The following is a 57,152-nucleotide window of genomic DNA, read 5'->3' as shown; positions in this document are numbered from 1 at the left end:
CCGCTGTTCGAGACCATTCCCGATCTGCGCCATGCCGCCGACATCATGGAGCAATGGCTGGCGCAACCGCTGGTGAAGCAGCTGGTGAAGCGTCGCGGCATGCTGCAGGAAGTCATGCTGGGGTATTCCGATTCCAACAAGGATGGCGGATTCCTGACATCGAACTGGGAGCTGTACAAGGCTGAAACACGCCTGGTGGAACTGTTTGCCCGTCACGGCGTCACGCTGCGTCTCTTCCATGGCCGCGGCGGCACAGTGGGGCGCGGCGGCGGGCCCAGCTATGAAGCGATCCTGGCCCAGCCGCCGGGCACCGTCAATGGCCAGATCCGCCTGACCGAACAGGGTGAAATCATCGCCTCCAAGTTCTCCAATCCGGAAATCGGCCGGCGCAACCTGGAGCTGCTGGTGGCGGCAACCCTGGAAGCCAGCCTGCTGCCGCACTCCGACGATCCGCAGCAATCGGCTCAGCTGGCCAAATTCGAAGCCGTCATGGAAGAACTGTCGGAGCGCGCGTATCGCGCCTATCGTGCGCTGGTGTACGAGACGCCCGGCTTTACCGATTACTTCTTCGCCGCCACGCCGATCGCTGAAATCGCCGAGCTGAATATCGGCTCGCGCCCGGCATCGCGCAAGGCCAGTCGTCGCATCGAGGATTTACGCGCCATCCCCTGGGGCTTTTCATGGGGACAGTGCCGCCTGCTGCTGCCAGGCTGGTACGGCTTCGGCAGCGCGGTAGCGTCGTGGCTGGAGGATGGCCCCAGCTCCAAGACCTCCAGGCTCGCCACCCTGCGAGGAATGGTTCAGCAATGGCCTTTCTTTGCCACGCTGCTGTCCAACATGGACATGGTGCTGGCGAAAACCGATCTTGCCGTAGCCTCGCGTTATGCCGAACTGGTAGCCGATAAAAAACTGCGCAAGGCGGTATTCACGCGCATCGTCGAAGAGCATGAGCAGACGGTTGCCTGCCTGGCAAAAATCACCGGGCAATCGGAGCGACTGGCCGAGAATCCCTTGCTGGCGCGCTCGATCAAGAACCGCTTCGCCTACCTTGACCCGCTCAATCACCTGCAGGTCGAGTTGATTAAACGGCATCGTGCTGTTGCAGGCAAACCGGAAAAGATTGACGCACGGGTACATCGCGGCATACATTTGTCAATTAACGGGGTGGCTGCGGGCTTGCGCAATACTGGTTAAGTCCGGTTAGCATCGATCCAGCCGCCAGCAAGGAGACAACCCGGCAATGCCGGCCAATGCGCAGATAACCATTAAAAATGGCGCTGCGCCGGCCGGCATCCAGGGGACACAAGCTACCGTCATAGAAATGGTGGAGGACAAAATGAGCCAGATTTATTCAAAGACCGCAAAGGGCCAGGAGGAAATCAAGACCCGTGCCGGCGGTCTTTCGCAACGCATGCGACAGGTACTGATTTTCATCGATGGAAAACGCAGCCGCGACGATCTCTACGGCATGCTCAAGGGCGAAGATCTCGATGAACAACTTGCTGCGCTGGCAGCCCAGGGATTGATCGAAGCCACCGGCGGCGCAGCACCGAAGCCAGCTGCAACGCCCGCTCCTGCCGCCCCTGCTGCGGCGCCAGCCGCCGCAGCGCCAAAACCGGCGCCGGCTAAAGCACCCGAAGCTCCCAAGGCCACGTCGGAAGAACTCGAACGCAAACGCCGCGAGGAAGAAGAACAGGCCGAGCTGCTCATGGCGCGCAGCTTCATGGGAAAAATGTCCTGATTTTAAAAATCCGTTTATACCAGCGCCGGCCGGCTAGCAGCGGATCAGCGCTTTTACCTGCGGCCATTGCCGGCGCGAGACCGGCAAGCGTTCCGGCACCCCACGTACGATCACCTGCCAGGTTTCCTGGGGCTTGTCGCCCTTCTCCAGCCTGCCATCATGCTCGGCATGGTTTTCCCTGTGCCGTTCGCTGTCGATATCCGTTCCCAGCGGCGCGCGTTCGACTCCCTCCACCGCATTACGCGCCACCAGGGCGTTGCGATGCACACGCAAGAATACTTCGGCCAATTCATCCTCGATCGACGCAAGCGACTCCTCGATCAAATGGCTGCGCGTGGCAGTCCGCAGCGTGACATACTTGGCCTCGGCCTTGAGGTACAGCACTTCGGCCACCGGCACCAGCAACAGGCGGCCGCGCTCCTGCACTGAAAAATTGCGGCGTTGCTGGCGCAAGCTGGCGGTTGCCGCCACGAGTGCCGGCTTTTGCGCCTGCGCCGCGATCAGCGATGCCGTGCGCTGGATCGCCTGGGCCAGGCGCTCGGCGCGCACGGGTTTGAGCAGGTAGTCCAAAGCATGCACTTCGAAAGCCCGCAAGGCATATTCGTCGAAGGCGCTGACGAAAATGACGGCCGGCGGCGCTTCCATCGTTGCGAGATGACGTGCCAGTTCCATGCCGTTTATTCCCGGCATCTGCACGTCCAGCAGGACGATATCCGGCCGCGCCGAGGCAATCAGATCCAGTGCCGCCTGTGCATGCGCAGCCTCTCCCACCAATTCATGCGGGCAGACGGATGCGATATCGGACAACAGCATGGCCAGGCGCGCACGCGCCGGCGCTTCATCATCGACGATCAACAGACGCGGCAGCATCTTCATCCTTTCTGGACCTCACGTAAGGAATGCGCAATTTCACCTCAAACAAGCCATCGTTTACCGTGGTAGTCAGCTGCGCCTCGACATCGTAAAGCAGCGCCAGGCGCTGACGGATATTGTTCAGGGCCATATGATTTCCGCCGGAAGGCGCGGCGTCGCCGTGATAGGGGTTGGCGATGGCGATTTCAATGCGGTCGAGCTGGCGGCGGATATCGATGCGGATCTGCGCCGTTTCGCTGGCCGGCTCGACGCCGTAATGCACGGCATTCTCCAGCAGCGGCTGCAACAGCAATGCCGGGATTTGCGCGCGCTGCAGCACTTCCTTGCTGATATCGATGGGATGCCATTTCACCTGCAACCGCTCGCCCAGGCGCACTTTCTCGATTGACAAGTACTGCCGGCACAAGCGGATTTCCTGTTCGAGCGTGGTCAGGTCGCGGGCATCGCGCATCAGCACACGGAACAAATCGGCCAGGTCTTCCAGCGTGGTTTCGGCGCGGCGCGGCTCGGTGCGGATCAGCGACAATACGGCGTTCAGGCTATTGAACAGAAAGTGCGGGCGGATCCGCGCCTGCAATGCCTGCAGCCTTGCTTCCACAAGCGCGGGCGAATAAGCTCGGGTACGCAGTTCGAAGTAATGCTGCAGCGTGATGCCGATCAGCGCCGCAGCCAGCCCGACCTCCGCCGGGTGCAAACCATCCAGGCTGTCGAAAAACAGCACGTTCGACGACAACACACGGATCAGCAAACCTGCAATCGCCGCCGGAACCAGCGCACACAAGGTACGCTGCACCCATAAAGGCATGCTATAGATCAGCTTGCGCAGGCCGCATAGCGCCACCAGCGACAGCAGGCTGACCATTTCGATGAGCGGCGTGGTTTCGACGAATTTGGCAAGGCCGGCCTGCCAGCCGCTGTTTTGCAAAAGAATGCCGGCCAAAAACGCAACATTCACCGCTACCAGCGCGCGGAACACCACGCCGATATTGCAGCAATCGGGAATCACGATCTCGACCGGCGCCCGGTCGGGGCTGATGGCATGCATAAAAATTCGAAGTTGTTATGTCGCGCCGCGCGGGAAGCGGCGCGCTTGTTTTATAATTGCGAATTCCTCAAATACCCGGTTCCAGCCTATTTCGCGGCGCTTCCGGGTAACTATACCACCCGATTATGACAGCACAACTCTCCAAAAAGGGCGAAGCCTGGTCGGCACGCTTCTCCGAACCCGTCTCCGATTTGGTCAAACGTTACACCGCTTCGGTATTTTTCGACAAGCGCCTGGCCAAGTTCGACATCCAGGGCTCGCTCGCGCACGCCGACATGCTGGCGCACCAGGGCATCATCAGCGCCAAGGACCTGGAAGACATCCGCCGAGGCATGGCACAGATCGAGTCGGAAATCGATGCCGGCAAGTTCGAGTGGCTGCTCGACCTCGAAGACGTGCACCTGAATATCGAAAAGCGCCTGACCGAACTGGTCGGTGATGCCGGCAAGCGTCTGCATACCGGCCGCTCGCGCAACGACCAGGTCGCCACCGACATCCGCCTGTACATGCGTGCCGCCATCGACGATATCACGGCGCTGCTGCGCGGCCTGCAAAGCGCCCTGGTCGATCTGGCGGAAAAGAACGCCGACACCATCCTGCCGGGCTTTACCCACATGCAGGTGGCACAGCCGGTCACGTTCGGCCACCACATGCTGGCTTACGTCGAGATGTTCGGCCGCGACGCCGAGCGCATGGCCGATTGCCGCAAGCGTGTCAACCGTTTGCCGCTGGGTTCCGCCGCGCTGGCCGGCACCACCTTCCCAATCGACCGCATGCGCGTGGCACAGACGCTGGGCTTTGATGACGTCTGCCACAATTCGCTGGATGCCGTCTCGGATCGCGACTTCGCCATCGAATTCTGCGCCGCCGCGGCTCTGGTCATGACGCACATCTCGCGCATGTCGGAGGAACTGGTGATCTGGATGAGCCCGCGCGTCGGCTTCATCGACATCGCCGACCGCTTCTGCACCGGTTCGTCGATCATGCCGCAAAAGAAAAACCCCGACGTGCCGGAACTGGCGCGCGGCAAGACCGGCCGCGTCAATGGCCACCTGGTGTCCCTGCTGACCCTGATGAAAGGCCAGCCGCTGGCATATAACAAGGATAACCAGGAAGACAAGGAGCCGCTGTTCGATACCGTCGATACCGTCACCGACACCCTGCGCATCTTCGCCGACATGGCACAGGGCATCACCGTCAAGCCGAACGCCATGCGCGCCGCCGCCCTGCAGGGCTATGCCACCGCCACCGACCTGGCCGATTACCTGGTCAAAAAAGGCTTGCCTTTCCGCGATGCGCATGAAGCGGTGGCACATGCCGTGCGTAGCTGCGACGACCGTGGCTGCGACCTGGCCGACCTGGCTCTGGAAGATCTGCGCAAGTTCTCGTCGTTGATCGGTGAAGATGTGTATGCCGTACTGACACTGGAAGGCTCGGTCGCCGCCCGTAACCATGTCGGCGGCACCGCGCCGCAGCAGGTACGCGAAGCGATCGCGCGCTGGCGCACGCTGTTGGGCTGATTGCCGGCCAAAGTCTTCTGCTTCACCATTCTGCAGGCGGGTTATCCCGCCTGCAGAACGTTTACGGGACTTTTTCGCTAGCTTTTGCTATAACTGATACATAGCGATGCAAAATAGACATCGCCTGGCAGTATCAATAAATGCATATTTTCTGAATAAATAATTGTATACTTGCCCATTGGAAAAAGCTCAAAAAGCCTGCTATCCAATAATTCCACATTCTTCCGGAGACAATCCCCCCATGAATGCCCTACTTTCCCTCAGCCGGCTTATCGATGCCATAAACATCAAGATCGGCCAGGCGGTCAGTTGGCTGCTGCTGGCGGCAGTCCTGATTTGCAGCGGCAATGCACTGGTGCGTTACATTTTCCACATCGGCTCGAACGCCTGGCTGGAAATCCAGTGGTACCTGTTCGGCGCCGTGTTCCTGCTCGCTGCCGGGTACACCCTGCGCCGCAATGAGCACGTGCGCATCGACGTGGTCGTCAGCAGATTTTCCAAGCGTACGCAAGCCTGGATCGATGCCCTGGGCTTTCTGCTGTTCCTGCTGCCGATTACTCTCCTGGTGCTGTACTTCGCCATTCCCTTTGCCGTCGATGCGATCCGCAGCCAGGAAATGTCGAGCAATGCCGGCGGCCTGATCCTCTGGCCGGCCAAGCTGCTGGTGCCGATCGGCTTTTTCCTGCTGGGCCTGCAAGGCATTTCCGAACTGATCAAGCGCATCGGTTTCCTGATGGGTAAGGTAGATGCCTCGGAATTCGAACGACAAGCTGTCAAGCCTGAAGATGAAGTAGCGGCAATCAAGGCCGCCAACAAGATCGACTAAACGGGCCGAGGATCAATATGACTGAATTTTTGATTGCAAATATGGCGCCGATCATGTTCGGCGCCCTGGTGGTATTCCTGCTGTCGGGCTTCCCGGTGGCGTTCTCGCTGGCGGCCAACGGCCTGTTCTTCGGCTTGCTGGGCATCGAACTGGGCCTGCTCCGGCCGGAACTCCTGCAAGCATTGCCGAACCGCGTGTTCGGCATCATGGCCAACGACACGCTGCTGGCGATTCCCTTCTTCACCTTCATGGGCCTGATCCTGGAGCGCTCAGGGATGGCGGAAGACTTGCTTGACACGATTGGCCAGCTGTTCGGCCCGATCCGCGGCGGCGTTGCCTATGCAGTGATTTTCGTCGGCGCGCTGCTGGCGGCGACCACCGGCGTGGTGGCGGCATCAGTGATTTCGATGGGCCTGATCTCGCTGCCGGTGATGATGCGTTATGGCTATGACAAGCGCCTGGCTACCGGCGTGATTGCCGCATCGGGCACGCTGGCGCAAATCATTCCGCCGTCGCTGGTGCTGATCGTGATGGCCGACCAGTTGGGCCGTTCCGTCGGCGACATGTACAAGGCGGCATTCGTGCCCGGCATTCTGCTGACCGCGATGTACGCCGGCTATGTACTGGCGGTTTCCATCTTCAAGCCGAAAGCCGTGCCGGCACTGCCGCCCGAGGCGCGCAACCTGCGCGAACCAAACGGCGACAGCGGCATCATTTCGCTGGTGGTGATAGTGGGCGCTGCGGTGGCTGTCGCTTATGGCTTCGCATCCTGGTTCGGAAGCAACCATCCGAACACACCTACCGACGTGGTCGGCATCTATGGCGGCGCTGTCGGCATCGTCGCCGCGCTGATCGTGGCCATCCTCAATCGCGCCATGAACCTGAGCATGCTGTCGCGCCTGGCGGAGAAAGTGGTGTTCGTGCTGGTGCCGCCCCTGGCCCTGATCTTCCTGGTGCTGGGGACGATCTTTGTCGGCATCGCCACGCCGACCGAAGGCGGCGGCATGGGCGCACTGGGTGCGCTGATCCTGGCCATGCTCAATCGGCGGCTGTCATGGAGCCTGCTGAGGCAGGCGATGGATTCCACCACCAAGCTGTCATGCTTCGTGATGTTCATCCTGATCGGCTCCAGCGTCTTTGGCCTGACCTTCCGTGCCGTCAACGGCGACCTGTGGGTAGAGCATCTGCTGACTTCGCTGCCAGGCGGCACGACCGGCTTCCTGATCGTGGTGAACCTGCTGTTCTTCGGCTTGGCCTTCTTCCTCGACTTCTTCGAATTGGCATTCATCCTGGTGCCGCTGGTCGGTCCGGTGGCAGACAAGATCGGCATCGATCTGATCTGGTTCGGCGTGCTGTTGGGCGTGAACATGCAAACCTCGTTCATGCATCCGCCGTTCGGCTTCGCGCTGTTCTTCCTGCGCTCCGTGGCGCCCAAGGAAGTGAAGACTTCCGACATCTACTGGGGCGCCGTGCCGTTCGTGCTCATCCAGATCATCATGGTGGCATTGATCATTCTCTTCCCGCAGATCGTCTCTGTGAGTGAAAAGACTGATATGAAGGAACAGATTGAATTGAAGGTCGATACGCCTTCCTTCGATCAGGGTGAAGAATCGCAGCAACCGGGCGAGCCGCAGCTAAACTTCTCGCCAGAAGGCGAGAAAGAGAACAAGTAAGCTGAGGGCATCGCTTCCTGAAAAACCCCGTGCACTGCGCGGGGTTTTTTATTGCCTGCTTCATTAATCCGCCATCCGCTCGGGCATAAAAAAACCCGCAGTAAACACTGCGGGTTTCGATAGAGCGGATTTAACGCGCTTTACTTCTTGCGGCTCATCAGGAAGTTCTGCATCGGGCCTTCCGCCACCGACAGCCACTGGTTCTGTTCACGCTGATAGCGCTTCCACGGATCGTAGATCTTCTTGAACTTGGCGTTCTTGGAAGCTTCTTCTTCCATGGTTGCCACGGCAGCCTTATAGCTGGCTTCCATGATTTCCTTGGAGAAGAAACGCAGCTTGGCGCCATTCTTGATCAGGCGTGCCAGCGCAGCCGGATTCCTGTGGTCGTACTCGGCCTGCATGTAGACGTGCGCCTCGTAAGAAGCAGCTTCGATCGCGGCCTGGTAATCCTTCGGCAGCTTGGCCCATTCTTTCTGGCTGACGTAAAACGACAGCTGCGCGCCGGCTTCCCACCAGCCTGGAGAATAGTAGTACGGCGCCACTTTCTGGAAGCCGAGCTTTTCATCGTCATAAGGCGTGGTCCATTCCACTGCGTCCAGCGTGCCTTTTTCCAGCGCCGGGTAAATATCGGCACCGGCCAGTTGCTGCGGCACGAGGCCCAGCGGCTGCAGCACGCGTCCTGCAAAAGCGGAGATACGCATCTTCAGGCCCTTGATGTCATTCAGGGTCTTGATCTCCTTGCGGAACCAGCCGCCCATTTGCGTGCCGGTGTTACCACCCAGGAAGTTGACGACGCCGTAATCCTTGTAGAAATCACGCATCAGCTGCATGCCGCCGCCCTGCATCATCCATGCGGTTTGCTGGCGCGAGGTCAGGCCGAAGGGAACGGCGCAATCGAATGCGAAGGTCGGATCCTTGCCGAAGAAATAGTAAGGAGCGGAATGTGCCATCTCCACCGTGTTGTTTTGCACGGCATCCAGCACTTGCAGCGCCGGGACGATCTCGCCGCCGGCGAACACGCGGATATTGAATTTACCGTCAGTCAGAGCGGCAACGCGCTTGGAAAACACTTCCGCAGTGCCGTACAAGGTATCGAGCGATTTCGGAAAGCTCGATGCCAGACGCCAGTTGATCGTCGGATTAGCCTGCGCGAGCGCTGGTGCAGCCACGCCGGCCACCGACGCGCCAACCGCTGCTTTCTTCAAAAAGGAACGACGTTCCATGTGATTTATCCTCCAGGGGTAGATGTTTACTACGATTGCAATGCAAAAACCGGATTGTGAGCCTGCCGCATAATTGCGCTATCGCAACACGCATTGTAGTTTGTCACAAGATAGCACTGCAATAAAAAATCGCGCTATCGCGCCACGACGATAAAGCCTGCGGCGAAATTCAGGCAGCGCCAACAAAAAAGCCCGCAAGGATAAAACCATTGCGAGCCTTTTTATCAGCACATGCGATTATTTCCGGCTAAGCATGTAATTTTGCATCGGCACTTCCGCGACAGAGAACCACTGGTTCTCGTCCTGCCTGAAGCGCTTCCAGGAATCGTAGATCTTCTTGAACTTGGCGTTCTTCGCCGATTCCTCGTCCATGAATGTGTTGGCCGACTTGTAGCAAGCGTCCATGACTTCACGCGGGAAGGTGCGCAGTTTCACGCCCTGCTTCAACAAACGGGCCAACGCAGCCGGATTCTTGGCATCATATTCGGCTTGCATCACCACGTGAGATTCATACGAAGCAGCTTCGATCGCGGCCTGGTATTCCTTCGGCAGCTTTTCCCATTCCTTGATGCTGACGTAGAAAGACACCTGCAGGCTCGGCTCCCACCAACCCGGAGTGTAGTAGAACGGCGCCACCTTGTTGAAGCCGAGTTTTTCATCGTCGTAGGGGCCGATCCATTCGGCGGCATCGATCGTGCCCTTTTCCAGCGCCGGATAAATATCCCCGCCGGCGATCTGCTGGGGCACCAGGCCCAGCGGCTGCATGACCTTGCCGGCGAAGGCGGAGATACGCATCTTCAGACCATCGAGGTCCTTGACGGTCTTGATCTCCTTGCGGAACCAGCCGCCCATCTGCGTACCGGTATTACCGCCCTGGAAATTCATGATGCCATAGCCGCGGAAAAATTCGCGCAGCAGTTCACGGCCGCCGCCCTGATCGAACCATGCGGTTTGCTGGCGCGAATTCAGGCCAAAAGGAACAGCGGCGTCAAAAGCAAAGGTCGGATCTTTACCGAAGTAGTAGTAGGAAGCGCTGTGACCGATTTCCACGGTGCCGTTTTGCACGGCATCCAGCACCTGCAATGCCGGGACGATCTCGCCGCCGGCAAATACGCGGATATTGAATTTACCGCCAGTCAGCGCAGAAACGCGCTTGGAAAAGGTTTCGGCAGCGCCGTAAATGGTATCGAGCGATTTCGGAAAGCTCGATGCCAGACGCCAGTTGATTGTCGGTTGTGATTGCGCCAAAGCCGGTGCGGCAAGGGCGGTTGCCGATGCACCGACCGCTGCTTTTTTTAGAAATGACCGCCGTTCCATAATGTCTCCTTTTTTAGTTTCATGGATGATTTGCCATTAACCTTTTGAGTTGCCGGCAAGCAACAACGCAGCAGAAGTGTATTGTGAATTTGGAATTATCGCAACACCATCATTAATTGCTTTTATTAACTGGAGCACCATACATTGTTATGCATGATTTGTTGAATGTACTAATTCCCTGCAACGGTCATGCTCTCGATCAAAATTGAGCCAGTTTCCTTGGTGCCGCGGATCAGGGTATCGGCACCAATCGCCAGAATCTGGGCAAACATGTCGCGCAGGTTGCCGGCAATCGTGATCTCCTCGACAGGATATTGAATCTCACCGTTTTCCACCCAATAGCCGGAGGCGCCGCGCGAATAATCGCCCGTGACATAGTTGACACCCTGTCCCATCAGTTCGGTCACCAGCAAGCCGGTATCCATCTTTTTGAGCATGGCCCGGAAATCGTCGCCAGGCGCCGCCAGCGAGGAAAACAGCTTCAGATTATGCGAACCGCCGGCATTCCCGGTGGTTTTCATGCCGAGCTTGCGCGCCGAATAAGTGGACAGGAAATAACCCTGCACCACGCCATCGCGCACCACGTCACGCCGCCGCGTCTTCACGCCTTCCTCGTCGAACGGCGCCGAGCCGACCGCGCCGATGACATGCGGGTCTTCGACAATCTGAATATGCGGCGCGAACACCTGTTGCTGCAGGCTATCGAGCAGGAAGGTGGATTTGCGATACAACGCCCCGCCCGAGACAGCCTGCACGAATGCACCGAGCAGCCCCGCCGCCAATGGCGCTTCGAACAGCACTGGGCATTTGCGCGTATCGAGCTTTCTCGCATTCAGGCGTGCCAGGGCACGCTCGGCGGCATAACGGCCGACGTCTTCCGGCGCGGCCAGCTTGGCCGGGTCGCGCATCGAGGAATACCAGTCGTCGCGCTGCATGTTGGCGCCCTTGCCGGCAATCGGCGCCACCGAGAGAGTATGACGAGAAAAAGGATAGCCGCCCATGAAGCCGAGCGAATTGGCGGAAACGAAATGCGATTGCTGGGCATAGACGCTAGCGCCTTCGCTATTGGTGATGCGCTTATCGACAGCAAATGCGGCGCCTTCGGCACGCTTGGCCAGATCGGCAGCCTCTTCAGCCGAAAGCAGCCAGGGATAGCAGAGCTGCAGATCCATCGGCGCCATTTCCAGCGTATCGGCATCCGGCAAGCCGGCACAATCGTCCTCGGCGGTGAAGCGGGCGATGTTATAGGCGGCGTCAACCGTATCCTGCAGGGATTGCCGCGAGAAATCGGAGGTGCTGGCATTGCCCCGGCGGATATGGCCATTGCTTCCCATGTAGATGGTGACGCCGATGCCCTTGTCCTTGTTTTGTTCGATCGTCTCGATATTGCCCTTGCGCACGGTCACGGCAAGGCCATTGCCTTCGCTGATTTCGACGGCCGCACCAGATGCGCCTTTCTCTTTTGCATAGCGCAGCACATCCTGCGCGACTTGTTTCAACTGGTCCTGGCTATAGGTAAATACGGAATCGCTCATGGGCTGGAGTCTTCTTTCTTGATAGTAGGCAGTCACCGGGGTTAATTGGCATTAATCGACATTAACTGTGCGGCGGCTTTATCCGCAATCAGCGGGAAAGCGGTTATGATAGCAGCCGTTGACAAAATCGCTTCAGCCTCACGCAAATCCATGCCAAATCCCAATCGCGGTTCCTGCGGATTCCAATCCAGCGAGTTCGAACAGGAATATGACCGCCCCTCCAAGTCCCAACTGAAACGCGAGATGACTGCCCTGCAAAAGCTCGGCGAAGAATTGATCTCGCAATCGCGCGACCGCGTCAAGTCCGTGCCGATGCCGGAAGACGTGCGCGACGCCATCCTCGAATGCCAGAAGATCAAGGATCACGAAGGCCGCCGCCGCCAGCTGCAGTATGTCGGCAAGAAGATGCGCAGCCTGGAAGAACACGAAGTCGCCGCCATCCAGAAAGTCATCGACAGCTGGCACGGCACCTCCAAGGCCGAGACCGCCGCGCTGCACCTGTTGGAACGCCGCCGCGAAAAGCTGCTTGCCGACGACAAGGCGCTCACCGAATTGCTGGCGCAGCATCCGGAACTCGATGCGCAACGCCTGCGCACGCTGATTCGCAACGCCCGCAAGGAACAGGCCGAGAACAAGCCGCCCAAGGCCTATCGTGAAATCTTCCAGATCCTGAAGGAGCTGGAAAAATCCGCCTCAACCGCCACTCCAGACACGGGAAGCGATACTGATGACGAAACCGACGAGGAATGATCCGGACGAACTGATTGTCGGCCTGGTCTCGATTTCCGACCGCGCTTCTTCCGGCACTTACCAGGACCAGGGCGTGCCTGCCCTGCAGGAATGGTTTAGCTCCGCACTGGCAAGTCCCTGGCGCATGGAATCGCGCCTGATTCCCGATGACCGCGCCACCATTGAAGAGACGCTGATCGAGCTGGTCGACGTGGCCGGCTGCGACCTGGTGCTGACCACCGGCGGCACCGGCCCGGCGCGTCGCGACGTCACGCCGGAAGCCACGCTGGCTGTGGCCACCAAGGAAATGCCGGGCTTCGGCGAGCAGATGCGGCAGATCAGCCTGCATTTCGTCCCGACCGCGATTCTTTCACGCCAGGTGGCGGTGATCCGCGAAACGCAAGACCACGCCGCACTCATCATGAATCTGCCGGGCCAGCCGAAATCGATCAAGGAAACCCTGGAAGGTCTGAAAGATGCCGATGGCAAACCGATCGTGCCCGGCATCTTCGCGGCCGTCCCGTACTGCATCGACCTGATCGGCGGTCCGTATGTCGAAACGCATGAAGCCGTGTGCAAGGCCTTCCGGCCAAAGTCGGCAATCCGCGTCAAATCCTGACGACGCGCCGTTTTACGCCACGATGCAATTCAAGTCTTCCATTCACTGCAACCAATAGCGACAGACATACCGACGAACCATGAGCGACGCCCTCCTCGAAACCATCCAGATCGACACTGCGCCCGACCCGACTGTTTCCATCATCTGGATGCACGGCCTCGGCGCCGATGGTTCGGACTTCGTGCCCATCGTGCGCGAACTGGACCTGTCCGGCTGCCCGGCGATCCGCTTCGTATTCCCGCATGCACCGATGATGCCGGTGACCATGAACGGCGGCTATATCATGCGCTCCTGGTACGACATCCTGCTGGGAGAAGACCTGACGCGCCGCGAGGATGAAGCCGGCCTGCGCCACTCGCAGCAATCCATCGAACAATTGATCGCGCGCGAAAAGGCACGCGGCATTCCATCGAACCGCATCCTGCTGGCCGGTTTTTCGCAAGGCTGCGCCATGACGCTGCAAACCGGCTTGCGCCATCCGGAACCGCTGGGCGGCTTGCTCTGCCTGTCCGGTTACCTGACGCTGGCCGACAAGGTTGCCGCCGAACGCCATGCCGCCAACCAGGCCACGCCGATTTTCATGGCCCATGGTCTCGGCGACCCGGTTATCCCGATTCAGCGCGCGCGCGATTCAAAAGCCATCCTGCAGGAACTGGGCTATGAAGTCGAATGGCACGAATACCCGATGCAGCATTCCGTCTGCATGGAAGAAGTCGAGGATATCGGTGCATGGCTTAAACGCGTGCTGGCCTGAAGTTTGCGAGCACCCAATAAAAAAGGAACCGCAGAGGTTCCTTTTTTGTTTCAGCGGCTCGAACGAGGCAGATACGGTCGTTGCGCAGCAGCCTAGTTGAACACCACGGTCTTGTGACCGTTCAGCAGAATCCGGTGCTCGACAAACCACTTCACCGCGCGTGCCAGCACCACGCATTCGATATCGCGGCCGATGGCGGTCAGCGTGTCCGGCCCCATCGAATGGTCGACGCGTTCGACGCCCTGTTCGATGATCGGACCTTCATCGAGATCGCTGGTGACGAAATGCGCGGTGGCGCCGATCAGCTTCACCCCGCGGTCATGCGCCTGGTAATACGGCTTGGCTCCCTTGAAGCTGGGCAGGAAGGAATGGTGGATATTGATCGCCCTGCCCTTTAAAGCCTCGCACATCTCCGGCGACAGGATCTGCATGTAGCGCGCCAGCACCACCAGGTCGATGTTATTGGCCTCGACGATTTCCAGTATCTTTTTCTCCTGCGCGCGCTTGGCTTCGGCCGAAGCGCCGGCTGCCAGCGGCAGGTGGTGGAACGGGATGTTGTAGCTGGCGGCCAGCTGATAGAAATCGGTATGGTTGGAGACAATCGCCGGGATTTCTACCGGCAGCAGGCCGCTCTTGTAGCGGAACAGCAGGTCATTCAGGCAATGGCCGATCTTGGAGACCATCAGCATCACGCGCGGCTTTTTCCTGGCGTCGTTCAGTTGCCAGTTCATGCCCATGCCATCGGCCACGGCGGCGAAATGCGCGCGCAGGGTCGTATCGGTCAGGGATTCGTCTTCGAGCGAAAAATGCACGCGCATGAAAAACAGCTGTGAAGTCGCGTCGCCGAACTGGGCGGAATCGATGATGTTGCAGCCGTGCTCGGCGAGAAAGCCCGAAACGCGGTGCACGATACCGCGCCGGTCATGACAGGATAAGGTAAGGATGTATTCCGGATGCGTGGTGGTCATGGGATGTCGAAACGGTTATTCCATTGTTGCGAAACCTTATTATTGTCGCACGGCTGGGAATATTTTCCCCAACTGCGCGCAAGATTCCTGCGACAGACGCGGCAACAGGCGGGCAAAGGCCGCATTTGCGCCACGAGCGCGCATAAAAAAAGCCAGCTTCCCTTGCAGGATGCTGGCGAAAGTCGCGCGTCCAGCAGCTTTCGCCGCCATTCGCGCGTCCGAGAACTGTGCAGGCTCATGCCTGCGAATTCAGCCGGCCACAAAGGCCGGACTTGAATAACTCTTATTAGCTGGCCTTGGCGACGGACAGCTTGCTGGCAGCTGCCGCGGTGGTGCCGACTTGCACATCACCGGCGAGTTGGCCGCCTTCTTCGATCACGACTTTGCCGTAACGGATCTTGCCGGTCACTTTACCAGTTGCGTAAATCACCAGCTTCTGGCGCACGGTCAGGTCGCCGTCGAATTCGCCGCGGATTTCAGCGATGTCGATTTCAGCAGAACCCTTGAACGCGCCGCATTCGGCGATCTGGATAACACGGGAATCCATGGTCGCTTCGACGCGGCCTTCGACCACCAGCGTATCGCAATCGGTGATTTCGACGCCCTTCAGTTTGATGTTCGGGCCGACGATCAGCTTGCTGCCCATTTCATTGGTGCTGGAGGTTGCGGGTGCGGCTTCCGGTGCGGTCTTGGCGCTGGCGTCGAGCGAAGCAGGCATGGTAGTCCGGGAAATGCCACCGGTCGAACCCGAAGTCAGGCTGCTGCCGAAAGGCTGGGCCGGGGTGTTAGCGGTGGAAGCAGTGTTGGAATCACGTTTGCCGAAAAGGTTGTCTGAACGAAGCATGCTCACTCCTGAAAATGGGAGACAGTTATTTGTCTGGTTTAAAAAAATTGTTCGCGCCAAGCTCAGGCTGCCACCTGATGCCATTGAGAAACATTAAAGGCACCTGCATTGGTCAATAGCAACTTCAGAAAGTTCCTAGATTGTTACAATTTCGAAAGATTTTTTTAAATAAAGACGACTGCCCAGTTTTCAGGTGAAAAAAAACGCTGCCGATTGTTACATTCGGCAGCGTTTTTTGATCCCGGAGGAGCTTAGTTACGCACGACGCGCTTGTACTCGTTGGTACGGGTGTCGATTTCGATGGTGTCGCCCTGGTCCACGAACAGCGGCACCTGAACGGTGTACTGCTTCGATTCGATGGCGTTTTCGATACGAGCTTCCTTCAGGACGTTGCCCGAGGTATTACCCTTGACTGCCGGCTCGGAGTAAACGATCTGGCGCGCGATGGTGATCGGCAGTTCGACGGAAATCGCTTTGCCGTCATAGAACACGGCTTCGCATTCCATGCCGTCTTTCAGGTAATTCAATGCTTCGCCCAGGTTTTCTTCTTCGATCTCGTACTGGTTGTACTCTTCATCCATGAAGACGTACAGCGGATCGGCGAAGTAGGAATAGGTCACCGGCTTCTTGTCGAGAACGACGACGTCGAACTTGTCGTCACCGCGGAAGACGTTTTCCAGGGGCGCATTGGTCAGAAGATTTTTCATCTTCCACTTGTAGGTAAAGCCCGTGCGGCTCGAACCGTTGACGTCGGAGCGCAGCACGATGAAGGGCTTGCCGTCAACCATAATGATGTTGCCAACACGAATTTCTTTTGCAAATTTCATAGAGAATGATCGTAAAAAATGGGTTGCGTAAATGTCTTCTGGCGCCCCTGGCCAACAGCGCCGTCAGCGCACGTTTGATCGAACAAACGTTTTGGATCAACCAGATATTATACTTTGTTTTCTGCAGGCACTGACCTGAGCGCGGCGGCAAAGTTCAGTAGATTGGAAGCAAAATCTCCGTTTGCGGCGATTTGCCGATGCCAATCGCTGGTTCGCTTCGCCATATTTGGCAAATCGTCCAGGAATGGCGGCCAGATTGCGGCCCATGTTGCTGACTTTGCGTGATCGTCATTGCCGGCGCCATTCCAAGCCAGCGATACATTGATCAGGCTATCGATTCCATTTGCATATCGCTGCAGGAAGGCGCGCAGCTTCACGTGATGCAGGTTTTCATCCTGCGGATAGATATGCCAGATGAAAGGCTTGTCTGCCCATTGCGCCCGAACGAAGGAGTCTTCGCCACGCACGAAATTGAGGTCGCATGCCCATAGCAGCTTGTCATAGTCGGGCTGAGGAACAAAAGGCAATACGCGCACGGTCAGCACACCGCGTGTACGTGCCATGCCTGGCTTCGCTTCCGCGCCGAGGAATTCCTGCACGGCGTCTCTTGCGACGCCCTCGGGCACGAGACAGGTGACGGCTGTCGTACCACTCTCCCATGTCTGAAATAGCTCCCGTACCGGTGCATGGGGATAGCAGAACAGGGAAACCTTCAATGCCTGCCGTTCATCGTCGGTGACGCCCAGCTTTGCCAGGAAGGCGGCCATGGCTGCCGGGTCGGACTGAAACCGTTCGCGCTCCTCATCCAGCGATGCCTCATGCAACAAGCCGCCGGTTTTGCCGGTGAAACCGGGATAGAAAAAATGCTTGGTCAAGGACAGGCGTGGATGCATCGAGGGAAGCGTATGGCAGCCCTCCACCCATTCTTCCGCACTCAAACCTTCGAGGTTGAGCCATACCGGGCGGGGATCGCACTGGGACATGGCAGAGATGTAACCGGGCGGGATGTCGCAGCCGAAAAATTCGATGACGACGTCCGTGACGTCTTGCGGCGTGAAGACACCTTCCTGGTTGCGCCAATGGCGGACTGTTACGCCGGCGATTTGCTGACGCTCTGTTTCGGCAGAGACTCCGGGACAAATGCGCTGAAAGCTTTTCAAATCGTCCACCCATAGCGTGACGGCGATGCCATGCTCACGCTGCAGTTGCCGCGCCAGGCGCCAGCAAATGCCGATGTCGCCAAAGTTGTCGACGACTTTGCAGAAGATGGTGAGGGTTTTAATTGGGCTCATTGGAAAAGCTTAAATGAAAACGTTTCGGCCTGCGTGGTGCCACTTTCGAATTACCTGCGCTGTCAGGCCCGGCGCGCCGCTTCGCGTCACCCCGCCCCGCAGATTCTCCCGGCCTTTGCGCCGGGCCGCGCAGGCTTGCAAGCGCAAAGGCTTCGAGGCACCGGCCTGCATGCCGGTGCCGCTCAGCAGGCGCGGAGCTGTGCTCGCTCTACGGGGACGCCAAAAAGAAAAACGCCACGCAGTTGCGTGGCGTTTTATCTGGCGTCCCCTAGGGGATTCGAACCCCTGTACTCACCGTGAAAGGGTGATGTCCTAGGCCTCTAGACGAAGGGGACAGTAACCTGTCAGTGTTGCTATTCTAAACGATCTAGCATTCTTCCGCACCGCTTATTTGGTGGAGGTAAGCGGGATCGAACCGCTGACCTCTTGCATGCCATGCAAGCGCTCTCCCAGCTGAGCTATACCCCCGTGGTGCAGAGAAACGAAATTATAGCAGCTTCTCCGATTCTGTAAATCACCTTTTGAAAAATTCTTAAAGGTATTTAGCCAGGCGCGCCAGCACGGTCTCGCGGCCAAACAATTCAACCACGGCATCGATCGATGGCGTCTGCAGCTGACCGGTGATCAACAGGCGCAGCGGCATGGCCAGTTGCGGCATTTTCAGCTTATGATCGGCCAGCACCTGCTTCAACATTGCCGACAGCGCTTCCTTCTTCCATTCCACCGTCCTGATTTGCTCGGCATACTGCGCCAGCGCCGGCTTGACGGCATCCGTAACATGCTGCGCCAGCAGGGCCGCTTCCGGATTCGGCTGGCGGTAGAACAGCATGGCGGCATCGGCCAATTCATTCAGCGTATTGGTGCGATCCTTCATCAGCGCGATCGCCGAAGCCAGCGGCGGCGCGCCTTCGAATTGCGCGCCTTCACGCTCCATCACCGGACGCACGAGATTCGCCAGGCGCTCGTTGTCGGCTTGCTTGATGTAGTGGTTGTTCACCCAGGCCAGCTTTTCCGGGTTGAACTGTGCCGGCGACTTGGACAGGTGATCGGTATCGAACCAGGCGACGAACTGCTCCATCGAGAAAATCTCGTCGTCGCCGTGGCTCCAGCCCAAGCGTGCAAGATAGTTCAGCATGGCTTCCGGCAGGTAGCCCTGCGCCGGGTATTCCATGACGCTGACTGCACCATGGCGCTTGGACAACTTCTCACCGTCGGCGCCCAGGATCATCGGCACGTGGCCATACTGCGGCAGCGTGGCGCCCAACGCGTTCAGGATATTGATCTGGCGCGGCGTGTTGTTGACGTGGTCATCGCCGCGGATGACGTGGGTGATCTTCATGTCCCAGTCGTCGATGGCCACGCAGAAGTTGTAGGTCGGGGTGCCATCCTGGCGGGCGATGATGAGGTCGTCCAGTTCGCGATTGGAAATCGTGATCGGGCCCTTGACGACATCGTTCCAGGTGACGTCGCCATCAAGCGGATTACGGAAGCGTACCACCGGCTTGCGACCTTCCGGAACCGGCGGCAAGGTCTTGCCCGCTTCCGGACGCCAGGTGCCGTCGTAGCGCGGCTTTTCACCGGCGGCACGGAATCGCTCGCGCATGGCTTCGACTTCTTCGGGGGTGCAGTAGCAATAGTATGCGGTACCAGCTTGCAGCATCTGCGCGATGACTTCGCGATAGCGGTCCATCCGCTTCATCTGGTAGAACGGGCCTTCGTCATGCTCCAGACCCAGCCATTGCATGCCGTCCAGGATCGCCTGCACCGCTTCGGGAGTGGAGCGCTCCAGGTCGGTATCCTCGATGCGCAGGATGAATTTGCCGCCGAAATGGCGGGCATAGGCCCAGGAAAACAGCGCGGTGCGGGCGCCGCCGAGATGGAGATAGCCGGTCGGGCTGGGAGCGAAACGGGTGCGAACGGTCATGGCGTTATTGGCAGAGAAAACAGTGATTCCGTGAAGGCTGGCCTTGCGCAACAGGATAAACAGCTACGCTGCGGCCGAAGCAAAAACGGCCTTGGGATGCCAAAGCCGTTGCATTCATGAACAAAACGGTATTTTACCGTGTTGGCTGGACAGTGGAAACCTGGTGCTGCTACAGCACGCCGCTAAACTATCTGTCGCCAGACACGATCCCCATCTTCCTCATCCCTAGTCATTCTTGATCACGATACTCGGAAACTTGCTCGACATATCCTTGGCCTTTTCCGCAACCTTCACCGCCACCTTGCGCGCGATCTGCCTGTAGATCGCCGCCACTTGGCCATCAGGATCGGCCACGACAGTCGGCTTGCCGGAATCGGTTTGCTCGCGGATCGACATGGTGAGCGGCAGCGCGCCGAGGAAATCGACGCCATATTCCTTGCACATCTTTTCCCCGCCGCCGGTGCCGAAGATCGATTCGGCATGACCGCAGTTGGAACAGATATGCGTGCTCATGTTCTCGACCACGCCGAGGATCGGAATATCGACCTTCTCGAACATCTTCAAGCCCTTGCGCGCATCCAGCAAGGCAATATCCTGCGGCGTGGTGACGATCACCGCGCCGGTGACCGGCACCTTTTGCGACAGCGTCAGCTGGATGTCACCCGTGCCTGGCGGCATGTCGACGATCAGGTAATCCAGCGCGCGCCAGTTGGTCTGTTCCAGCAATTGCATCAGCGCCTGCACCACCATGGGGCCGCGCCAGACCATCGGCTGGTCCGGATCAATCAGGAAACCGATCGACGACACTTGCACGCCGTGGTTTTCCAGCGGTTCCATGGTCTTGCCGTCCAGGCTCTCCGGTCGGCCGACGATGCCCATCATCATGGGCTGCGATGGACCATAGATATCGGCGTCCAGCAAGCCGACATTGGCGCCTTCGGCGGCCAGCGCCAGCGCAAGATTCGCCGCTGTCGTTGACTTGCCGACACCGCCCTTGCCGGACGCGACGGCGATGATGTTTTTCACGTTTGCCAACAGCTTGACGCCACGCTGTACCGAGTGGGAGATGATGTTGGCATAGACATTGACCTTGACCTGGCCAATGCCGGGAAGGTTTTTCACGGCAGCAGTGGTGGCGTCGCGCAGCATGGCGATCTGGCTGTTGGCCGGATAACCGAGTTCGACATCCAGACTGACGTCAGCGCCATTGACCTGGATATTCTTGGCGGACTTGCCGGCGACCAGATCCTTGCCGGTATTCGGATCCACCACCGTAGCCAGTGCCGCTTTCACTGCTTCAACTGTAATGCTCATTCTATCTCCAGGATTCTTCACTAAATTACAAGTCTAAACCAAATGCCGTACAAGGTCTGCCGGAAGGCTCAAAGCGGATTCGCGCTGCTCAATTGAAGTCGGAATGGCGTTTTTCGAGCGAAATTGCCGCATGCACTGCTAAAATGACTGTTTTATTTCATAAAATCCTGCATCACTCATGAGCAACGCACAGCCCCGCAAGCTTTTCGTCACTACCGCCCTTCCCTACGCCAACGGCGCTTTCCACATCGGCCACATCATGGAATATATCCAGGCCGATATCTGGGTCCGGTTCCAGCGAATGCAGGGCAACGAGGTGCACTTCGTCGGCGCCGACGATGCGCACGGCACGCCGATCATGATCGCCGCCGAGAAGGCTGGCATCACGCCGCAGGAATTCGTGGCGCGCATTGCCGCCGGCCGCCCGCAGTACCTGAACGGTTTCCATATCTCTTTCGACAACTGGCATTCGACCGATTCGCCGGAAAATACCGAACTGTCGCAAGCCATCTATCTGAAACTGAAGCAAGCCGGCCTGATCGTCACCAAGGTCGTCGAGCGCTTTTACGACCCGGTCAAGGGCATGTTCCTGGCGGACCGCAACATCAAGGGCGAATGCCCGAAATGCGGCGCCAAGGACCAGTACGGCGACAATTGCGAAGTCTGCGGCGCGGCTTACGAGCCGACCGAACTGAAGAACCCGTACTCGGCGCTGACCGGCGCGACTCCGGTATTAAAGCCCTCGGAACAGTATTTCTTCAAGCTGTCCGATCCGCGCTGCGTGGCCTTCCTGAAGGAGTGGCTCAATTCCCCGGGCCGCCTGCAGCCGGAAATGGTCAACAAGGTCAGCGAATGGCTGGGCAATGATGGCGCCGACCTGGCGGACTGGGATATCTCGCGCGATGCACCCTACTTCGGCATCCCGATTCCCGATGCACCGGGCAAGTATTTCTATGTCTGGCTGGATGCGCCGGTGGGCTATCTGGCCAGCCTGAAGAACTATTGCGGCAAGAAAGGCATCGATTACGATGCCCTACTGCGCGACCCGGCCACCGAGCAGATCCACTTCATCGGCAAGGATATCGTCTCCTTCCACTTGCTGTTCTGGCCGACCATGCTGGAATTCTCCGGCCATCCGACCATCGACAGGATGCGGGTCAACGTGCATGGCCACATGACCGTGAACGGGGAAAAGATGAGCAAGTCGCGCGGCACCGGCATTTCGCCGCTGCGCTACCTGGACCTGAAGATGGACCCGGAATGGCTGCGCTATTACATCGCCGTCAAATTGAATTCCAAGGTCGAGGATATCGACTTCAATCCGGAAGATTTCATCGCCAAGGTCAATTCCGACCTGATCGGCAAGTACGTCAATATCGCCAGCCGCGCCGCCGGCTTCATCAGTAAGCGCTTCAACGGCCAGTTGAGCAACCCTGTAGCAACCGGCACCAGCGGCAACCGCTTCTGGGAAGCGCTGAAGAATGGCGAGGAAGCCGCCATCCGCGAAGCCTTCGAGGCGCGCGAATACGGCAAGGCGATCCGCCACATCATGGCGCTGGCCGATGAAGTCAACCAGTACGTCGATGCCAAGAAGCCGTGGGAACTGGCCAAGGACCCGGCCAATGCGCAAGCCTTGCAGGATGTCTGCAGCGATTTGCTGTTGTCCTTCCATCGCCTGTCGGTATTCCTGGCGCCGGTGCTGCCGGCGGTGGCGAAGAAGGTGGCGACCCTGTTCGGCATCGAGCGCGAGCTGGCCTGGTCCGACCTGCAAACCTGGCCGACTTCCATCGGCACCTTCGAGCACCTGATGACGCGCGTCGACCCGAAGATGCTCGAAGGCTTGTTCGACAAGCCGGAAGCGTCTGCCGCTGTGGCCGCGCCTGCAGGTGCAGCATCCGCAACAGCTTCGGCAGGCGCAGACACTAGCGCTTCCCCGATCGAACCATTGGCGCCGGAAATCAAGATCGACGATTTCGCCAAGATCGATCTGCGCATCGCCAAGATCGTCAATTGCGAACACGTCGAAGGCTCCGACAAGCTGTTGCGCCTGACCCTGGACGTCGGCGAAGGCCGCATGCGCAATGTCTTCTCGGGCATCAAGTCGGCCTACAAGCCGGAAGACCTGATCGGCAAGCTGACCGTGATGGTGGCAAACCTGGCGCCGCGCAAGATGAAGTTCGGCATTTCGGAAGGCATGGTGCTGGCTGCTTCGGCCGCAGACGAAAAAGCCAATCCCGGTATCTATGTGCTCAACCCGTGGCCTGGCGCCGAGCCGGGCATGCGGGTCCGCTAAGACGATAGCGCCAGCACCATGGACGACCTGATCATACGCGAAGCCACGCTGGACGATGCGCAATTGCTGGCCGATCTGACGCGCGCATCGTGGGCCGACAAGGTGGCAGTCACTTCCAGCGGCCACCGGGAAACCGCAGTGCAGGTTCTGCAGCACCTCCAGCAAGGCGGCGGCCTGCTCCTGCTGGTCGATGGCCAGCCGGCAGGTTCGGTCCGCTGGCTGCCGCAGGATTCCGACTCCGATGTCTGGGATATCGTGCGCATGGGAATTCTGCCCGCTTATCGTGGCCGCAACCTGTCGCAGCATTTGCTGGAGGCTGTCGTCCACCGCGCGCGGGAAGCCAATGTGCGCGAACTGCATCTTGCGGTGCGCAGCGACCAGCAGCGCCTGATGGACCTGTACGCCGCCTATGGTTTCGAGCTGGCGCCAGAACTTGAATATGTGCATGGCAATCCCCTGGAACCTGCACCTTATGTGATGCGCTGCGTGCTGGAAAGCTAAAACCATACGAAGGGAGGTGACATGAAATATCTTCATTTTTCCTTCCGCCCGCGCCTCGTCGATTCCTTGCAAGGTTACGACCGTAACCGTTTCTTCCATGACGTCATGGCCGGCCTGACCGTCGGCATCGTGGCATTGCCCTTGGCCATGGCCTTCGCCATCGCTTCGGGCGCCAAGCCGGAAGCCGGCATCTACGCCGCCATCATCGGCGGCTTCCTTGGCTCACTGCTGGGCGGATCGAAGGTACAGATTGGCGGGCCGGCCGGCGCCTTCATCGTGGTGATCTACGCGATCATCGAACAATACGGCCTGGCCAATCTCTTCATTGCCACCACCATGGCCGGCGTCCTGCTGGGATTGATGGGCCTGCTGCGCCTGGGTTCGGTGATCCGCTATATCCCGGTGCCGATCGTGATCGGATTCACGAACGGCATCGCCGTGCTGATCGCGCTGTCGCAGCTGAAGGATTTCTTCGGCCTCGATATCGCCCGCATACCGGGAGAATTCTTCGCCCAGCTGAAAATACTGCGTGCGCAAGCCCATACCGCCAGTCCGGTCACGATGATCGTTTCCATCGCCTCGCTGGCATTGCTGTTCCTGTGGCCGAAGGCCTACCTGGCGCCCGAAGCCGATGCCGCGCCGACGCTGGCCACCCGTATCCGGCGCGTGCTCAAGGCGATTCCCGGTCCGGTGCTGGTGCTGATCCTGGCGACTGGCGCAGTGAAATTGCTGGAACTTCCGCTCGAAACCATCGGCAGCCGCTTCGGCGGCATTCCAGAAAATTTGCCGGCATTTCACTTGCCGGCGTTTAGCTGGGATCTGGCGCGCCAGCTGTTTGCGCCGGCCCTGACGCTGGCCTTGCTTGGCGCCGTCGAATCGCTGCTGTGCGCCCGAGTAGCCGATAACCTGACCCAAGATCGCCACGATCCCAACCAGGAATTGCTGGCGCAGGGGATCGCCAATTTCCTCGTGCCGTTTTTCGGCGCCCTTCCCGTCACCGGCACGATGGCGCGCACCACGACCAATGTTCGCGCGGGCGCCACATCGCCGGTCGCCGGCATCGTCCATGCGCTGACCTTGGCGGCCATCGTCTTGATCGCGGCGCCGCTGGCGAAAGACATTCCGTTGGCAGCGCTGGCGGCCATTCTGATGCATGCCGCATTCAACATGGGCGAATGGCGGGAATTCCGCAATCTGCGCCACTTCTCGAACAATTTCCGGATCCTGGTGCTGTCCACCTTCTTCCTGACTGTCATGGTGGATCTCACCACGGCAGTGGAAGTCGGCCTGGTACTGGCGTGCTTATTTTTCATTTATCGCATTTCCAGCCTTACCGAAATCCGCCCGCTGAATACCATCCATGGCCAGCCGCTGCCAGCGGGCGTGCACGCCTATGCCTTGTACGGTTCGCTGTTTTTCGGCGCGGTCGGCAAGCTGGATGGACTGATCGAACCGCAATGCGTCCCGGAACGCGCGATGATCCTGGAAATGCACAAGCTGATCAGCCTGGACTCCACCGGTCTGGATGGGCTCGAAACGATGCACAAGACTCTGCGCCGGGCCGGCAGCCGCCTGATCCTGTGCGGGCTGAATCCGCAGCCGCGCAGCCTCATGGAGCGCAGCGGCTTCATGGATCGCCTTGGCCGAGACAATTGTGTGGACGAACTGGCCACAGTGCTGGCAAAGATTTGACTCCGCTGACAGGATCGGCCTCGAATTTACCTTTCGCCACAAAACCTGCTAACAGACAGGGTAAAATACCGGATTATTTCATTCCATTGCATAAATTCCATGGCATTCTCGAAGCACAACGTACATTACGAATCCGACATCACCCGCTTCATCAAGGAACTCAAGCAAAAGAATCCGAAGCTGGAAGAACAGCAGCGCGCCGGCCGCGCCCTGTTGTGGGACAAGTCCCCGCTCGACCTGGACAGCCGCAAGCGTGCAGAAGAATCCCGCGTCAAGCAACAGGCTTACGTCTACCAGAACAAGGTTTAAGCTGTGATCGAGCAGCACAAGGTCGAGCCGACCGGCGATGCGGCAGAACTGGCGGTTCCCGGCCAGGCCGATTCGACGCCGGATGTGATCGACGGCGTGGCGTTCGCCAAGCTGTATGGCGAGCCGCTGTTCCAGCTGCCGAACGACCTCTACATCCCGCCGGATGCGCTGGAAGTTTTCCTTGAAGCCTTCGAGGGACCGCTCGATCTGCTGCTGTATCTCATCCGTAAGCAGAATTTCAATATTCTCGACATTCCGCTCGCGCAAGTCACGCGCCAGTATCTTGATTACGTCGATCAGATCCGCCTGCACAATCTGGAGTTGGCGGCGGAATATCTGCTGATGGCGGCCATGCTCATCGAAATCAAGTCGCGCATGCTGCTGCCGGTTAAACCAGCCGAACCCGGTGCAGAGCCGGAAGATCCGCGTGCGGAACTGGTGCGCCGACTGCTCGAATACGAGCAAATCAAGCTGGCTGCATTCCAGCTCGATTCCATGCCGCAGGTAGGCCGCGATTTCGTGCGCACGCAGATCTACATCGAGCAAAGCGTGGTCACGCGCTGGCCGGAAGTCCAGGTGACCGACCTGCAGGCCGCCTGGGCCGACGTGCTCAAGCGCGCCAAGCTGACCCAGCACCACAAGATCAGCCGCGAAGAACTCTCCGTGCGCGAGCATATGTCGGCGATCCTGCGCCGCCTGCAATCGGCCAAGTTCGTCGAATTCGCCGATCTGTTCGATCCATCGAGAGGTGTGCCGGTGGTGGTGGTCAACTTCATCGCCCTGCTCGAACTGGCCAAGGAAACCCTGATTGAAATCACGCAGGCCGAAGCCTTTGCGCCGATCTATGTCAGACTTGCCTATTCGCCAACCTGATTAACCCATTTTTCCGTGTTGTCCGAGCGTTTGGGCAGCCCCGCCTCACCAGGAAGCATCCATGAAAATCGTCTCCTCCATCGAAGAATTGCGCGACCAGTTGCGCGGGCAGCTGCGCACCGCCTTTGTGCCCACCATGGGCAATCTGCATGAAGGCCATTTGTCGCTCATGCGCCTGGCGCGCCGGCATGGCGATCCCGTGGTCGCTTCCATTTTCGTCAACCGCCTGCAATTCGGGCCCAACGAGGATTTCGACAAGTATCCGCGCACCCTGCAGGACGATGCCGAGAAGCTGGAAAAGGAAGGCGTATATGTGCTGTTTGCCCCGACCGAAAAGGATATGTATCCGGAGCCGCAGGAATACCGCGTGCAGCCGCCGGACGGCCTGGGCAATATCCTGGAGGGGGAATTCCGGCCGGGCTTCTTCACGGGCGTAACGACCGTCGTGATGAAGCTGTTTTCCTGCGTGCAGCCGCGTGTCGCGGTGTTCGGCAAGAAGGATTACCAGCAGTTGATGATCGTGCGGAACATGGCGCGCCAGTTCGCTCTGCCGACTGAAATCATCGGCGCCGAGACCTATCGCGCGGAAGATGGCCTGGCGCTGTCCTCGCGCAACGGTTACCTGTCGGCCGACGAGCGTGCAGAAGCGCCGGTGCTGTACCAGACTCTTAACCAGATTGCCGAGGGCGTTCGGACAGGTAACAGGAATGTTGCGCAACTGGAGCAGCAAGCGATGGACAGCCTGGCGCAGCGCCACTGGAAGCCGGATTACGTATCGGTTCGCCGTCGCATCGACTTGCAGGCGCCATCGACAGAAGACCTGGAGAAAAACGAGCCGCTGGTGGTGCTCGCCGCAGCCAAGCTGGGTTCGACCCGTCTGATCGACAATCTGGAAATCTGAGCGGCTCGTCCAAGAGCGCCCTGCGCTTCACGTGCTTACTTCCTGACCCATTCCAGGACAGTTTCCCACTGCTCCAGATCCTTCTCCACCCGCGACGGCGCGGCATCCCAGACTGTAGCGCCCTGCGATGCCAGCTGCACGTAATTCTGCGTGTCGCGCAGGAAGCCCAGCACCGGCAAGCCAAGGTGCCGGACATAGTGAGCCAGCTGGTCGGCCGCGCGCGTACGGCTGTTGACGCGCATGCCGAGCACGCCTACTTCAGCCTTGCCCTTGCGGGCGATGAGTTGTTGCAGGAAGGCTTGCGTGGCCATGATATCGAACATGGAGGGCTGCAGCGGCACGATGACCTTGTCGGCGATCTTCAGCGCTTCATCAAGACGGGTACCGTCGAAACCGGCTGGCGTATCCAGCACCATGTGCGTGGTGCCCCTGGGCGGCCGGGCGACATTGTCGCCACTGACTTCCCAGGCCGCGATGGGCGCGAGATTGGGCGGACGCACCGCCAGCCAGGAGCGCGAGGACTGCTGGACGTCGACGTCACCGAGCATCACCTTGTGGCCGCGGGTGGCGAAATAGCCGGCGAGATTGATGGCGAAGGTGCTTTTTCCAACGCCGCCTTTTGGATTGGCGATGACAAAGACTGGCATGGCTTCCCTGGACTGATGATTACAGCGTCCATCGCTCGTTGGGCGATTCCGCGCTGGCATTTTGCTGAAAATTTTTTGCAAGAATAGCATGAGGTTGGCAAAAAATCTGCCGCCGGATGCCGCCAGCCGATTTTGGATGCGACGGCTCCCGGCCTACGCATGTCCGCCTCAAATATGCAAGTGGCGAATGCCCATCACGGAGCCGCCGGAGCAATTTGTAAATGGGCGACATTGCCTTAAAATGCCCCTATGCAAAATATAACGAACGCTGCCGCCGTACGGATCGACGACGAGCAGCAGGATTCGCTGCAATCCTATTTCAAGCCGAACATCTCTCCCGATGACGTCGAACAGGTATTCCGCCTGAAAAGCGCGCAACCGGTACTGCAAGCCTTTACTGCCCTGTTCCATGGCGGATCGGATGGCGTGCTGGTCCGCCTGCTGGTGCTGCGCGAGCTGGCTGCCGATGTACAGGCCGGGGCGCTGACGCGTGCCGACATCAATACCAAGCTCGGCTATCTTGAGCCGGATAGCCTCGAAACCGTGCTTGCCCGCCTGCGTTCGCACCAGTTGTTGAACTGGGATGCCGCCAACGGCGTCTACCGCATCACGCCGATTGCGCGTAACGTCCTGTCCGCAGTCGACAGCCTCATCGCCCTGTCCGAGGAAGAAAACAAGGCCGACATGGGCTTTCTGCTGTCGCAGGTGGCCGGCTCGCAGGCGGTAGGCGGCATCACCGCCGACCAGCTGCACCACCTGTTGGGCCGCATGGTCGACCTCACCGAAGAATTCCGCGATGCCATCGCCTCGGGTTCTGAATTCCGCCTGCGCGCGGCCCAGGAAAAATGGAACACCGCCTGCGACTGGGTGGACAAGGGCTCGCAAATCCTGCAATCCATTACCAGCGATCCGGAGGCCGACGGCGCCACCCATCGCGCTGCCCAGGCGATCGGCCTCGCGCAAAGCGCCCTGCTCAACATGCAGGGCATGTTCTCCAGGGCGCTGAATCAGATCGAGCGCCAGCGCGTGCATCTGGGCCAGTCGGGCCTGACGACCACGGATATCAAGACCTGGCTGATGCAGCATGAGGACCTGGCTGGCCTGGCACGCGGCGCCATTGCCCTGCCCGTGACGCCGATGTTCATCACGCCTTCCGAAATGATCGACGTGGCCGAGACCGAACTCCTGGCAGACAAAAACAGCACGCCTCGCTTCGAATTGCCGGCCGGTGAAAATGCCCACGTTACCGAGAGCCAGGTGAACTCGACATCGCTGGAGCTGAATGAATGGCTCAACCGCCTGACCTCCCTTGTCGCCGACGTGAAGGAAGCGGCGCCGGTGCACGACTCGCTTCTGCCTGCGCCGTTCGCGGTGGCTTCGTATCGCGCATCGATGCTGCCGCTGCTGGGCGATGAAAGCGAAGCGGCACTGCAAGGCGGGACCGCCGCGATGGCGCGCTTGCCGCTGGAATTTGCCACGCAGGACGACATGGTGCAGCTGGACGATCCGCACGTCGCCGCCATCTCGACCGCAACACTCACGCCCCTGGCGTCGAAAACCGAACAAGACGAGCAACAACATGACTGATGACGCACAAATCCTGATCGCGCAGCTGCTGACGCATCAAACCCTGGCGCGAGAAAACAAGCTGGTCAAGCGCGCGCTGACAGATGAAACCTTCCGCCAGGAAGTCGATAACCGTCTGGCTGCCTGCGGCATGAAATTTCTCGACAATGTCTATGCCGACAATGTCACCCTGGCGCTGACGCGTGAAATCGAGCCCAAGATCTTCGGTTCGCGCGAAGTCTGGCAAAACAATAACCTGGGCCTTGCGCGCGACGGCGTGGCGCTGTTGGTGGTTCTATGGGCATTGATCATCCTGCCCAAGCGCGAACGCCAGGAAGCCCACCAGGCCGCGCTGGAAGATCAGGAAGACATGTTTGGCAAGGACAAACCGATGCCGCGCGCCGAAGATGCCTCGATGGGCATTTCCTACCGTGCGCTCTTGGCCGATTTCGGCGACAAGCTCGGCAAGAAAACGCGCATGGACATGAACCTCGGCCAGCTGTCCAAGCTCGGCTTTATCGAACGGCGCGGCGACATGATCATGGAAGGGCCGCTGCTCGACCTGATGATGGATACCGATGCTCTCAAGGACCGTATCGTCAACGGTGCGCTGTCGGATATCTTCCATCGCCCGCTACCGAAGGAAGCGGAAGTCATCGCCTTCCCGCAAGCTGCAGAACAAGACCAGGAATAAGGACCCGCTCATGTTTCATATCAAATCCCTGGAGATGGTCCACTGGGACTACTGGCAGCGCGTCAAGAACATTCCGCTCGATGCCAAGATCATCACCATCGCCGGCCAGAACGGCTCCGGCAAGACCACGCTGCTCGACGCCTTGCGCACGCTGTTCGGCCTGGATTGCTCGATGGGGCGCTCGTACAAGCATTATGCGCGTCATGCCGGCCAGCAGATTTCCTGGCTGCGCGCAGTGGTCGACAACCGCGCGGTTGGCCGCCAGCTGTCGAACCGGCCATTCCGCGGTTCCGGTTTTTTCAGCGAGGATGAAGTCACGCTGTTTTGCCAGATCCAGAAGAATGGCGGCGACTGGAAGCGCCAGTACCTGATGCGCGGCGGCGTCGTCGATATCGAGGAAGTGCAGGATGCCAGCGATTGGCTGGGCCTGGACGCCTATCGCAAGCGCCTGGCCGGCGCAGGTCTGTCGCAAGCAATGGCCAAAGTGCTAGCGCTGGAACAGGGTGAGACCGACAAATTGTGCGAATACGCGCCGCGCCAGTTGCTGGATCTGGTTTTCCAGGTTTTCGGCGACAAGGAAGTGCTGGATGCGTACGACGAAGCCAAGAAGCATCAACGCGACACGGAAACGGAGTTGCAACGCTTCGAGGCGGAACTGGAATCGGCGCAGACGAACCAGGAGCGCTTGCGCCTGCGCGCGGCCAATTTCCACCAGTGGGAAGGCCTGGTGAAGGAACAGCGCGACTTGCAGGAAGAAATTTTGCCGACGCTGCAGTATCACGAGATTCGCGAAAAGGCGGCAGTGACCAGCGCCGCCCTGCGCGAGACACGGGCAACGCTGTCGAATCAGGATGCGCAATTGTCGGACAAGCGTGCCGAAGTGGCACAGCGTGCCGCCGCGGTGAGCGCCGCGCATCAGCAGGAAACCGCGCTGGAAGAAGAAAAAGCGGTGCTGGAACAGCGCCTGAACGATATCAATGCCAAGCTCAAGCCGCTGGAAAGCATGCTTGAACAAAAAGCCCGCCTGCAGAAACTGGCGGCGGATGCCGGCGCCGACATTGCCGATGTCGCGACAGAGCTGGAGCAGAAAGAAGCCGAGTACATGCGGCTGCGCCAGGAGCGCGATGCCTTGGCTTCACGCATTGCCGCCGACCGCTCGGCAATCGCGGCGCTGGAAAGCAAGTCCGCCCTGCCCGATCCGGAAAACGTGCGTTCGATGCGCCGCGCGCTGGACGATGCCAAGATCGAGCACGTCATGCTGCCGGATATCGTCGAAGTCACCGACTCGCGCTGGCAAGGCGCGGTCGAAGGCGTCTTGCGCGGCTATACCTCGGTGGTCCTGCTGGCCAGTGCACGCGACACGGCAGGCGCGTATCGCATCGCGGAAAAGGAACGCTACGGCCACTTCATTGTTGCCGACCGCGTGAAAGCGCCTGAAGTCAAGGACAAGAGCCTGCTGTCGGCGGTGCGTTTTACCGCGCCGGCACCGGGCTGGCTGATCGAACAGCTGGCGCGCATCACGCGCGTGGATTCGGTGGAAGCCGGCGCGAAGCTGTCGAACAACGAAGAATGGATCACGCCGGAAGCCTATCATCGCGAGCGTCGCGGTGGCCGCTCGCTGTTTGTCGAGCCGTCGCGCTACCGCTTCGGCGATGCCGGCCGTATGCTGCGCCTCGCCGCATTGCAGGCATCGCTGCCAAAATTGGAAGCGCAGGAAGATCAGCTGACCCTAAAAATCGGCAAGCTGGCCGGCGAAGTGAGTGCACTGAAAGCACGCATTGCCGGCGTCGACGCAGCCAAGGAGCTGGTCGCACGCCAGGCTGAATTCGAGGAAGCCGAGCGCAATGCCGCACCGTTGAAAGCGGCACGCATGGAAGTCGGCAGCCGCCTGGGAGAGCTATTCCCGTTGACCAAGAAGGCCACCGAGGAACGCACGCTGGCCGACAACAACTGGCAGTACGCCAAGCGCGCGCTAGCCGACGCCGACTCGCATGTCCGCACCGCAAACAAGCGCTACGAGGAGGAGCGCGCCGGTCATGCCGGCAAGCTGGTCGAGTTGCGCAAGACCTGGCGCCATTTGCCGCATTCCTGGCGCAATCCGGCACGCCGCCAGGCGCTGGTGGAAGAACACCAGAATGCGCATCAGGTCGAACTCCGCCTGAAGCATCTCGCTGTCGATCTGGCGCGTGACGACTGGGAAACCGATTCGACCGTGGTCGACCAGTACGTGCGCCTGTCGAGTCTTCTGCAAGGCCGCCAGGCTGAGACCGAGGAGCGCCGCTACCAGAACAATCGGGCCATCGAAGCCACTGCCAATGCCCGTGGTGCCTACATCGAGCGACTGCGTTACACCATCAAGACCTACAGCCGCAACATCAAGGAGCTGGGTGAACTGGCCGGCATCGAAGTCCATACCGATCCGGTGCGCCTGGAAAACGATGACTTGCTGCTGGCGCAGGCAGGCTTGCACGTGCGCTTCAAGTTCGATGGCAAGGGACCGATCGGCCTGAACGATGGCGAGGCATCCGGCGGCCAGCAGGTGATGAAGTCGCTGATCCTGCTGATCGGCTTGCTGAAGTCGGATGAAGGTTCCGGCGGCTTCGTGTTCATCGACGAACCGTTTGCCCACCTGGATATCCGCAACATTCAGCTGGTTGGCGAGTTCCTCAAGAACACTGATGCACAGTATCTGATGACCACGCCGCTGACGCACAATACCGATGTCTACGATCCGTCGGAATTGACGCTCATCACCAGCAAGAAGAAAAAGGATACGCATTGGGCGCAGCCGATCTTCGTACTGCAACGGCGACGCGATGCGGAAGCGGCTTGATTCGGGGCGGGACCTCAGCGCCCCCCATGTCAACCGCAACGCTTCGTGTGACAGGTAGTGTTGATCAGTAAGGAATGAAACTGCGCGCGCTGCCGCTGACCTTCAACTCGAAGCGGCAATCGAAGGCTTGCTGCAGTATGTCGACCGTCAGCACGTCATCCGCTGTTCCGAGCCAGTGCCGCCCTTCTGCCAGCACCAGCACATGGGTGGCAAAGCGTGCCGCCAGGTCGATATCGTGACAAGCCGATATCACCGTATGCTTGCTGGCTAGTTCACGGATGAATCGCATCATCGCCAGTTGTTGCGACGCATCCTGATGCGCAACCGGTTCGTCCAGCAGCATCAATGCCGGATCCTGAACCAGCAGCGTTGCCAATGCCACACGTTGCCGCTCGCCCGCCGAGAGCGTCGACACATCCATGTCCGCCTTGTGCGTCAGGCCCACAGACGCCAGCGCGGCGTGCGCCACGGCGTGATTCACACTGTTGCCCGAGCCAATAACATCGGGATCAGGAAAGCGACCGCTCAATACGGTTGCCAGCACCTTGCAGGAACAGTGATCGACCTGCTGTTGCGGCATAAGGCCGTGCTTCAACGCCAGTTCTTGCGCCGGCCATTCAGCCAGCGGCACGCCGTCCAGCAAGACCCTGCCGGATTCCAATGGAAGCAGACCGCCCAGCGCATACAGCAGGCTGCTTTTGCCGACACCGTTTTGCCCGAGGATGCACCAGAATTCGCCCCGCTTGACTTGCCAGTTCAGGCAGTCGACCAGCCGGTGGCCGTCCGGCGCCAGCGCCAGATTTTCCGTACTCAATTCAATGCCTGTGATACTCATACTTTCCCTATCCTTGCAACTTCAGGAATGCCGACATGTCGCCTGCAGAAGCAACGACACCGGCCATCAATTGTAGCGGGACCGTCCGGCTAGCCGTCGCACTTGAGGAACGACGCTTTCATAAAACCCTGTGCCGGACGATGCCCAGGATTAGCGTGAAAAAGAAGTTGCACATCATGCTGCACAGCCCGGGCAATAGCAAATGAAACGGTAGCGAAGCTTATCTTGAACCCTGCCGAGCCTCATGGATGAGGAACTTTATCTTGGCGAAACCACCGGCGGACTTGCCTGCAGGTCGACGTGGACGGGAATCCTGAACACTTCCGAGAGATTGGCATCCGTCAGGACCTTATCCGGCGTCCCCCATGCATGCACACGGCCATGATGCAGGAGGCAAAGCTTGTCGCAATAACGCGCTGCCAGTGCAAGATCGTGGATCGCCAGGATCACGCCTTGGCCTGCATTCGCGTACAGCCTCAATACCTCCATCACGCTGCGCTGATAATACAGGTCGAGGCTGGCGATCGGCTCGTCGGCCAGCAGCAGTTTTGGGTGCCCCGCCAGCACCCGTGCAAGCCAGACGCGCGCGCGTTCGCCGCCGGAAAGCTGGTCCACCTTTCGGCCCAGCAGTTCATTCACCCCAGCCTGATTGACGGCGACGCGAATCGCCTCCGCATCCTGATCGCCCCAGGGCAAGCGCCCGAGCGCCACGACGTCTTCCACGTTCAGCGACCAGGCGCTTTCTCCGGACTGCGGCAACAGGCCAATGCCTTGAGCCCGCTGGCGCGGCGACATGGCATCGACTGCATGTCCGTCGAAATCGATTTCGCCCCGATAGTCGAGAATGCCGGCCAGGCTTTTGAGCAAGGTCGATTTGCCCGCGCCATTGGGACCGATCACGCCCAGCATGTCGCCGCGCTCCAGTGCAAACGATACATCGGCGATGCGCTCGCCGACATGCAGGTTGCGCACGCTGATCAAAGCCATCGTTTGCGATCCTTCCATACCAGCCAGATGAAAAACGGCGCGCCGATCAGGGAAGTCAGCACGCCAAGCTTGATTTCCTGGCCTGCCGGCAGCAGTCGCACGACGATATCGGCAAGGCAGACCAAAGCAGCGCCAGCCAGCGCGGAAGGCAGCAGCAGGCGGTCGGGACGATGGCCGACCAGGGGACGCATCAAATGCGGCACCAGCAATCCGACAAAACCGATGCTCCCCGCGACCGCCACCGATGCTCCGACCAGAAGCGCGGCGCCGAGGACGACCAGCCTGCTGCCGTTCGTAGTCGACAAGCCCATGCTTGCCGCCACTTCTTCGCCGAGGCTCAGGCCATACAGCAGCCGCCGCTGGCTCCAGATCAGCAAGCCTCCGGCCAGCAGCGCCGGCGCCAATAGAAGCAGCTGATCCAGTCCGCGCTCGGCCACAGAACCGAGCAGCCAAAATACCAGCTCCTGCATGGCGAAGGGATTCGGCGCGAAGTTCAGCACCGCCGCCAGGGCCGCCCCGGTCAATGTAGAGATGGCGAGCCCGGCCATGATGACCATCGAAGGCCGGGAAGACCCTGCCAGACCAAGCATCAGACCGAGCGCGACAGCCGCCCCCGCCAGGCCGGCTAGCGCCGGTGCGGCAGCGCCCGCAGCCGGAAACAGGCCAAAATAGAAAACGGCGGCGGCGCCGAGCGCAGCGCCCTGGCTGGCGCCTGTCAGGCCCGGATCAGCCAGCGGGTTGCGCAACAGCCCCTGCAAGGCCGCGCCGCTCATGCCGAGCGCCGCACCGACCGCGATCGCCAGCAGCGTACGCGGCAGCCGGATCTCGCCGACGATAATGGCGGCCGCGCTCTGCTGCCCCGTTATCCAGTCGAACAGCCCGGACAGTACCGGCACTGGCGCGGAACCGGTAAGCAGAGAAATCCCTGCCACCAGCATCAGCAACAACAGCAATAAAGGAGTGATCAGTTTAGCCATGCATTCAACTGCCGGATCAGGTCCCACGTCCATGGACCGGGACATTGCCAGCGCCAGTATTCCGTCGTAAGCCAGCGCTCCGGGGGCACCGCGTGTTTCAGGACCGGATGCTGCGCGAACTGGTTGGCCAGCGCATTTCCCTCGGAACCAGTCCACAGGATGGCTTCCGGCGGGTCAAGTACGATCGTCTCCAGGTCCAGGCGAATCTGTCCTTCTTCGGGCAGGTAATTCGACCAGCCGGCACGCTCCAGGATATCGTTTTCAAAACTGTTTCGCCCCGTGCCGATGCCATTAGGGCCTAACAGCAGCAAGCGCTTGCGGCGAACAGGCGTGCCGGTTGCGGCTATGGGCACACTGGCCCTGGCGGCAGGCAGCCCGAGCAAATCCAGCAAGCGCTTTTCATAAGTGACGATTTGATCCAGGCTTTTCGGCAGCGGCAGAATCTCGACGCGCACGCCAAGGGCCTGCAGCCGGCTGCGCAACAACAATGCATTGTATTCGCCGGTGATGACCAGATCCGGCTTCAACTGCAGAATCTGCTCCAGCGATCCGTCATGAATAGGCCAGCCGCCATCCTGCCACGGGGCCGGATATTGACGGCTCAGCGGCGACAATGCCGCGATCTCCGCGCGCTTGCCATGCGTCGTCAGCATCCAGTCCGTGCACAAGTCCAGCGACACCACGCGCCTGACCGGTTCGGCAAGGCCCGGCGGCAGATATGCCAGCATGCTTAGAAAAAAAACGATCGCCAGTTTCTTCATTATCCGGATTCCCCCTTGCGACACCGGGCTGCGTTGGGCAAGCCGGCGCCGCGGGGAATGCTATTAAAAGCGGTACTCCGCGCTCACATAGGCGTTACGCCGATCTTCCGGGTAGGCATTGAAACGCGAAGGCGTGGCAGAGATATTCGCCACTGCGTAGGTATAGTACGCCTTGTCGAACAGGTTGTTGATACCGGCTGCAATGCGCCAGGCGCCAATGTCATGACTGATCTTGACATCGCTGATCGTATAGCTGGGCATGCGCAGGAAATTATTGGCCTGGTCATTGTCGTAGCGCTGGCTGCCGACATAGGTGAAGTTGTAGGTCAGGCGCGTCGCAGCGGTCGCTTGCCACCCCAGGTTGAGGCTGAGGCGATCTTTCGGCACCAGCGGCACATCCTTGCCTGCCAGGTCGACATTGAACGGCGTGAAACCAAGATCGCCATCGAAACCGGTGTATGTGCCGGAACGGAAGCGCGCCTGGGTATGGGCATATTGCACCGCCAGATCGAGCGATTTGGCGACCGAGAACCGGCCTTCGATTTCCAGTCCGCGCCGCCTTGTCGGCGAGAGGTTCGTGTTAATGCCGGTGTAAGGCTCGTAATGGATCTCGTCGTCGATATCCATGTCGAACAATCCGATACGCAGGCTAGCGTCTTTCGCGCGCCATTGCATGCCCACTTCGCGCTCGCCGGAGCGTTGCGGCTTGAGCAAGGTGAGGTTACACGGCGCGAACAGGCAACGGTTTTCGTCGATGGTCGCCAGGCGGAAGCTGCGGCCAGCCCGACCATAGGCGGAGTAGCCTGCGCCAAGATCCTGCTGCAGGGCGATCTCATGCGCATTGAGGCGAGGCTCCGTGGTAGTACGCGGGCGCGGCGTCAGGTTATCCTGGTCGCTCTGGCTCACTTTCTCGCGCCGCACGCCAAGGCTCAGACGGGTGCCGGACCCGAACAGCAATTCGTCGCGGACATACACGGCGCGGTTCTGCTGGCTGCCGACCTGGTCCTGGCTGGACAGGAACCCGGTGCCGACCGTCTTGTTGGAGTAGGACCACTCGCTCCAGTCGAGACCGAAGGTCAGCTTGTTATTGAGGCTGGCCGTGCCGGCTTCCCACAACAGGCGCGGCGAGAAGGAAGTGACTTCCACGTCGGTGTTCGCGCTGCTGGTCCCGGCGCCGGCAATCGAGCCGAATGACATGCCTTTCTTTTCGCGCTGCACGATATCTCCTGCCAGCGTCACGGCGCCCAGGCGCTTTTCTCCGCGCAAAGACAGCAGGTGGCTCTCGCTGTTGATATAGTCATCCGGCGTGATAGTGCCGCGCGGATCCGTGACAAGCTGCGCCTGGGTACGGATACCCGGCAGCCGCGATTTCTGATCGTCCGCGCTGAAATTGACAGCGACGAATTCATCACGCCCGCCAAAGCGTAGTTCGCCGCTTGCAGTATTGAATCGAGCCCGGCTATTGGCACGGTAACCATCCTTCTCGTAATGCTGAGCGTTCAGCCTTACCCCTTTGTTGCCGTCGCCAACCTGCACGCCGGCACGCAGATCCCGCAAGCCGTAGCTCCCCGCCAGCACCTGGCCATTGCCACTTACTCCTTTCTGTATGGGAGAACGAGTAATGATATTGATCGTGCCGCCGGTAGCGCCCGCGCCATACAGGACGGCGCCGGCCCCGCGCAGAATTTCAATGCGTTCGATCGAATCGACCGGGATCGAGGAAATGCGCGCGGCCGTCCCTTCATTCTCGGAAAGACGCTGGCCGTTGACCAGCACCAGCGTATTCTGGCTGGCAGTCACGCCGAAGCCGCGCAGATCCAGCGGCGCATCAGGCAAGCCGGTCAGACTGTTGCGGGTATGGACGCCGCCGATTTTGCTCAGGACTTCGACCAGCGTGGTCGCCGAACTGTTGCGGATGTCGTCGGCCGTCAGCACCTGGGCCGCAATCGGGAATTCCGCAGCCTGCGACTCGAAGCGCGTGGCGGTGACCACTACCGGAGCCATGGATTGCTGGGCATGCAACTCATTGGCAAACAAGAGCGGCACCAGCGTCGCCAACGCCTTCAGGCGGCGCGATGCGGATGAGGACTGGGAATGAGCGCGGGCGAGTCGGTTCCGGGGGAAAGTAACCGGACCGGTATAACAAATTGTCATGATATTGAATGAAAAAAGCTCTCCGGCCAGCCTCCCCGCGGGCCGGATTCCACAAAAGACAGAAACGGGATGGAAATCGCCATACCAAAGGCGGACGCGCCAATGACAGGCACGTCGATCCATGTTCGCGAAATTCCCCGTTCGCAGCACTTTCACCTGTTCTGGCCGGTATCCGGGCTGACAAGACAGACCGCTTCACCTTCCCATGCCTGACGGCACAGTGGCTATGTAGAGCGGCCGGTACGGCAATGCCGTACGCTTGCTTACCGTTGCGGGGGCAGCACACGTTGACTACGGTCCTGTAGAAAAGCGGACCGGAGTTCCATGTTTCCCGTTTAACTACGCGTTGGAATAACGCGTGGGCACCAGAACCGCAGGAGTGTACGACGCCCGACGCAGGCTAGTCAAATCAGCAAGAATGAGGCTGCCGCTTGCACATTTGCGACGGATTCGCGAATCCGTTGCCCATCGTGGGAAATTCTTCGGTATTATTGCTAACAATCAATAATATCCGCCGTCTTGCTGTGTTGTCCTGTTCCTTTACGTAAAGTCCAGGACGTGATCGATTATCGCTGGCACCGACGGCATGCCCATTCACTGGAGATGTACTGGCTATGACTGACGACCTTGACGCACTGTTTGAAGAAGTGTCGGCGCAACGCGCGCAGACTGCCGCCGAGGCGCAGGCAGGACAGGCAGCCCCTGCTCCGGCCGCCGAGGACAAGGTAGCCGCGGACATCGCCTACGATAGCCAGAACAAGCAGGATAAGCCGATGTACGAGCGCCTGGGCGGCATCGTGCGCCTGCTGCACGACTCCTTGCGCGAACTCGGTTACGACCGCACGCTCTCCGACGCCGCCAGCCAAATCACCGATGCCCAGAGCCGCCTGGAACATATCGCTTCGCTCACCGAACAGGCAGCCAACCGCGTGCTGAACACCATCGACCAGGGCATTCCCGAGCAGGAAGTTGTATTGAAAAACGCCCTGGACATGGACAGCCGCTGGAACCAGCTCTTCGAAGGCAATATGAGTGTCGAGGAGTTCCGCCTGCTGGCTACAGACTCGAAGGAGTTTGCACAAAAAGTCGCTGCTGCGACCGAAACCGAAAAGGCGCGCCTGCTCGATATCATGATGGCGCAGGATTTCCAGGACATTACCGGCCAGCTGATCAAGAAAATCGTCGGCATCACGCAAAAGGTGGAAAACGAACTGGCGCAGCTATTGCTGGACAACGCCCCGCCGGAAGTGGTGCAAACGCTCAAGGAAAGCCCGGAATCGCTGATGCAGGGCCCGTCCCAGAATGCGCTGGGGCAGGACGATGTCGATAGCCTGCTGGAAGGTCTCGGCTTCTAATGGACGAGATGCTCAAGGAATTCGTCGTCGAGGCGCTCGACCTCGCGACGAACGTCGAAGAACACCTGCTGAGTCTGGAAAAGAACCCGGATGATGCGAACACGCTCAACGCGCTGTTCCGCTCCTTCCACACCATCAAGGGTGGCGCCGGTTTCATGAACCTGCAGGCGATGGTGTCCGCCTGCCACCTGACGGAAAACCTGTTCGACGGCCTGCGCACCGGCAAGGTGCCGGTCACGCCGCTGGCGATCGAAGCGGCGCTGCAGGCCAGCGGTTTCGTTGCCGACCAGTTGAATGAACTCTCCGATGGCACCGATCCGTCCGCATTGGCAGCAATGCCGGACGAACTCAAGGATTTGCTGAACCAGGCGATTGAAGGCAAGACAGAAGCCGTGCCAGCGGGCGCCGCCAGTGCTGCCGTAGCGCTTGATGCCGCCGCGCCGCAGGCTGCCGAACCGGCAATCGGCGCCGCCGGCACAGCCGACGGCCTGGATTGGGAAGCGCTGTATTACGCCGTGGTTCCCGCCGAGCTGGCGCCGCCGCGACCGGCCGCTAGCACGGCAACCGGCGGGAATAATGCCAACTCTGGCGCCAAGGCTGCCGCCACCGATGCGCCAGCCGCCGCGGCCGGGCGTGCCAAGCCGGCTGGCGACAAAGAGGCCAAGGCGACGTCCGGCTCCGCAAAGGATGAGAGCATCCGCATCGACGCCGTCAAGCTTGACGCCTTGCTGGAAGTCGCGGGTGAATCGGTGCAGGCTGCCAACCAGGCCAGCGTACTGCTCGAAAAACTCATGCAATTCAAGTTCGATGGCGCTGCCGCGACGCTGATGAGCACCCTGGCCGAAACCCTGGGCCGCGCCTCGCGTTACTCGACCGAGTTGCAGCGCGCCACCCTGTCGACCCGCATGCAGCCGGTCGGCCGCCTGTTCCAGAAATTCCCGCGCATGGTGCGTGAACTGGCGCGTGACCTCGGCAAGGAAGTCGATCTGACCATCGAAGGCGCGGAAACCGAGGTGGATCGCGTGGTGGTGGACAGTCTCTATGATCCGCTGGTGCACATGCTTCGCAATTCTCTCGATCATGGCATTGAAAATGCCGCCGACAGGGTCGCCGCCGGCAAGCCAGCCAGGGCCACGATTTTCCTGCGCGCCTGGCAGCAAGCCAACAGCGTCATGATCCAGGTCGCCGACGACGGCAAGGGCATGGACCCGCAAGTCATCCGCAGCAAGGCGCTGTCCAAGGGATTGATCTCCGATGCGATGGCCCAGACTCAGGAAGAAGCCTTGCAACTGATTTTCCTGCCCGGCTTCTCCACCAAGGAAGTGGCGTCCAGCGTCTCGGGGCGTGGCGTCGGCATGGATGTGGTGAAAACCGCCGTGGAAAAACACCGCGGCACCATCACCATCGAATCCACCCTCGGCGCGGGCACCTGCTTCTCGATCCGCCTGCCGATTGAACTGTCGATCGTGCCGACCATGCTGGTGCGCACCTCCGGCGCGGCGCTGGCGATGCCGATGAGCGTGGTCGAGCGTGTCGTCCAGCTTCCGGAAGAATTCGAGGCGGTCGGCGGCGCGCCAGTCATGCGCGACCAGGGCCGGCCGCTGCCGGTACGCTCGCTCGGCCAGACCTTGGGTTATGAACAGTCGGAAGAACGCATCGGCATCGTGATCGCCGCGCCACAGCCCTATATCCTGGCAGTGGATAAAGTCGAAGGTACGGCGGAAATGGTGATCAAGCCGCTGACGGCGATGATCGTCGCCGGCATTACCGGCACGGCGCGTTCAGCCGAAGGCGAACTGGTGCTGGTGCTCGATCTTTCCTTCCTGATGGATGGCTGCCGGGCGGCGGCACGTTTGGCTGCCTGATCTGTTCTTCCAATCTTTGGCCAAGTCAACAGCAAGCCGGCAAAAACAAAAAGGCGCTTCCGAACCCGGTAGCGCCTTTTTTCATGGCCGGATATAAAGCGGCCAACCAATCAACATTAATTACAAGTCTTCGGCTTATCGAACGATCCGCCGATTTCGCGGATCCACTGCCCAACCCTTTCCGGGAAAGGCTTGCTCATGTCATGCGCTACGGCACCATAACGATCGGTGTGGATGCAGATCTTGGGATAATAGGTCTCCAGTTCCTGTTTCCAACGTTTAAATGTTACGTGCGGCAATTTGGTCATAGCGTTTCCTTCCATTCAATTTACTGATGCACTGCTTGCTGCTAAATCATCTAACGCACCAGTTATCAAATCGGTTGAATCGCCAAACAAAAAATTTACCAATTAATTTCTTATAACGATATAAAGAATTAATTGAAGCTTTCTGAACAGAACGAAGTACGGGGAAGATACCAAATCATTCACAATAAAGAGCGTAAATCGGGTCATCTTTCAATGACACGCGGCGCTCTGCATAGTTGAGCTCCGCCAATTTAGCGTGCCAGTCCGACTGACTTTCCCAAAATGCGCCAAGTGGCGACTGCAGGAACGCTAGATGCAAGGGGACGTCTTCAACCAGCATCAAATGCAGATCCAGGCTGTCGAGCATGGTGAGGACCTCGCGCGCTACCGAATCTTCACCATCCCAGTCGTCATAATCAGCCTGCCCAGCCTGAAAGCGATGACTTGCCCAGTCCCAGAGCTGCTGGGTCGTCAGCTCGCCCGCCTGCCACGATTGCAGCATGCGGATCAGCTCGCCGCGCGTCACATAGTTATCGTCATTGGCCACGATTTGGCTGTCCGTCTAGAGTTCGTAGGTTTCTTTTTCGCCGCTCATCGCCCGCTCGATCATTTTCCGGTTGAGCACGGGAGCCAGCAATTCGATGAAGGTATAGACATAACCGCGCAGGTAAGCGCCCTGCTTCATCGCCACGCGCGACACATTCGTGCCGAACAAGTGGCCGGCCGGGATCGCCCGCAAATTGCGGTCACGTTCCGGGTCGAATGCCATGCCTGCCACGATGCCGACGCCCATGTTCAATTCCACGTAAGTCTTGATGACATCGGCATCGATGGCTTCCAGCAGGATATCGGGCTTCAGGTTGCGTACGGCAAAGGCATGATCGATCTTGTTACGCCCGGTAAATGCGCTGTCGTAGGTAATGATGGGATAGCCGGCGAGTTCTTCCAGGGTGATTTCATCGGAATTCAATAGCGGGTGATCCTGCGGAACGACGACAATGTGCTCCCACTGGTAGCATGGCAAGGTAACCAAACCTTCATGGTTGGCAATCGCTTCGGTGGCGATGGCGATATCGGCCTGGTCCTTCAGCACCATTTCCGAAATCTGCTTCGGATTCCCCTGAATTAAAGACAGCCTTACCTTGGGATATTTCTGTGTAAAGGCTTGCACCACCTTCGGCAAGGTATAGCGAGCCTGCGTATGGGTCGTGGCAATGGTGAAGCTGCCGCTGTCCTGGGCGGCGAACTCCTTGCCGATCTGCTTCAGGCCATCGATTTCCTGCATGATCAGTTCGACCGACTTCAGCACTGCCCGCCCGGGTTCGGTCAAACCGCGAATGCGCTTGCCATGGCGGGAAAAAATATCGATGCCCAGCTCCTCTTCCAGCTCGATGATGGCCTTGGACACGCCTGGTTGCGAGGTATACAGGGCCTTGGCAGCCTCGGTGAGGTTGAAATTCTGGCGAACCGCTTCGCGTACGAACCGCAATTGGTGAAGATTCATGGGACTCCCACTTTCTGCCTGTGCATTTATGCATTTGTATATGCCAAATTCACATATAAGCAAATAAATACTATGTAGTTTGGAATATTGCTTAAGTTTATTACCATTCACCGTACTTTGGGCGAGGTGTTATGGATTTTTCTTATATAGTGTCTGGATTCGCGGTTGGCGTGCTGGTCGGCCTGACTGGGGTCGGCGGCGGCTCGCTGATGACGCCATTGCTGACGCTGATGTTCGGCGTGTCTCCTAGCGTCGCTGTCGGCACGGACTTGGCCTTTGCATCGATCACCAAAGGAGCAGGCACGCTGGCGCATCGTTCGCGTGGCAACGTGCACTGGGATATTGTCAAAAAACTATGCCTTGGCGCATTGCCTGCTGCCGTAGTTGCCACGCTGGCATTGAAGCGTTTCGGCGCGCTCGATGAAGAGATCAATCATATAATCCGGTATTCCATCGCCTGCTCGGTATTGCTGACTGTCGTGGCGTTGTTGTTCCGTGGCCGCATGTTGAACTGGTTAAAACAGCACCCGGAAAAACAGTTACAAGGTAGAAACCTGACTATTGCTACAATAGCGGCCGGCGCCGTGCTTGGCACCCTGGTTACCGTTTCCTCGATTGGCGCCGGCGCGATTGGCGCCACGCTGCTGGTCATGATGTATCCGCGTCTGTCGCCTGCTGAAATCGCCGGCACGGACATCGCCTATGCCGTTCCCCTGACTGCGATCGCCGCATTCGGCCACTGGTGGCTGGGCTCGATCAATTGGGAATTGCTGGCCATGCTGCTGATCGGCTCGGTCCCCGGCATTACGCTCGGAGCGATGGGAGCGCGCGCCATTCCTGAAAAGGTATTACGCGGCATGCTGGCGACCACGCTGACAGCCGTCGCCGTGAAATTACTGAATGCCTAGATAACAAACTAGCCGCTTAATTAAGTGCTTAACCTTAAGCTGCATAACGAGGATTGAAGATGTATCGCTACGACCAATACGATCACCAGATCATCCAGGAACGCGTCGCGCAATTCCGCGACCAGGTGCGCCGCCGCCTCTCCGGCGAGCTGACGGAAGATGAATTCCGTATCCTGCGCCTGCAAAACGGCCTGTACATGCAGCGGCACGCCTACATGCACCGCATCGCGATCCCCTATGGCCATCTGTCGTCGAAGCAGATGCGCATGCTGGCCCATATCGCCCGCAAGTACGATCGCGGCTATGGCCACATTTCCACCCGCCAGAATATCCAGTACAACTGGATCAGGCTGGAAGACGCTCCCGATATCCTGGCCGACCTTGCTTCGGTCGAGATGCACGCCATCCAGACTTCCGGCAACTGCGTGCGCAACATCACCACCGACCAGTTCGCTGGCGTAGCCCACGACGAGATCATCGATCCGCGCCCGTACTGCGAAATCCTGCGCCAGTGGAGCACCTTCCATCCGGAATTCGCTTACCTGCCGCGCAAGTTCAAGATTGCCATCAATGGCGCCGTCGAAGACCGCGCCGCCGTCGGCATGCATGACATCGGCCTAACGATCGTCAAGAACGAACAGGGCGAACTCGGCTTCCAGGTATTGGTTGGCGGCGGCCTGGGCCGTACCCCGATCATCGGCAGCGTGATCCGCGAATTCCTGCCGTGGCAGCACATGCTGAGCTATATCGAAGCGATCCTGCGCGTCTACAACGAATACGGCCGCCGCGACAATATCTACAAGGCCCGCATCAAGATTCTGGTGAAAGCCCTGGGCGCCGAGGAATTCGGCCGTCAGGTCGAAGCCCAGTGGGTCGACTTGAAGGACAGCGACGCGACCGTGACGCAAGCGGAATTCGACCGTATCGCTGCCTACTTCGCGCCGCCGGCTTACCTGACGCTGCCGGCCACCGACGCCGCCACCGAACAGGAACTGGCCACCAACAAGGCTTTCGCCAACTGGCATATGCGCAATGTCCGCCAGCACAAGGTATCGGGCTATGCCATCGTCACCCTGTCGCTGAAGAAAACCGGCGTGGCGCCGGGCGACATCACCGCCGAGCAGATGGATTTCGTCGCCGACCTCGCCGACCGCTACAGCTTCGGCGAACTGCGCACCACCCACGAGCAGAACATCGTGCTGGCCGACGTGCGCCAGGCAGATCTCGTCGCGCTGTGGAAGGAAATCAAGGCCAAGGGCCTGGCGACGCCGAACATCGGCCTGTTGACCGACATGATCTGCTGCCCGGGCGGCGACTTCTGCTCGCTGGCCAATGCCAAGTCGATCCCGATTTCCGTCGCGATTGCCGAGCGTTTCGACAACATCGACTTCCAGCACGACATCGGCGAAATCGACCTGAACATTTCCGGTTGCATCAACGCCTGCGGTCATCACCACATCGGCAATATCGGCATCCTCGGCGTCGACAAGGATGGCAGCGAGTGGTACCAGGTATCGCTGGGCGGCGCGCAAGGCAAGGACATCGCCGTCGGCAAGATCATCGGCCCGTCGTTCTCGGCCGGCCAGATGCCGGAAGTGATCGACCGCATCCTGCAGGTCTACGTGCGTGATCGCATCGAAGACGAGAAATTCATTGATACGGTGCGACGTCTCGGCATTACGCCTTTCAAGGAGTATGTCTACGCGACCCCGATCAAAACCGAACATCCGCAAGGAGAAGACGCATATGCGTAACATTATCAAGGACCGCCAGATCGTGGCGGATGACTGGAACGTCCTGAAGCTGGAAGAAGGCCAGGCGCCGGAAAGCGTAGCTGTTGGCGCAGGCAAGGTGCTGGTGCCCCTGAAGGTCTGGCAGGCACAGCGCGATTCCCTGGCCTCGCGTAATGACGTCGGTGTCTGGATCGACAGCGACGAGCGCGCCGAAGCGCTGAAGGAAGACGCTGCGAAGCTGCCGGTGATCGCCGTGAATTTCCCGAAGTTCGCCGACGGCCGTGGCTATTCGATCGCCTACAACCTGCGCATGCGCCTGAAATACACGGGCGAGTTGCGCGCCATCGGCGATGTCCTGCGCGACCAGCTGTTCTACATGCAGCGCGTCGGCTTCAATGCCTTTGCCGTGCGTGAAGACAAGGATATCAACGATGCGCTGAAGAGTTTGAAGGATTTCACCGAGCCATACCAGAATTCGGTGGACCTCAAGGCGCCGCTGTTCCGCCGCGTGCAGCGCAACGGCGTCACGGCGTGAGCGATGTCATGAGCGATAACCAGGTCAATTTCGAACGATTGGTAGCCGACACCCGGGCTACGCTCGGGCGCATCGCCACCGAGTTCACCCCTGCCGTGCTGGCTTCCAGCCTGGCGGCAGAGGACATGGTACTGACCGACATGATTCTGCGTCCTGGCCTGCCGATCGGGATTTTTACGCTGGAAACCGGCCGCCTGCACAAGGAAACCTTGCAGATGGTCGAGCGCATCAAGCAGACCTACGCGTATGACGTCGAGCTGTTCAAACCTGAGACTGAAGCCGTGGATGCCTACGTCAAGGCCAATGGTCTGAACGCTTTCTACGATAGCGTCGACATGCGCAAGGAATGCTGCCGCATCCGCAAGGTCGAGCCGCTGAACCGCGCGCTCGCCGGCAAGAAAGCCTGGGTCACCGGGCAGCGCCGCGCGCAATCAACCACGCGCGCCGAGCTGCATGTGCAGGAAGACGATGCCGCGCATGGCATGGTGAAATTCAATCCGCTGGCCGACTGGTCGGAGGATGATGTTTGGCGTTATATCCGCGAGAATGACGTGCCGTACAACCCGTTGCACGACAAGGGTTATCCATCAATCGGTTGCGAACCTTGCACCCGTGCGATCCAGCCGGGCGAGGATATCCGCGCCGGTCGCTGGTGGTGGGAAAATGCGGACACGAAAGAATGCGGGCTACATCTAGTGGACGGCAAACTTGTCCGCATTTCGGCGAAGGCTAACGTAACCGAAGGGAACGTTAAGTGAACGCAGTGAACGGCCGGAGCCAAAATCCGGCGTAACCCAGCGCAAATCGAAGCAGATTCAAGATACACATCCAATCAATTCGGACAACATGAACACAGCAGTCGACAAATTATTCCTGGACGCGGCCAGCAACCGCCATCTGGACTGGCTCGAATCCGAAGCCATCCACATCATGCGCGAAGTCGCCGCCGAGTGCACGAATCCCGCTCTGCTTTTCTCGGGCGGCAAAGACTCCGTAGTCTTGCTGCGCATCGCAGAGAAGGCTTTCCGTCCCGGTAAATTCCCCTTCCCGCTGGTGCATGTCGATACTGGCCACAACTTCCCGGAAGTAATTACTTTCCGCGACAAGCGCGTGGCTGAACTGGGCGAACGCCTGATCGTGGGTTCCGTGGAAGATTCGATCAAGCGCGGCACCGTGCGCCTGCGTAATCCGCAAACCGACTCGCGCAATGCCGCGCAAGCCGTGACGCTGCTGGAAACCATCGCCGAACACAAGTTCGACGCCTGCATCGGCGGCGCCCGCCGCGACGAGGAAAAGGCGCGCGCCAAGGAACGTATTTTTTCCTTCCGCGATGAGTTCGGCCAATGGGACCCGAAGGCGCAGCGCCCCGAGCTGTGGGACTTGTATAACACCCGCGTGCATCCGGGCGAGAACATGCGCGTGTTCCCGATCTCGAACTGGACCGAGCTCGACGTCTGGCAATACATCGCCCGCGAAAAGCTGGAACTGCCGCCGATCTACTTCGCCCACGAGCGCGAAGTCATTCCGCGCAATGGCTTGCTGGTACCGGTCACCGACCTCACGCCGCCGAAGGAAGGCGAAACCGTTGAAAAACGCGTGGTGCGCTTCCGCACCGTCGGCGACATTTCCTGCACCTGCCCGGTTGCCTCGGACGCTGCCGATGTGGATGCCATCATCGCCGAGACGGCCGTGACCCAGATTACCGAGCGCGGCGCGACCCGCATGGATGACCAGACATCCGAAGCCTCGATGGAAAAACGCAAGAAAGAAGGATATTTCTAAATGAACGCCGTGGTTGCAGAAAACACTCCCGTCCAGGCAGCATCGAACGAACGCGGCCTGCTGCGCTTCATCACCGCCGGTTCCGTCGACGACGGCAAGAGCACCCTGATCGGCCGCCTGCTGTTCGACAGCAAGGGCATCTTTGCCGACCAGCTCGACTCGATTTCGCGCGCCAAGCACAAGCGCACCGTGGGCGACACCATCGATCTGTCGCTGCTGACTGACGGCCTGGAAGCCGAGCGCGAACAAGGCATCACCATCGACGTGGCTTACCGTTACTTCGCCACGCCCAAGCGCAAGTTCATCATTGCCGACACCCCGGGCCACGAGCAGTACACTCGCAACATGGTCACCGGCGCCTCGACTGCCGACGCCGTGATCATTCTGGTGGACGTCTCCAAGGTCAAGCTGGGTGACGATGGCAGCGTCGAGCTGCTGACGCAGACCAAGCGTCATTCGACCATCGCGCACCTGCTGCGCATCGAGCACGTGATCGTTGCGGTCAACAAGATGGACCTGGTCAATTACGACCGCACGGTATATGACCGTATCATCGGCGAGTATCAAAAATTTGCGCAGCAGTTGGGACTGACGGACGTGCATGCGATCCCGCTGTCGGCGCTGGCAGGCGACAACGTGGTCGAGCGCGGCGATAACATGCCGTGGTACGAAGGCCCGACCCTGATCGAATTGCTGGAAACCCTGTCGGTGTACGACGATGCGCATGAAGAGCCGTTCCGCTTCCCGGTGCAGCTGGTGGCACGCCATGGCGGTCACCTGGCAGAAGACTTCCGCGGCTACATGGGCCGCATCGAAGCCGGCAAGGTAACAAAGGGCGACAAGCTGGTGGTGCAGCCGAGCGGGCTGACTGCCACTGTCAAGGATATCGTTACCTTCGACGGTTCGCTGGAAACCGCGCGCGCGGGCCAGTCGGTCACGATCCTGCTGGAAGAGTACGTCGATATTTCACGCGGCGACATGCTGGCCGCTGCAGAGCAACCGGCCACCGTGCTGAAGAATGTCGAAGCCGCAGTCTGCTGGCTGTCGGAAGAGCCGCTGAATATGCGCCGCAAGTACTGGCTCAAGCACACCACCCGCCAGGTCAACGCCCGCGTCAACAAGATCGAATTCCGCCTGGATATCAATACGCAGGAACGCGTTCCGGCTGAAACGTTGAAGCTGAACGACATCGCTCAGGTGTCCCTGACCGTGCAGCAGCCGCTGGCAGCCGATGCCTACGATGCCATCCGCGCCACGGGTTCCTTTATCCTGATCGATGAAGTCACGCACCAGACGGTCGCTGCGGGCATGATCCGTCTCGGCTGAATCTTCGGCTAACTTCGTTCGCAATGTCTCATTCCACGGCAGGTCACCCTCCTGCCCGCTTCGGCAAGGTTTATCTGCTGGGGGCGGGCCCGGGGGCTGCCGACCTCATTACGGTGCGCGGCGCACGTATCCTCGCGCAAGCCGAGGTCGTGCTCTACGACGCCCTGGTCACCGAAGAAATGCTGCAGCTCTGCCCGCAGGCGGACAAGATCTCGGTCGGCAAGCGATCGGGACAGCGCTCTACAGCCCAAACTGAAATCAACCGCAAGCTGGTCGAAAGTGCCGGCAAATACAAGCTGGTCGTCCGGCTCAAAGGCGGCGACCCGATGCTCTTTGGCCGCGCCGATGAAGAATTGCGGGCTCTCGAAGCGTTAGGCATCGATTATGAAATCGTGCCCGGCATCACGGCCGCATTAGCTGCTGCCGCCTCCGCCAAGCTGCCGCTCACGCGCCGCGGCATAGCCCGCAGCGTCGCCTTCTTTACGTCCAGCACAGCCCCGGGCCATCCGGATCAAACGACCCTGCCCGATTGCGACACGCTCGTGCAATACATGGGCGGCAAGGAAGCTATCGCCACGGCACGCAACCTGCTCACGCGCGGCGAACCTCCCGATCTTCCGGTAGTGGTGGTGGAAAATTGTAGCCGCGCAGACGAGCGCATCCTGCATCTGACTCTGGAAAAGCTGGAACAAGGTTTGGAAGGCTGCCATGGCCCCGTGCTGGTGATGATCGGCCAGGCGCTGGCGCCACGCAGTTAAGTTCCGGCAGCATTCCGTCCATCACTGCCCGTGGTGTCGCCTGTCAAAGGGCGCGTAGCCTTGTAAAAGCGTAGCGCTATGCAGGCAAGCACTGTACATCTCTAATTTCCGCCGCTGCCACCCTTGCGGCCGACATGCAGGCCGACGTTCTACGGCTGCATGCTGGTGACGCAATATGCCGCGATCGTCCGTAGCACGCTGTCGTCTTCGCCGACCGCTGCCGCCACTTTCAAGCGGATGCCCGGATGCGCCAGGCGCAAGCCATCCACCATCGGCGGCAAATCGCGCAAGACATGTCCACCCTGCCCGAAAAAAACCGGCACGACGGTAATGTCATCGCAGCCATGCCCTGCCAACTCCCTGACAAGTTCCGGCAAGGTCGGCGACATGAATTCCAAGAAAGCGAGTTCCACCCTTGTCTGCGGCAACTGCTCTCGCAGGATCAGTTGAAGACGCTCGAACGGCGCCGCCCAGCGGGGATCGCGCGCACCATGGCCGAACAGGATCAGGGCTTGCGCGGTCATCAATGTCGCTCCACCCAGGATAGCGCGCCGATCGCCAGCAACAGGAATAGTGTGCTCGGCAAGGCCGCGGTAATCAATGGCGGCCAGGTATTAATCAGGCCGAGATGGGAAAACAAATTATTAATCAACTGAAAGCTCACGCCGATCATGATGCCCACGAAGATTTTCAAGCTGACCGCGCCGGAACGGAAATGCAGGTAAGCAAAGGGCAATGCCAGCGCCAGCATTACGAAAATTGCAAACGGATAAATGACCTTCTTCCAGAATGCGATTTCATAACGGTTGGTCGCCTGGCGGTTTTCTTCCAGGTGACGCGTGTAAGCCGCCAGATCCTTGGCAGACATGCGGTCCGGGTCTGCGAACACGACGGACAGAATATCCGGCGTGATTTCCGACGCCAGCCGGTATTGATCGAGGTGATGCATCGTGATGCCAGCCGTGCGGCCGATTGACGTGTTGTCCGGCTGCCTGAAGGCGTCGGGGGCGAATTGCGTCTGCACGACTTCCTTCAGGTTCCAAGCATGTCCGCCCAAATACGTGCCGCTGGTAGCCGTCAACAATGCCTTCAGTCGAAAGTCCGTATCGAACTCGTAAATGCGCACGCCGTTGAGCGTGCCATCGGTTTTTACTTCGCGCACATTCAAAAAGCGCGACCCTTGCACCTTGCCACTGCCATCCTCGGCCTTGATTACATCCTTGGCCCACAAGCCTGACCTGAATTCTTGCGTCAGGCTGCCGCCCTGCGTACGCAACTTCCATTTTTCCGCCATATCGCTGGCCTTGGGCGAGATGAATTCACCGAACGCCAGAGTGATCAAAACAAAAATCACGCCGATCTTGATCAGCATGACGCCAGCTTGCACGGTCGACAAGCCGGATACCCGCATGATCGTGAATTCCGAACGCGAAGCAAATTGCGACAGCGTGTAAATCGTGCCGATCAGCGCCGAGATCGGCATCAGCTCGTAGGCATAACCGGGCAAGCCCAGCATGACAAAGATCAGGGCGTCGCTGAAACCATAGCCTCCCCGCCCCACCGCCGACAGTTCACCCAGCAGGTCGAAGAACGCGAACAGCGCCAGGAAAGCCACCAGCACGAACAGAACCGATTTGAATATCTCGGACAGGACGTATTTTTCCAGGGTCTTCATGCGCTTGCCTTCTTCGCGTGAATTCCGCGCCTGAACCTCGACCACAGCGCCAGCGGATGGTAGGGACTGTTCACCTTGATGCGCCAGGCATACAGGGATAGCGCGATCAGGGCGACCACGACATGCACGACCCACGACCCAATAGAGAAAGATATCTTGCCCTGATTAACGGCAACGCGAATCACGCTGATCATGTTGCTATATACGACAGCCAGCATCAGCGCGATCAGCAGGTTGGCCGAACGGCCGGCACGCGGATTGACGAAGCCTAGCGGGATCGCCAGCAGCATCAGCAGCAAGGCCATGATCGGCGTGGCAATCCGCCAGAGCAATTCGCCAAGATTGGGATTGGTCGGATTGGCGATCAGCACCGGCGTCGGCAATGCACGCGCCGTCGTATCGCCGATCATCACCGGCGATTGCCGCGCCACCAGGATACCGTAACGCTCGAACTCCATCATCTGGAAATCCGATTGGGTCGGCACGCCATCGTAGCGACGCCCCTGGTGCATGACCAGAAACTTGTCGCCGTTGCTATCGACTTCCATGGTGCCTTCCTTGGCCACCACCACGCTGGTTTGCCCATTTTGCTTGCGCGAATTGACGAACACATTGCGTACCTTGGCATCTTCGCCGGAAACGCCTTCGACGAAAAACACGCGGTCCGAGGAAGCCGACTCCTGGAAACGGCCGGGCGACACGCGGGAGATATCGCTGCGCTTGGCAAAGCGCTCGCGGAATTCGGCGCTTTGTTGATTGGCCCAGGGCGTGGCGATAAAACTCAGCAAGGCTGTCAGGGTCACCACCGGTATGCCGAACGTCAGCACCGGTTTGATCCAGCGCGTGAGGCCAAGGCCGGCAGTAAACCAGACCACCATTTCGGAATCCTGGTAACTGCGGGTAATCACCAGCAGCACAGAGATGAAGCCGGTCAGAATCAAAATGTACGGCGAATAGGACAGTGCGGCAAAACCCAGCATGGCCACCACATCAGCTGAAGCAATCTTGCCCCCAGCCGCCTGGCCGAGGATCTTGATCAGCATGATGGTAATGGTGATCGTGAACAGAGTCGTAAAGACCGCGCCTGCTATGCTGATCAATTCGCGTCGGAGAGCGCGCTCAAAAATCATTGACTATATAATTGGGGGAAATAACGGAGAATGGCATGGACTTTAGCATAAAATCATTCGATGCAAAAAACCTCGCAAGCACCATCAAGACTGGTTGCCTGGTCGTTGGTGTCTTTGAGGACGGGAAACTATCTGACATAGCGCAACAAGCCGACCGCAAGGGCGACTTGAGCGCCGCAGTGAAGTCCGGCGATATCAGCGGCAAGCCGGGTTCCACTCTGCTCTTGCGCGGCAATGGGGGGCCTGCCGAGCGCGTGTTGCTCGTTGGTCTCGGCAAGCAGGATGCTGTTACTGACAAAAATTTCACGAGTGCCTTGCAAGCCACGGCTCGCACACTTTCCACGCTGGGTGGCGGCGACGCTGTCATCGCCCTGCCCTTCGAACAAATCAAGGATCGCGACCTGTACTGGGCCATCCGCGGCGGCGTGCTTGCCCTGCGCGACCATGCCTATCGTTTCGATGCCTTGAAGAGCAAGAAGGAGCCGGTCACCCAAGGCGTCAAGAAAGTGGCTTTCGGCGTGGCAGCGCAGGATAACGCACCTGCCAAGGCGGCACTTGCGGAAGGCGTGGCCATTGCCAATGGCATGGACCTGACGCGCGACCTCGGCAACCTGCCGGGCAATGTCTGCACCCCGACCTATCTGGCGCAAACCGCCAAGAAGCTGGCGAAAGATTTCGACCTGAGCGTTGAAGTCCTCGACCGCAAGCAAATGGAAGCCCTCAAGATGGGTAGCTTCCTGTCGGTTACCAATGGCACGGAAGAACCGCCGAAGTTCATCGTGCTGCGCCATGACGGCGGCAAGTCCAAGGAAGCGCCGGTGGTCTTGGTCGGCAAGGGCATCACGTTCGACTCCGGCGGCATTTCGCTGAAACCCGGTGGCAGCATGGATGAAATGAAGTACGACATGTGCGGCGCCGGCTCGGTATTGGGCACCATGCGAGCGATTGCCGAACTTGATTTGAAACTCAACGTCATCGCCGTCATTCCTTCGACCGAGAACATGCCGTCGGGACGCGCCACCAAGCCGGGCGACATCGTCACCTCGATGTCGGGTCAGACCATCGAGATTCTCAATACCGATGCCGAAGGCCGCCTGATCCTGTGCGACGCCCTGACCTATGCCGAACGCTTCAAGCCGGCTGCAGTAGTGGATATCGCTACCCTGACCGGTGCCTGCATCACCGCGCTCGGCCATCACAATTCCGGTCTCTTTACCCGTCACGATGACGCGCATGATGCGCTCGCCAATGAATTGCTCGCAGCCGGCAAGGCCAGCGGCGACACGGCATGGCGCCTGCCGATCGAAGACAGCTATCAGGAACAGTTGAAGTCGAATTTCGCCGACATTGCCAACATCGGCGGCCCACCGGCTGGCAGCATCACCGCCGCCTGCTTCCTGGAGCGCTTCACGCGCAACTACACCTGGGCGCATCTCGATATCGCTGGCACCGCATGGAAGAGCGGCGCCGCCAAGGGTGCAACCGGCCGGCCGGTGCCGTTGCTGACGACTTTCCTGATCCAGCGTGCACGTGCACAAGGTCTCTCTGCCGGCAAAGGCATTGCCACAGTCAAAGGTAAGAAGGCTGCATGAAGCTCGCGACCTGGAATGTGAATTCCCTGAAGGTGCGGCTGCCGCAGGTACTGCAATGGCTGGCTGATAAGCCGGTCGACGTGCTGTGTTTACAGGAAACCAAGCTCACTGACGATAAATTTCCGGTTGCCGAAATCGAGGCGGCCGGATATCAGGTCGCCTTCACCGGGCAAAAGACCTATAACGGCGTGGCAATCCTGTCGCGCCATCCGATGACCAACATCGTCAAGGGCAATCCGCATTTCGAGGATGAGCAGCAGCGTCTGATCTCGGCCAGCATCGATGGCATCCGCGTGATCTGCGCCTACATACCGAACGGCCAGGCAGTGGACTCGGACAAATATCAGTACAAGCTTCGCTGGCTGCAGGGATTGCAACGCTGGCTGGGCGAAGAACTGACTGCGCATGAACAGCTGGCACTGCTGGGCGACTACAATATCGCGCCGGAAGACCGCGATGTGCACGACCCGGTCGCCTGGCAAGGCAGCGTGCTGGTGTCGCCTCCCGAGCGTGAAGCGTTTCGCCAGTTGCAGGCGTTGAATTTGAAGGATGCATTCCGCCTGTTTGAACAGCCGGAAAAACTATTCAGCTGGTGGGATTACCGGCAAATGGCCTTCCGCCGCAACATGGGCCTGCGCATCGATCATATCCTTCTGTCGCCGCGGCTGGCCGCGCGCTGCACGGCCTGTGAGATCGACAAGGTGCCACGCAAGTGGGAACAGCCTTCCGACCATACTCCTGTCGTTGCGACGATCGTGTAGTCCTCATGCCGCAGTAGCCGCCACGGTCACTGTGGCACGCGTTACCAAGCCTGCCTGCAGCCGGCTCCACAGACGCTCATGCAAGGGCAACACGATCACATTGCAGATCGGCTCCAGCACGGCGGCCAGCCCGCCAAATGCCATCGACCCGGTTGCCCAGTACATCACGGCAAAGGCCACGGTCATGTGCATGCCAAGCTGACTCAGTTTTTGTAAAGCTATCGTCATGTAGCCTGCCTTCGGCATGCCAGACCGAGATCGCATGCGATTCCAGATACGCTCATGCATAGGCAGCAGCATGACGTTGATCGCCGGTTCAAGCAAGGCAGCCAGTCCACCAAAAGCGACTGAGCCGGTCATGACATGCATGATCGTGAAAGCAATTGCCATATGGGTTGCCATTTCACTTAATTTCTTCGCTGCGATCACCATGACATTTCCTTACTAGCTATTGAATACGCCTAAATGGTAACAATTCCCATTTAATATATGAAGGCAATCGTTTTTATCCATTCAATAGAAAATACCAATAAAGGAAATGATCGATAACAGCTGTTGTATTAAGTTCGGTAGCCGTTAGCCTCCAATAGATATTGCGCGGAATACTTGTCTGCCGATTTACTGGCCAAAAAAATCGATGCGGTTCACATATCGCCTCACTGCCAAGTCACATCGACTTCAGGATGTTCATTCGGTTAGTTTCCAAGAGCTGAAAAGCAAAAAGCCACCGATCGCTCGGCGGCTTTTTAATCAAGCTTCCCGCCCTCACGGGCGGTTGCAGCAACGGATTAACGCTTGTTGCGGATGGGGATATCCATTTCTTCGGGCTTGATTTCGCGTACCAGTTCAGGCACGGCCCAGGTGAATGCCGGG

53 protein-coding genes, 2 tRNA genes and 1 riboswitch (1 of these 56 running past the window's edge) are annotated in these 57,152 nt (G+C 59.3%); of the genes, 28 read left to right on the top strand and 27 right to left on the bottom strand.

What is annotated here, in order from left to right:
• On the top strand, positions 1-1,194 hold the 3' portion of the coding sequence (gene ppc, locus EDC30_RS16805; RefSeq protein WP_132260015.1) for a phosphoenolpyruvate carboxylase. It extends 1,644 nt beyond the left edge of the window; 1,194 of the gene's 2,838 nt are visible here — the last part of the coding sequence; the start codon falls outside the window, past its left edge; its stop codon occupies positions 1,192-1,194.
• A 142-nt stretch (positions 1,195-1,336) separates the two neighbouring features.
• Entirely contained in the window at positions 1,337-1,741 is a 405-nt protein-coding gene (locus EDC30_RS19640) for a hypothetical protein (RefSeq protein ID WP_207907316.1), read from the top strand.
• Positions 1,742-1,774: 33 nt separating this feature from the next.
• Here the strand turns inward: EDC30_RS19640 and EDC30_RS16795 are convergent, their stop codons facing one another.
• Positions 1,775-2,611: a LytR/AlgR family response regulator transcription factor gene (locus EDC30_RS16795; protein ID WP_132260014.1), complete on the bottom strand. Its 837-nt coding sequence runs from the start codon at positions 2,609-2,611 to the stop codon at positions 1,775-1,777.
• Positions 2,583-3,659: a sensor histidine kinase gene (locus EDC30_RS16790; protein ID WP_132260013.1), complete on the bottom strand. Its 1,077-nt coding sequence runs from the start codon at positions 3,657-3,659 to the stop codon at positions 2,583-2,585. The genes EDC30_RS16795 and EDC30_RS16790 overlap by 29 nt, the downstream gene beginning before the upstream one ends.
• A gap of 125 nt (positions 3,660-3,784) precedes the next feature.
• On the opposite strand from EDC30_RS16790, the gene argH reads away from it, so the two are divergent.
• From argH to EDC30_RS16775, 3 genes are all read left to right on the top strand, one after another.
• Positions 3,785-5,179: an argininosuccinate lyase gene (gene argH / locus EDC30_RS16785; RefSeq protein ID WP_132260012.1), complete on the top strand. Its 1,395-nt coding sequence runs from the start codon at positions 3,785-3,787 to the stop codon at positions 5,177-5,179.
• Between the two features lie 241 nt (positions 5,180-5,420).
• Positions 5,421-6,005 carry a TRAP transporter small permease subunit gene (locus EDC30_RS16780; RefSeq protein WP_132260011.1) on the top strand — a complete coding sequence of 195 codons (585 nt, stop codon included), beginning with the start codon at positions 5,421-5,423 and terminating at the stop codon, positions 6,003-6,005.
• A 17-nt stretch (positions 6,006-6,022) separates the two neighbouring features.
• Positions 6,023-7,678 carry a TRAP transporter large permease gene (locus EDC30_RS16775; RefSeq protein WP_132260010.1) on the top strand — a complete coding sequence of 552 codons (1,656 nt, stop codon included), beginning with the start codon at positions 6,023-6,025 and terminating at the stop codon, positions 7,676-7,678.
• A 140-nt stretch (positions 7,679-7,818) separates the two neighbouring features.
• Here EDC30_RS16775 and EDC30_RS16770 read toward each other — a convergent pair whose 3' ends face one another.
• The 3 genes from EDC30_RS16770 to pmbA form a co-directional block, all read right to left on the bottom strand.
• Complete coding sequence (locus EDC30_RS16770; RefSeq protein ID WP_132260009.1) at positions 7,819-8,901, bottom strand: TRAP transporter substrate-binding protein; 1,083 nt, start codon at positions 8,899-8,901, stop codon at positions 7,819-7,821.
• Between the two features lie 237 nt (positions 8,902-9,138).
• Positions 9,139-10,218, bottom strand: coding sequence for a TRAP transporter substrate-binding protein (locus tag EDC30_RS16765; RefSeq protein WP_132260008.1), 1,080 nt, complete (start codon positions 10,216-10,218; stop codon positions 9,139-9,141).
• Positions 10,219-10,388: 170 nt separating this feature from the next.
• Positions 10,389-11,753: a metalloprotease PmbA gene (gene pmbA, locus EDC30_RS16760; RefSeq protein ID WP_132260007.1), complete on the bottom strand. Its 1,365-nt coding sequence runs from the start codon at positions 11,751-11,753 to the stop codon at positions 10,389-10,391.
• 150 nt (positions 11,754-11,903) lie between these two features.
• Here pmbA and yjgA point away from each other — a divergent pair, with 150 nt between their 5' ends.
• The 3 genes from yjgA (at position 11,904) to EDC30_RS16745 (ending at position 13,855) form a co-directional block, all read left to right on the top strand.
• On the top strand, positions 11,904-12,503 hold the full coding sequence (yjgA, locus tag EDC30_RS16755; protein ID WP_132260006.1) for a ribosome biogenesis factor YjgA: 600 nt from the start codon (positions 11,904-11,906) through the stop codon (positions 12,501-12,503).
• Positions 12,481-13,101 carry a molybdopterin adenylyltransferase gene (gene mog / locus EDC30_RS16750; protein ID WP_132260005.1) on the top strand — a complete coding sequence of 207 codons (621 nt, stop codon included), beginning with the start codon at positions 12,481-12,483 and terminating at the stop codon, positions 13,099-13,101. The genes yjgA and mog overlap by 23 nt, the downstream gene beginning before the upstream one ends.
• Positions 13,102-13,180: 79 nt before the next feature.
• Positions 13,181-13,855 carry an alpha/beta hydrolase gene (locus tag EDC30_RS16745; RefSeq protein WP_132260004.1) on the top strand — a complete coding sequence of 225 codons (675 nt, stop codon included), beginning with the start codon at positions 13,181-13,183 and terminating at the stop codon, positions 13,853-13,855.
• Between the two features lie 92 nt (positions 13,856-13,947).
• Here EDC30_RS16745 and purU read toward each other — a convergent pair whose 3' ends face one another.
• The 8 genes from purU to apbC form a co-directional block, all read right to left on the bottom strand.
• On the bottom strand, positions 13,948-14,823 hold the full coding sequence (purU, locus tag EDC30_RS16740; protein ID WP_132260003.1) for a formyltetrahydrofolate deformylase: 876 nt from the start codon (positions 14,821-14,823) through the stop codon (positions 13,948-13,950).
• Between the two features lie 286 nt (positions 14,824-15,109).
• Positions 15,110-15,667: a bactofilin family protein gene (locus EDC30_RS16735; protein ID WP_132260002.1), complete on the bottom strand. Its 558-nt coding sequence runs from the start codon at positions 15,665-15,667 to the stop codon at positions 15,110-15,112.
• 251 nt (positions 15,668-15,918) lie between these two features.
• Entirely contained in the window at positions 15,919-16,494 is a 576-nt protein-coding gene (locus tag EDC30_RS16730) for an elongation factor P (protein WP_132260001.1), read from the bottom strand.
• Positions 16,495-16,601: 107 nt separating this feature from the next.
• Complete coding sequence (gene earP, locus EDC30_RS16725; RefSeq protein WP_132260000.1) at positions 16,602-17,786, bottom strand: elongation factor P maturation arginine rhamnosyltransferase EarP; 1,185 nt, start codon at positions 17,784-17,786, stop codon at positions 16,602-16,604.
• Positions 17,787-18,045: 259 nt separating this feature from the next.
• Positions 18,046-18,121: transfer RNA gene (locus tag EDC30_RS16720), tRNA-Glu, on the bottom strand.
• 57 nt (positions 18,122-18,178) lie between these two features.
• Positions 18,179-18,254, bottom strand: a tRNA-Ala gene (locus tag EDC30_RS16715).
• A gap of 64 nt (positions 18,255-18,318) precedes the next feature.
• A complete protein-coding gene (gene gltX / locus EDC30_RS16710; protein ID WP_132259999.1) occupies positions 18,319-19,710 on the bottom strand; it encodes a glutamate--tRNA ligase in 1,392 nt (463 codons plus the stop codon).
• A gap of 225 nt (positions 19,711-19,935) precedes the next feature.
• Entirely contained in the window at positions 19,936-21,024 is a 1,089-nt protein-coding gene (apbC, locus tag EDC30_RS16705) for an iron-sulfur cluster carrier protein ApbC (protein WP_132259998.1), read from the bottom strand.
• Positions 21,025-21,202: 178 nt separating this feature from the next.
• On the opposite strand from apbC, the gene metG reads away from it, so the two are divergent.
• From metG to panC, 6 genes are all read left to right on the top strand, one after another.
• Positions 21,203-23,317: a methionine--tRNA ligase gene (metG, locus tag EDC30_RS16700; protein WP_132259997.1), complete on the top strand. Its 2,115-nt coding sequence runs from the start codon at positions 21,203-21,205 to the stop codon at positions 23,315-23,317.
• Positions 23,318-23,335: 18 nt separating this feature from the next.
• Positions 23,336-23,818: a GNAT family N-acetyltransferase gene (locus EDC30_RS16695; protein WP_132259996.1), complete on the top strand. Its 483-nt coding sequence runs from the start codon at positions 23,336-23,338 to the stop codon at positions 23,816-23,818.
• A 21-nt stretch (positions 23,819-23,839) separates the two neighbouring features.
• Positions 23,840-25,510, top strand: coding sequence for a SulP family inorganic anion transporter (locus tag EDC30_RS16690; protein WP_132259995.1), 1,671 nt, complete (start codon positions 23,840-23,842; stop codon positions 25,508-25,510).
• A gap of 99 nt (positions 25,511-25,609) precedes the next feature.
• Positions 25,610-25,819 (top strand): DUF3460 family protein, encoded by a 210-nt coding sequence (locus tag EDC30_RS16685; RefSeq protein ID WP_132259994.1) that lies wholly within the window; start codon positions 25,610-25,612, stop codon positions 25,817-25,819.
• A gap of 3 nt (positions 25,820-25,822) precedes the next feature.
• Positions 25,823-26,692 carry a segregation and condensation protein A gene (locus EDC30_RS16680; protein ID WP_207907315.1) on the top strand — a complete coding sequence of 290 codons (870 nt, stop codon included), beginning with the start codon at positions 25,823-25,825 and terminating at the stop codon, positions 26,690-26,692.
• A 61-nt stretch (positions 26,693-26,753) separates the two neighbouring features.
• Positions 26,754-27,593, top strand: a complete 840-nt coding sequence (panC, locus tag EDC30_RS16675) for a pantoate--beta-alanine ligase (RefSeq protein WP_132259993.1) — start codon at positions 26,754-26,756, stop codon at positions 27,591-27,593.
• Positions 27,594-27,628: 35 nt separating this feature from the next.
• On the opposite strand, the gene EDC30_RS16670 is transcribed toward panC, so the two are convergent.
• Positions 27,629-28,240 carry a ParA family protein gene (locus tag EDC30_RS16670; protein WP_132259992.1) on the bottom strand — a complete coding sequence of 204 codons (612 nt, stop codon included), beginning with the start codon at positions 28,238-28,240 and terminating at the stop codon, positions 27,629-27,631.
• 249 nt (positions 28,241-28,489) lie between these two features.
• On the opposite strand from EDC30_RS16670, the gene EDC30_RS16665 reads away from it, so the two are divergent.
• Genes EDC30_RS16665 through EDC30_RS16655 form a run of 3 tightly spaced genes read left to right on the top strand, consistent with a single transcriptional unit; the run spans position 28,490 to position 33,333 of the window.
• Positions 28,490-29,827, top strand: coding sequence for a hypothetical protein (locus EDC30_RS16665; protein ID WP_132259991.1), 1,338 nt, complete (start codon positions 28,490-28,492; stop codon positions 29,825-29,827).
• Complete coding sequence (locus EDC30_RS16660) at positions 29,820-30,500, top strand: hypothetical protein (protein WP_132259990.1); 681 nt, start codon at positions 29,820-29,822, stop codon at positions 30,498-30,500. The genes EDC30_RS16665 and EDC30_RS16660 overlap by 8 nt, the downstream gene beginning before the upstream one ends.
• Before the next feature lie 10 nt (positions 30,501-30,510).
• A complete protein-coding gene (locus EDC30_RS16655) occupies positions 30,511-33,333 on the top strand; it encodes an ATP-binding protein (protein ID WP_132259989.1) in 2,823 nt (940 codons plus the stop codon).
• A 64-nt stretch (positions 33,334-33,397) separates the two neighbouring features.
• Here the strand turns inward: EDC30_RS16655 and EDC30_RS16650 are convergent, their stop codons facing one another.
• The 5 genes from EDC30_RS16650 to EDC30_RS16630 form a co-directional block, all read right to left on the bottom strand.
• Positions 33,398-34,168 carry an ABC transporter ATP-binding protein gene (locus EDC30_RS16650; protein ID WP_132259988.1) on the bottom strand — a complete coding sequence of 257 codons (771 nt, stop codon included), beginning with the start codon at positions 34,166-34,168 and terminating at the stop codon, positions 33,398-33,400.
• A 258-nt stretch (positions 34,169-34,426) separates the two neighbouring features.
• A complete protein-coding gene (locus tag EDC30_RS16645) occupies positions 34,427-35,155 on the bottom strand; it encodes an ABC transporter ATP-binding protein (protein ID WP_132259987.1) in 729 nt (242 codons plus the stop codon).
• Positions 35,146-36,132, bottom strand: coding sequence for a FecCD family ABC transporter permease (locus EDC30_RS16640; RefSeq protein ID WP_132259986.1), 987 nt, complete (start codon positions 36,130-36,132; stop codon positions 35,146-35,148). The genes EDC30_RS16645 and EDC30_RS16640 overlap by 10 nt, the downstream gene beginning before the upstream one ends.
• Positions 36,120-36,893, bottom strand: a complete 774-nt coding sequence (locus EDC30_RS16635; protein WP_132259985.1) for an ABC transporter substrate-binding protein — start codon at positions 36,891-36,893, stop codon at positions 36,120-36,122. Before EDC30_RS16635 ends, EDC30_RS16640 begins: the two co-directional genes overlap by 13 nt.
• A gap of 63 nt (positions 36,894-36,956) precedes the next feature.
• Complete coding sequence (locus EDC30_RS16630) at positions 36,957-39,047, bottom strand: TonB-dependent receptor family protein (RefSeq protein WP_165973862.1); 2,091 nt, start codon at positions 39,045-39,047, stop codon at positions 36,957-36,959.
• 146 nt (positions 39,048-39,193) lie between these two features.
• Positions 39,194-39,432: riboswitch (cobalamin riboswitch) on the bottom strand.
• Between the two features lie 229 nt (positions 39,433-39,661).
• Here EDC30_RS16630 and EDC30_RS16625 point away from each other — a divergent pair.
• The gene (locus tag EDC30_RS16625) at positions 39,662-40,402 is read left to right on the top strand and encodes a protein phosphatase CheZ (RefSeq protein ID WP_132259983.1); all 741 of its coding nucleotides are present in this window, start codon (positions 39,662-39,664) and stop codon (positions 40,400-40,402) included.
• Positions 40,402-42,267 carry a chemotaxis protein CheA gene (locus EDC30_RS16620; protein WP_132259982.1) on the top strand — a complete coding sequence of 622 codons (1,866 nt, stop codon included), beginning with the start codon at positions 40,402-40,404 and terminating at the stop codon, positions 42,265-42,267. Before EDC30_RS16625 ends, EDC30_RS16620 begins: the two co-directional genes overlap by 1 nt.
• Before the next feature lie 116 nt (positions 42,268-42,383).
• Here EDC30_RS16620 and EDC30_RS16615 read toward each other — a convergent pair whose 3' ends face one another.
• From EDC30_RS16615 to EDC30_RS16605, 3 genes are all read right to left on the bottom strand, one after another.
• Entirely contained in the window at positions 42,384-42,575 is a 192-nt protein-coding gene (locus EDC30_RS16615; RefSeq protein ID WP_132259981.1) for a hypothetical protein, read from the bottom strand.
• 175 nt (positions 42,576-42,750) lie between these two features.
• Positions 42,751-43,122 (bottom strand): hypothetical protein, encoded by a 372-nt coding sequence (locus EDC30_RS16610; protein ID WP_132259980.1) that lies wholly within the window; start codon positions 43,120-43,122, stop codon positions 42,751-42,753.
• Positions 43,123-43,137: 15 nt separating this feature from the next.
• Positions 43,138-44,079 (bottom strand): CysB family HTH-type transcriptional regulator, encoded by a 942-nt coding sequence (locus tag EDC30_RS16605; RefSeq protein ID WP_132259979.1) that lies wholly within the window; start codon positions 44,077-44,079, stop codon positions 43,138-43,140.
• Between the two features lie 131 nt (positions 44,080-44,210).
• Between EDC30_RS16605 and EDC30_RS16600 the strand changes: the two genes are divergently transcribed.
• The 7 genes from EDC30_RS16600 to cobA all read left to right on the top strand — a co-directional run bounded on the left by EDC30_RS16600 (position 44,211) and on the right by cobA (position 51,121).
• On the top strand, positions 44,211-44,987 hold the full coding sequence (locus EDC30_RS16600) for a sulfite exporter TauE/SafE family protein (protein WP_132259978.1): 777 nt from the start codon (positions 44,211-44,213) through the stop codon (positions 44,985-44,987).
• 59 nt (positions 44,988-45,046) lie between these two features.
• On the top strand, positions 45,047-46,741 hold the full coding sequence (locus tag EDC30_RS16595; protein ID WP_132259977.1) for a nitrite/sulfite reductase: 1,695 nt from the start codon (positions 45,047-45,049) through the stop codon (positions 46,739-46,741).
• Complete coding sequence (locus tag EDC30_RS16590) at positions 46,734-47,255, top strand: DUF934 domain-containing protein (protein ID WP_132259976.1); 522 nt, start codon at positions 46,734-46,736, stop codon at positions 47,253-47,255. The genes EDC30_RS16595 and EDC30_RS16590 overlap by 8 nt, the downstream gene beginning before the upstream one ends.
• A gap of 8 nt (positions 47,256-47,263) precedes the next feature.
• The gene (locus EDC30_RS16585) at positions 47,264-48,013 is read left to right on the top strand and encodes a phosphoadenylyl-sulfate reductase (protein ID WP_132259975.1); all 750 of its coding nucleotides are present in this window, start codon (positions 47,264-47,266) and stop codon (positions 48,011-48,013) included.
• A gap of 88 nt (positions 48,014-48,101) precedes the next feature.
• Entirely contained in the window at positions 48,102-49,037 is a 936-nt protein-coding gene (gene cysD, locus EDC30_RS16580; RefSeq protein WP_132259974.1) for a sulfate adenylyltransferase subunit CysD, read from the top strand.
• Complete coding sequence (locus EDC30_RS16575; RefSeq protein ID WP_132259973.1) at positions 49,038-50,363, top strand: sulfate adenylyltransferase subunit 1; 1,326 nt, start codon at positions 49,038-49,040, stop codon at positions 50,361-50,363.
• A gap of 23 nt (positions 50,364-50,386) precedes the next feature.
• Complete coding sequence (gene cobA / locus EDC30_RS16570) at positions 50,387-51,121, top strand: uroporphyrinogen-III C-methyltransferase (protein WP_132259972.1); 735 nt, start codon at positions 50,387-50,389, stop codon at positions 51,119-51,121.
• Positions 51,122-51,270: 149 nt separating this feature from the next.
• Here cobA and EDC30_RS16565 read toward each other — a convergent pair whose 3' ends face one another.
• From EDC30_RS16565 to lptF, 3 genes are read right to left on the bottom strand one after another with little or no spacing between them, the layout of a single operon-like run.
• Positions 51,271-51,645, bottom strand: coding sequence for a sirohydrochlorin chelatase (locus EDC30_RS16565; RefSeq protein ID WP_132259971.1), 375 nt, complete (start codon positions 51,643-51,645; stop codon positions 51,271-51,273).
• Positions 51,645-52,796, bottom strand: coding sequence for an LPS export ABC transporter permease LptG (gene lptG, locus EDC30_RS16560; RefSeq protein WP_132259970.1), 1,152 nt, complete (start codon positions 52,794-52,796; stop codon positions 51,645-51,647). The genes EDC30_RS16565 and lptG overlap by 1 nt, the downstream gene beginning before the upstream one ends.
• Positions 52,793-53,926 carry an LPS export ABC transporter permease LptF gene (gene lptF, locus EDC30_RS16555; RefSeq protein WP_132259969.1) on the bottom strand — a complete coding sequence of 378 codons (1,134 nt, stop codon included), beginning with the start codon at positions 53,924-53,926 and terminating at the stop codon, positions 52,793-52,795. Before lptF ends, lptG begins: the two co-directional genes overlap by 4 nt.
• A 35-nt stretch (positions 53,927-53,961) precedes the next feature.
• On the opposite strand from lptF, the gene EDC30_RS16550 reads away from it, so the two are divergent.
• The gene (locus EDC30_RS16550; protein WP_132259968.1) at positions 53,962-55,518 is read left to right on the top strand and encodes a leucyl aminopeptidase; all 1,557 of its coding nucleotides are present in this window, start codon (positions 53,962-53,964) and stop codon (positions 55,516-55,518) included.
• On the top strand, positions 55,515-56,279 hold the full coding sequence (gene xth, locus EDC30_RS16545; RefSeq protein WP_132259967.1) for an exodeoxyribonuclease III: 765 nt from the start codon (positions 55,515-55,517) through the stop codon (positions 56,277-56,279). Before EDC30_RS16550 ends, xth begins: the two co-directional genes overlap by 4 nt.
• 3 nt (positions 56,280-56,282) lie before the next feature.
• Here xth and EDC30_RS16540 read toward each other — a convergent pair whose 3' ends face one another.
• Together EDC30_RS16540 and EDC30_RS19635 are read right to left on the bottom strand one after the other, a co-directional pair.
• A complete protein-coding gene (locus EDC30_RS16540) occupies positions 56,283-56,711 on the bottom strand; it encodes a DUF2061 domain-containing protein (protein ID WP_132259966.1) in 429 nt (142 codons plus the stop codon).
• Between the two features lie 235 nt (positions 56,712-56,946).
• A partial coding sequence (locus EDC30_RS19635) for a hypothetical protein (RefSeq protein WP_207907313.1) occupies positions 56,947-57,152 on the bottom strand: 206 nt, incomplete at its 5' end.

It is taken from the genome of Paucimonas lemoignei, from assembly GCF_004342585.1.
GTDB lineage: Bacteria > Pseudomonadota > Gammaproteobacteria > Burkholderiales > Burkholderiaceae_D > Paucimonas > Paucimonas lemoignei.
Note: the sequence above shows the minus strand (reverse complement) of the source record. Positions and strands in the feature narration are given on the sequence as shown.

Excerpts from the sequence above, each read along its gene's own strand:
- mog (WP_132260005.1), top strand. The coding sequence starts at position 12,481 with ATGACGAAACCGACGAGGAATGATCCGGACGAACTGATTGTCGGCCTG.
- EDC30_RS19640 (WP_207907316.1), top strand. The coding sequence starts at position 1,337 with ATGAGCCAGATTTATTCAAAGACCGCAAAGGGCCAGGAGGAAATCAAG.
- cysD (WP_132259974.1), top strand. The coding sequence starts at position 48,102 with ATGAACACAGCAGTCGACAAATTATTCCTGGACGCGGCCAGCAACCGC.
- EDC30_RS16615 (WP_132259981.1), bottom strand. The coding sequence starts at position 42,575 with ATGACCAAATTGCCGCACGTAACATTTAAACGTTGGAAACAGGAACTG.
- EDC30_RS16550 (WP_132259968.1), top strand. The coding sequence starts at position 53,962 with ATGGACTTTAGCATAAAATCATTCGATGCAAAAAACCTCGCAAGCACC.
- EDC30_RS16635 (WP_132259985.1), bottom strand. The coding sequence starts at position 36,893 with ATGAAGAAACTGGCGATCGTTTTTTTTCTAAGCATGCTGGCATATCTG.
- lptF (WP_132259969.1), bottom strand. The coding sequence starts at position 53,926 with ATGATTTTTGAGCGCGCTCTCCGACGCGAATTGATCAGCATAGCAGGC.
- EDC30_RS16765 (WP_132260008.1), bottom strand. The coding sequence starts at position 10,218 with ATGGAACGGCGGTCATTTCTAAAAAAAGCAGCGGTCGGTGCATCGGCA.
- EDC30_RS16585 (WP_132259975.1), top strand. The coding sequence starts at position 47,264 with ATGAGCGATAACCAGGTCAATTTCGAACGATTGGTAGCCGACACCCGG.
- EDC30_RS16775 (WP_132260010.1), top strand. The coding sequence starts at position 6,023 with ATGACTGAATTTTTGATTGCAAATATGGCGCCGATCATGTTCGGCGCC.
- yjgA (WP_132260006.1), top strand. The coding sequence starts at position 11,904 with ATGCCAAATCCCAATCGCGGTTCCTGCGGATTCCAATCCAGCGAGTTC.
- EDC30_RS16665 (WP_132259991.1), top strand. The coding sequence starts at position 28,490 with ATGCAAAATATAACGAACGCTGCCGCCGTACGGATCGACGACGAGCAG.
- EDC30_RS16695 (WP_132259996.1), top strand. The coding sequence starts at position 23,336 with ATGGACGACCTGATCATACGCGAAGCCACGCTGGACGATGCGCAATTG.
- xth (WP_132259967.1), top strand. The coding sequence starts at position 55,515 with ATGAAGCTCGCGACCTGGAATGTGAATTCCCTGAAGGTGCGGCTGCCG.
- EDC30_RS16630 (WP_165973862.1), bottom strand. The coding sequence starts at position 39,047 with ATGACAATTTGTTATACCGGTCCGGTTACTTTCCCCCGGAACCGACTC.
- EDC30_RS16690 (WP_132259995.1), top strand. The coding sequence starts at position 23,840 with ATGAAATATCTTCATTTTTCCTTCCGCCCGCGCCTCGTCGATTCCTTG.
- EDC30_RS16650 (WP_132259988.1), bottom strand. The coding sequence starts at position 34,168 with ATGAGTATCACAGGCATTGAATTGAGTACGGAAAATCTGGCGCTGGCG.
- EDC30_RS16595 (WP_132259977.1), top strand. The coding sequence starts at position 45,047 with ATGTATCGCTACGACCAATACGATCACCAGATCATCCAGGAACGCGTC.
- EDC30_RS16670 (WP_132259992.1), bottom strand. The coding sequence starts at position 28,240 with ATGCCAGTCTTTGTCATCGCCAATCCAAAAGGCGGCGTTGGAAAAAGC.
- apbC (WP_132259998.1), bottom strand. The coding sequence starts at position 21,024 with ATGAGCATTACAGTTGAAGCAGTGAAAGCGGCACTGGCTACGGTGGTG.
- EDC30_RS16640 (WP_132259986.1), bottom strand. The coding sequence starts at position 36,132 with ATGGCTAAACTGATCACTCCTTTATTGCTGTTGTTGCTGATGCTGGTG.
- EDC30_RS16600 (WP_132259978.1), top strand. The coding sequence starts at position 44,211 with ATGGATTTTTCTTATATAGTGTCTGGATTCGCGGTTGGCGTGCTGGTC.
- EDC30_RS16540 (WP_132259966.1), bottom strand. The coding sequence starts at position 56,711 with ATGGTGATCGCAGCGAAGAAATTAAGTGAAATGGCAACCCATATGGCA.
- EDC30_RS16770 (WP_132260009.1), bottom strand. The coding sequence starts at position 8,901 with ATGGAACGTCGTTCCTTTTTGAAGAAAGCAGCGGTTGGCGCGTCGGTG.
- EDC30_RS16605 (WP_132259979.1), bottom strand. The coding sequence starts at position 44,079 with ATGAATCTTCACCAATTGCGGTTCGTACGCGAAGCGGTTCGCCAGAAT.
- EDC30_RS16565 (WP_132259971.1), bottom strand. The coding sequence starts at position 51,645 with ATGACCGCGCAAGCCCTGATCCTGTTCGGCCATGGTGCGCGCGATCCC.
- EDC30_RS16685 (WP_132259994.1), top strand. The coding sequence starts at position 25,610 with ATGGCATTCTCGAAGCACAACGTACATTACGAATCCGACATCACCCGC.
- metG (WP_132259997.1), top strand. The coding sequence starts at position 21,203 with ATGAGCAACGCACAGCCCCGCAAGCTTTTCGTCACTACCGCCCTTCCC.
- earP (WP_132260000.1), bottom strand. The coding sequence starts at position 17,786 with ATGAGCCCAATTAAAACCCTCACCATCTTCTGCAAAGTCGTCGACAAC.
- EDC30_RS16625 (WP_132259983.1), top strand. The coding sequence starts at position 39,662 with ATGACTGACGACCTTGACGCACTGTTTGAAGAAGTGTCGGCGCAACGC.
- EDC30_RS16660 (WP_132259990.1), top strand. The coding sequence starts at position 29,820 with ATGACTGATGACGCACAAATCCTGATCGCGCAGCTGCTGACGCATCAA.
- EDC30_RS16790 (WP_132260013.1), bottom strand. The coding sequence starts at position 3,659 with ATGCATGCCATCAGCCCCGACCGGGCGCCGGTCGAGATCGTGATTCCC.
- EDC30_RS16795 (WP_132260014.1), bottom strand. The coding sequence starts at position 2,611 with ATGCTGCCGCGTCTGTTGATCGTCGATGATGAAGCGCCGGCGCGTGCG.
- EDC30_RS16780 (WP_132260011.1), top strand. The coding sequence starts at position 5,421 with ATGAATGCCCTACTTTCCCTCAGCCGGCTTATCGATGCCATAAACATC.
- EDC30_RS16745 (WP_132260004.1), top strand. The coding sequence starts at position 13,181 with ATGAGCGACGCCCTCCTCGAAACCATCCAGATCGACACTGCGCCCGAC.
- panC (WP_132259993.1), top strand. The coding sequence starts at position 26,754 with ATGAAAATCGTCTCCTCCATCGAAGAATTGCGCGACCAGTTGCGCGGG.
- EDC30_RS16575 (WP_132259973.1), top strand. The coding sequence starts at position 49,038 with ATGAACGCCGTGGTTGCAGAAAACACTCCCGTCCAGGCAGCATCGAAC.
- argH (WP_132260012.1), top strand. The coding sequence starts at position 3,785 with ATGACAGCACAACTCTCCAAAAAGGGCGAAGCCTGGTCGGCACGCTTC.
- cobA (WP_132259972.1), top strand. The coding sequence starts at position 50,387 with ATGTCTCATTCCACGGCAGGTCACCCTCCTGCCCGCTTCGGCAAGGTT.
- EDC30_RS16645 (WP_132259987.1), bottom strand. The coding sequence starts at position 35,155 with ATGGCTTTGATCAGCGTGCGCAACCTGCATGTCGGCGAGCGCATCGCC.
- EDC30_RS16620 (WP_132259982.1), top strand. The coding sequence starts at position 40,402 with ATGGACGAGATGCTCAAGGAATTCGTCGTCGAGGCGCTCGACCTCGCG.
- EDC30_RS16735 (WP_132260002.1), bottom strand. The coding sequence starts at position 15,667 with ATGCTTCGTTCAGACAACCTTTTCGGCAAACGTGATTCCAACACTGCT.
- gltX (WP_132259999.1), bottom strand. The coding sequence starts at position 19,710 with ATGACCGTTCGCACCCGTTTCGCTCCCAGCCCGACCGGCTATCTCCAT.
- EDC30_RS16655 (WP_132259989.1), top strand. The coding sequence starts at position 30,511 with ATGTTTCATATCAAATCCCTGGAGATGGTCCACTGGGACTACTGGCAG.
- purU (WP_132260003.1), bottom strand. The coding sequence starts at position 14,823 with ATGACCACCACGCATCCGGAATACATCCTTACCTTATCCTGTCATGAC.
- EDC30_RS16590 (WP_132259976.1), top strand. The coding sequence starts at position 46,734 with ATGCGTAACATTATCAAGGACCGCCAGATCGTGGCGGATGACTGGAAC.
- pmbA (WP_132260007.1), bottom strand. The coding sequence starts at position 11,753 with ATGAGCGATTCCGTATTTACCTATAGCCAGGACCAGTTGAAACAAGTC.
- EDC30_RS16730 (WP_132260001.1), bottom strand. The coding sequence starts at position 16,494 with ATGAAATTTGCAAAAGAAATTCGTGTTGGCAACATCATTATGGTTGAC.
- lptG (WP_132259970.1), bottom strand. The coding sequence starts at position 52,796 with ATGAAGACCCTGGAAAAATACGTCCTGTCCGAGATATTCAAATCGGTT.